At 68.0% G+C, this 57,671-nt stretch carries 40 protein-coding genes (1 of these 40 running past the window's edge); 19 read left to right on the forward strand and 21 right to left on the reverse strand.

Translation table 11 applies throughout. The annotated features are described in order from the left end of the window. A partial coding sequence (locus tag SX243_04845; protein ID MDY7092284.1) for an amino acid adenylation domain-containing protein occupies positions 1-10,397 on the reverse strand: 10,397 nt, incomplete at its 3' end. A 664-nt stretch (positions 10,398-11,061) separates the two neighbouring features. Here SX243_04845 and SX243_04850 point away from each other — a divergent pair. From SX243_04850 to SX243_04870, 5 genes are all read left to right on the forward strand, one after another. Next, positions 11,062-11,313, forward strand: a complete 252-nt coding sequence (locus tag SX243_04850) for a DUF6116 family protein (GenBank protein MDY7092285.1) — start codon at positions 11,062-11,064, stop codon at positions 11,311-11,313. A 59-nt stretch (positions 11,314-11,372) separates the two neighbouring features. Next, on the forward strand, positions 11,373-11,567 hold the full coding sequence (locus SX243_04855) for a hypothetical protein (protein ID MDY7092286.1): 195 nt from the start codon (positions 11,373-11,375) through the stop codon (positions 11,565-11,567). A 149-nt stretch (positions 11,568-11,716) separates the two neighbouring features. Beyond that, complete coding sequence (leuS, locus tag SX243_04860) at positions 11,717-14,179, forward strand: leucine--tRNA ligase (GenBank protein MDY7092287.1); 2,463 nt, start codon at positions 11,717-11,719, stop codon at positions 14,177-14,179. Between the two features lie 550 nt (positions 14,180-14,729). Further along, positions 14,730-15,884 carry a hypothetical protein gene (locus SX243_04865; protein MDY7092288.1) on the forward strand — a complete coding sequence of 385 codons (1,155 nt, stop codon included), beginning with the start codon at positions 14,730-14,732 and terminating at the stop codon, positions 15,882-15,884. Positions 15,885-16,014: 130 nt separating this feature from the next. Continuing rightward, the gene (locus tag SX243_04870) at positions 16,015-17,607 is read left to right on the forward strand and encodes a peptide ligase PGM1-related protein (GenBank protein MDY7092289.1); all 1,593 of its coding nucleotides are present in this window, start codon (positions 16,015-16,017) and stop codon (positions 17,605-17,607) included. A 22-nt stretch (positions 17,608-17,629) separates the two neighbouring features. On the opposite strand, the gene SX243_04875 is transcribed toward SX243_04870, so the two are convergent. The 4 genes from SX243_04875 to SX243_04890 form a co-directional block, all read right to left on the reverse strand. After that, the gene (locus SX243_04875; protein MDY7092290.1) at positions 17,630-20,902 is read right to left on the reverse strand and encodes an efflux RND transporter permease subunit; all 3,273 of its coding nucleotides are present in this window, start codon (positions 20,900-20,902) and stop codon (positions 17,630-17,632) included. Then, entirely contained in the window at positions 20,902-22,137 is a 1,236-nt protein-coding gene (locus SX243_04880; GenBank protein MDY7092291.1) for an efflux RND transporter periplasmic adaptor subunit, read from the reverse strand. The genes SX243_04875 and SX243_04880 overlap by 1 nt, the downstream gene beginning before the upstream one ends. A 67-nt stretch (positions 22,138-22,204) precedes the next feature. Then, positions 22,205-23,743, reverse strand: coding sequence for an efflux transporter outer membrane subunit (locus SX243_04885; protein ID MDY7092292.1), 1,539 nt, complete (start codon positions 23,741-23,743; stop codon positions 22,205-22,207). Further along, positions 23,740-24,474 (reverse strand): TetR/AcrR family transcriptional regulator, encoded by a 735-nt coding sequence (locus tag SX243_04890; GenBank protein ID MDY7092293.1) that lies wholly within the window; start codon positions 24,472-24,474, stop codon positions 23,740-23,742. The genes SX243_04885 and SX243_04890 overlap by 4 nt, the downstream gene beginning before the upstream one ends. Before the next feature lie 561 nt (positions 24,475-25,035). Here SX243_04890 and SX243_04895 point away from each other — a divergent pair. After that, entirely contained in the window at positions 25,036-25,578 is a 543-nt protein-coding gene (locus SX243_04895; GenBank protein MDY7092294.1) for a DUF4203 domain-containing protein, read from the forward strand. A gap of 157 nt (positions 25,579-25,735) precedes the next feature. On the opposite strand, the gene infC is transcribed toward SX243_04895, so the two are convergent. Further along, positions 25,736-26,311 (reverse strand): translation initiation factor IF-3, encoded by a 576-nt coding sequence (gene infC / locus SX243_04900; GenBank protein ID MDY7092295.1) that lies wholly within the window; start codon positions 26,309-26,311, stop codon positions 25,736-25,738. Between the two features lie 316 nt (positions 26,312-26,627). Between infC and SX243_04905 the strand changes: the two genes are divergently transcribed. Together SX243_04905 and SX243_04910 are read left to right on the forward strand one after the other, a co-directional pair. Next, positions 26,628-29,972: a two-component regulator propeller domain-containing protein gene (locus SX243_04905; protein MDY7092296.1), complete on the forward strand. Its 3,345-nt coding sequence runs from the start codon at positions 26,628-26,630 to the stop codon at positions 29,970-29,972. 163 nt (positions 29,973-30,135) lie between these two features. Then, the gene (locus tag SX243_04910; GenBank protein MDY7092297.1) at positions 30,136-31,254 is read left to right on the forward strand and encodes a tetratricopeptide repeat protein; all 1,119 of its coding nucleotides are present in this window, start codon (positions 30,136-30,138) and stop codon (positions 31,252-31,254) included. A 4-nt stretch (positions 31,255-31,258) separates the two neighbouring features. Here SX243_04910 and epmA read toward each other — a convergent pair whose 3' ends face one another. Continuing rightward, entirely contained in the window at positions 31,259-32,209 is a 951-nt protein-coding gene (gene epmA, locus SX243_04915; GenBank protein MDY7092298.1) for an EF-P lysine aminoacylase EpmA, read from the reverse strand. 4 nt (positions 32,210-32,213) lie between these two features. After that, positions 32,214-32,780, reverse strand: a complete 567-nt coding sequence (efp, locus tag SX243_04920) for an elongation factor P (protein MDY7092299.1) — start codon at positions 32,778-32,780, stop codon at positions 32,214-32,216. A gap of 79 nt (positions 32,781-32,859) precedes the next feature. On the opposite strand from efp, the gene epmB reads away from it, so the two are divergent. Together epmB and SX243_04930 are read left to right on the forward strand one after the other, a co-directional pair. Further along, the gene (gene epmB, locus SX243_04925) at positions 32,860-33,960 is read left to right on the forward strand and encodes an EF-P beta-lysylation protein EpmB (GenBank protein ID MDY7092300.1); all 1,101 of its coding nucleotides are present in this window, start codon (positions 32,860-32,862) and stop codon (positions 33,958-33,960) included. Between the two features lie 39 nt (positions 33,961-33,999). Further along, positions 34,000-34,974, forward strand: coding sequence for a deoxyhypusine synthase family protein (locus SX243_04930; protein ID MDY7092301.1), 975 nt, complete (start codon positions 34,000-34,002; stop codon positions 34,972-34,974). 10 nt (positions 34,975-34,984) lie between these two features. Here the strand turns inward: SX243_04930 and SX243_04935 are convergent, their stop codons facing one another. Beyond that, on the reverse strand, positions 34,985-35,902 hold the full coding sequence (locus SX243_04935; GenBank protein MDY7092302.1) for an alpha/beta hydrolase: 918 nt from the start codon (positions 35,900-35,902) through the stop codon (positions 34,985-34,987). A gap of 224 nt (positions 35,903-36,126) precedes the next feature. Between SX243_04935 and SX243_04940 the strand changes: the two genes are divergently transcribed. After that, on the forward strand, positions 36,127-37,197 hold the full coding sequence (locus SX243_04940; GenBank protein ID MDY7092303.1) for an FAD:protein FMN transferase: 1,071 nt from the start codon (positions 36,127-36,129) through the stop codon (positions 37,195-37,197). Here the strand turns inward: SX243_04940 and SX243_04945 are convergent. The 7 genes from SX243_04945 to SX243_04975 form a co-directional block, all read right to left on the reverse strand. Further along, positions 37,184-37,873, reverse strand: a complete 690-nt coding sequence (locus SX243_04945) for a zf-HC2 domain-containing protein (protein MDY7092304.1) — start codon at positions 37,871-37,873, stop codon at positions 37,184-37,186. The genes SX243_04940 and SX243_04945 overlap by 14 nt on opposite strands. Beyond that, positions 37,870-38,400: a sigma-70 family RNA polymerase sigma factor gene (locus SX243_04950; protein MDY7092305.1), complete on the reverse strand. Its 531-nt coding sequence runs from the start codon at positions 38,398-38,400 to the stop codon at positions 37,870-37,872. The genes SX243_04945 and SX243_04950 overlap by 4 nt, the downstream gene beginning before the upstream one ends. 101 nt (positions 38,401-38,501) lie before the next feature. Continuing rightward, positions 38,502-39,101 carry a hypothetical protein gene (locus SX243_04955; protein MDY7092306.1) on the reverse strand — a complete coding sequence of 200 codons (600 nt, stop codon included), beginning with the start codon at positions 39,099-39,101 and terminating at the stop codon, positions 38,502-38,504. Positions 39,102-39,169: 68 nt separating this feature from the next. Next, the gene (locus tag SX243_04960) at positions 39,170-39,760 is read right to left on the reverse strand and encodes a hypothetical protein (GenBank protein MDY7092307.1); all 591 of its coding nucleotides are present in this window, start codon (positions 39,758-39,760) and stop codon (positions 39,170-39,172) included. 213 nt (positions 39,761-39,973) lie between these two features. Beyond that, entirely contained in the window at positions 39,974-43,621 is a 3,648-nt protein-coding gene (locus SX243_04965; GenBank protein ID MDY7092308.1) for a CHAT domain-containing protein, read from the reverse strand. Beyond that, a complete protein-coding gene (locus SX243_04970; GenBank protein MDY7092309.1) occupies positions 43,618-44,385 on the reverse strand; it encodes a hypothetical protein in 768 nt (255 codons plus the stop codon). Before SX243_04970 ends, SX243_04965 begins: the two co-directional genes overlap by 4 nt. Further along, positions 44,372-45,001 carry a sigma-70 family RNA polymerase sigma factor gene (locus SX243_04975; GenBank protein ID MDY7092310.1) on the reverse strand — a complete coding sequence of 210 codons (630 nt, stop codon included), beginning with the start codon at positions 44,999-45,001 and terminating at the stop codon, positions 44,372-44,374. Before SX243_04975 ends, SX243_04970 begins: the two co-directional genes overlap by 14 nt. A 261-nt stretch (positions 45,002-45,262) precedes the next feature. Here SX243_04975 and SX243_04980 point away from each other — a divergent pair, with 261 nt between their 5' ends. Further along, on the forward strand, positions 45,263-45,727 hold the full coding sequence (locus SX243_04980; GenBank protein MDY7092311.1) for a hypothetical protein: 465 nt from the start codon (positions 45,263-45,265) through the stop codon (positions 45,725-45,727). Between the two features lie 209 nt (positions 45,728-45,936). On the opposite strand, the gene SX243_04985 is transcribed toward SX243_04980, so the two are convergent. From SX243_04985 to SX243_05005, 5 genes are all read right to left on the reverse strand, one after another. After that, positions 45,937-46,158: a hypothetical protein gene (locus tag SX243_04985; GenBank protein ID MDY7092312.1), complete on the reverse strand. Its 222-nt coding sequence runs from the start codon at positions 46,156-46,158 to the stop codon at positions 45,937-45,939. 31 nt (positions 46,159-46,189) lie between these two features. Then, on the reverse strand, positions 46,190-46,537 hold the full coding sequence (locus SX243_04990) for a cytochrome c (GenBank protein ID MDY7092313.1): 348 nt from the start codon (positions 46,535-46,537) through the stop codon (positions 46,190-46,192). A gap of 61 nt (positions 46,538-46,598) precedes the next feature. Next, positions 46,599-47,375: an SDR family NAD(P)-dependent oxidoreductase gene (locus SX243_04995; GenBank protein MDY7092314.1), complete on the reverse strand. Its 777-nt coding sequence runs from the start codon at positions 47,373-47,375 to the stop codon at positions 46,599-46,601. Between the two features lie 81 nt (positions 47,376-47,456). Then, complete coding sequence (locus SX243_05000) at positions 47,457-47,804, reverse strand: phage holin family protein (protein MDY7092315.1); 348 nt, start codon at positions 47,802-47,804, stop codon at positions 47,457-47,459. A gap of 56 nt (positions 47,805-47,860) precedes the next feature. Beyond that, on the reverse strand, positions 47,861-48,451 hold the full coding sequence (locus SX243_05005) for a YqgE/AlgH family protein (protein ID MDY7092316.1): 591 nt from the start codon (positions 48,449-48,451) through the stop codon (positions 47,861-47,863). Positions 48,452-48,762: 311 nt separating this feature from the next. On the opposite strand from SX243_05005, the gene acnA reads away from it, so the two are divergent. The 7 genes from acnA to SX243_05040 all read left to right on the forward strand — a co-directional run. Beyond that, positions 48,763-51,540: an aconitate hydratase AcnA gene (acnA, locus tag SX243_05010; GenBank protein ID MDY7092317.1), complete on the forward strand. Its 2,778-nt coding sequence runs from the start codon at positions 48,763-48,765 to the stop codon at positions 51,538-51,540. 429 nt (positions 51,541-51,969) lie between these two features. After that, positions 51,970-52,344, forward strand: a complete 375-nt coding sequence (gene queD / locus SX243_05015; protein ID MDY7092318.1) for a 6-carboxytetrahydropterin synthase QueD — start codon at positions 51,970-51,972, stop codon at positions 52,342-52,344. 123 nt (positions 52,345-52,467) lie between these two features. Next, positions 52,468-53,709 (forward strand): efflux RND transporter periplasmic adaptor subunit, encoded by a 1,242-nt coding sequence (locus SX243_05020; protein ID MDY7092319.1) that lies wholly within the window; start codon positions 52,468-52,470, stop codon positions 53,707-53,709. Positions 53,710-53,769: 60 nt separating this feature from the next. Next, positions 53,770-54,480, forward strand: a complete 711-nt coding sequence (locus SX243_05025; GenBank protein MDY7092320.1) for an ABC transporter ATP-binding protein — start codon at positions 53,770-53,772, stop codon at positions 54,478-54,480. Continuing rightward, complete coding sequence (locus SX243_05030; protein ID MDY7092321.1) at positions 54,477-55,634, forward strand: FtsX-like permease family protein; 1,158 nt, start codon at positions 54,477-54,479, stop codon at positions 55,632-55,634. The genes SX243_05025 and SX243_05030 overlap by 4 nt, the downstream gene beginning before the upstream one ends. A 3-nt stretch (positions 55,635-55,637) precedes the next feature. Then, positions 55,638-56,846 (forward strand): ABC transporter permease, encoded by a 1,209-nt coding sequence (locus tag SX243_05035; protein MDY7092322.1) that lies wholly within the window; start codon positions 55,638-55,640, stop codon positions 56,844-56,846. Positions 56,847-57,121: 275 nt separating this feature from the next. Further along, positions 57,122-57,671 carry the start of a citrate synthase gene (locus SX243_05040; protein MDY7092323.1) on the forward strand. 725 nt of this gene lie beyond the right edge of the window, so 550 of the gene's 1,275 nt are visible here — the first part of the coding sequence; its start codon is at positions 57,122-57,124; the stop codon falls past the right edge of the window.

The raw sequence follows: 57,671 nt of genomic DNA on the forward strand, positions 1-57,671 counted from the left end.
TTCACCTCCGCCGGCAAATCGAGGAGCGCCAGCCCCTCTCCGTCCCCCAGCTCCAGCCCCTGGAGGCTCTGCCAGCGGGTGCCGGTGACCAGGAAGTCGGCGGCGGCGCGGCGGGCCTCGCCCTCCTCGGTGGTGATCCGCCGGACGGAGCAGCGCTGGCGCAGAGCTTCCAGGTCGTGGGTCGGCGAGGTCACCGCCTCCGCCGGCGCATCTCCCACGGTGCCCCGGGCATGCTCCAGCCAACTCCCGGCCCCTGTGCTCCCACTATTGGTGCTCCCGGCCATCCCCGGCAGCGGCGCCCCGGGCTCGGAGCTGGCCACCCGGAAGCTCCAGCGGCCGTCCTCCGCCGCTTCGAGAACGAGCATCACCTGCCGCACGGCCTCGTCGGCGACAGAGAGGGGTGCCAGGAAAGCAACGTCGGTGATCTCCACCGGCTGCTCACCGGCCGAGTCCTCGCTCTTCCTCACCCGCTGGAAGGCCGCCCGGGCCATCTCCAGATAGGTTGTGCCGGGGAGGGTGGGATGACCGGCGATGCGGTGCTCCGCCAGCTCCCAGCGACTCGCCGGCGCCATCTCCTGCACGAAGACCACCCGCTCCCGGGTCTCCAACACCGCCACTCCCAGCAGCGGGTGCTGAGGATCCGCGGAGCCGCCCCCAAGCTGAGCCCCGGACTGGCTTCCGGATTGGGCTCCGGCCAGGGACAGCGGCGAGGCGGAGCGCGCCGCCATGCCGACCTTCTCCCAGCGGTCCCAGTCGATGGCCGCCCAATAGGTTCCGCGACGGCGGTAACGGCTGCGGGCGAAGGCGTCCAGGAAGGCGTTGGCAGCGGCGTAATCGCTCTGGCCGAAGCCGCCCAGAATCCCGTTGACGGACGCGAAGAGCAGGCAGAAATCCAGCGGCGAGGAACCCAGCACCCGGTCGAGGGCGAGGGTGCCTTCGACCTTCGGCGCCAGCACCCGCCGAGCCTCGTCCACATTCTTCAGCAGGGCGATGCCGCCGCCGGCGACCCCGGCGCAGTGGAAGACGCCGTGGAGGGGGCCGAAGCGCTCCTCCGCCTGAGCCACCGCCGCCGACAGGGCGCCTTCGTCGGTGACGTCGGCGGAGAAAGCGAGGACTTCGGAACCGCCGTCCTCCAGCTCCTGCAAGGCTTCGACGGCGGCCGCCACCGGACCGCCGGCCGCGAGCAACGCCGGCCACTGCTCCCGCGGCGGCACCTCCCGGCGACCCAACAAGACCAGCCGCACCCGGCCGCGGCGCACCAGCTCCCGAGCCACCTCGAGGCCGAGACCGCCGAGGCCACCGGTGATGAGGTAGACGCCGCCCTCCCGCAGGCGCACCGGCAGCTCCTCCGCAGCACCCTCGGGAGAGCCCTTCGAAGAGCCTTCAGCTTGGGGTCGGCCCAGCGGCGGCAGAGGCAGCTCGCGGAAGCTACGGCGCCAGACCTCGCCGGCGCGTAGAGCGCGGATGGCACCGGGCCGCGGCACGGTGAGCAGGGCGAGGAGATCGTAGACCGCGGTGCGGTCCCCGCCGGCCACCGCCGCAACCTCCCGAGGATCGAGATCCACCGCCTCGATGCGCAGGCCGGGGTGCTCCTGGGGCAACACCTCCACCGGCCCCAAGAGCAGCGCCCGCTGGGGCACCAGGGTCTCGCCGCCGGTGATGCGGTGGAGGCCGGAGGAAACCACGGTGAGGGTGACGTCGCCCCCCGCTCCGGAGATCTCCAGACCGCGGGCGATCCACAGCAGGGAGAAGAAGGCGGCGGTGCGGCTCTCCTCCAGGTGAGCTTCCTTCAGCTCCTCGTCGCCGAGGTCCGGTACCGGAGTCGCCGCCCAGGTGTGGAGGATGCGCTCGGGAACGCCTCCTTCGTCGGCAAATTCGGCGGCGAGGTCGGCGAAGAGCCGCTGGTAATGCTCGGGATCGTCGGGATCGATGCGGAAGAGCGAGCCCTGGCGCTCGTAGGCTTCCCCGGGAACCACCCGCACCACCGACTCCGCACAGAGCGCCCGATCCAGCGCCCGGGCCGTCTCGTGGCCGAGGCCGCCGTCGAGCTCCTCCGCCGGCGCGAAGACCAGCCAGCGGCCCTCGGGGCAAGCGTTGCCCGCGGGCAGCGGCGGCTCCTGGTTCCAGGCCGGCACCGACAACCACCGGCTGGGATCGTCGCGGCGCTGAAGATCCTCTTCCGCCACCGCCTGCACCTTGCGCGCGTCGAGCCAGAAGCGGCGGCGCTGGAAGGGATAGGTGGGCAGGGGAACCCGGCGACGGCGCTGACCGTCCCAGAAGCCCCTCCAGTCGACCTCCACCCCCGCCAGCCACAGCCGACCCAGGGTCTCCAAGAGCACCGCCGGCGCCGGCCGCGAGACCTTGGGATGGGGCAGGCTCGACAGCACCTTCGAAGGCTCGGCGCTCTTGCGCGCCAGGGTGGCCAGGGCCTGCCCCGGACCGACCTCCAGAAGCCAGGGGGCCTCGCCGTCCAGCCCGGCGACCCGCCCGGAAACCAGCGTCTCGACGCCGTCGGCGAAGCGCACCGCGTGGCGCAGGTGGTCGGCCCAATAGCTCGGATCCACGGCCTGGTCAGCGGTGAGGGGAGCTCCGGTGCGATTGGAGATCACCGGCAGCGCCGGCGGCGACAGGGAGCAGGCTTCGAGCTCGCCGCGGAAGGCGTCGAGGATCGGCTCCATCATCGCCGAATGGAAGGCGTGGGAGGTGTGGAGGCGGCGGGCGCGGAGGGGCCCATCCTCCTCGGAGCCGGCATCTAGGTGCTCGAGGAGCGCCGCCACCGCTTCGTCGGGGCCGCTCACCGCCACGTCCTTGGGACCGTTGACGGCGGCGATCTCCAGATCCTCCCGGCCCAGCTCGGCGAGCACCGCGGCAACCTCCTCCGGTGTCCCATCCACCGCCGCCATGGAACCCGCGGGCAGGGAGGCCATCAGCCGGCCCCGGGCCGCCACCACCGCCAGCGCTTCCTCGAGGCAGAAGACTCCCGCCAGGGTCGCAGCGACGTATTCGCCGATGCTGTGGCCCAGCAGCGCCACCGGTTCGACGCCCCAGCTCTTCCACAGCTGCGCCAGCGACCATTCGACGGCGAAGAGCGCCGGCTGAGCTACGGCGGTATCCGTGAGCCGTGCGGCGGCGGCCTCCCGAACCTCCCCTTCGAGGGGCTCTTCGGGCAGCAGGAGATCGAGGAGGTCGAAGCCCAGCAGGGGCTGGAGAAGACCGCAACAGGTCTCCAGCTCGGCGCGGAAGCGCGGTTCCTCCTGCGCCAGGTCCCGGGCCATGTCGAGATGCTGAGAGCCCTGGCCGGGGAAGAGGAAGGCCACCGGCGGCGCCTCTTCCGGAGCCACCGCCCGCCGCAACGGCTCGGCCTCCTCACCGCGTAGCGCGGCAGCGGCGTCGGCGGCGTCCCGGGCCACCACCAGGGTGCGGTGGAGGAAGGGCCGACGGCCCATGGAGAGGGTGTAGGCGGCGTCCGCCAGGGCCGGGGCGGCGTCCTGTTCTGAAGTCGAGGCCTCCGGATTCAGGGCCTCCGCCAGATTCCCCGCCGCGGCGGTCAGGGCCTGGTCGCCCCGGGCGCTCACCACCAGCAACTGCCAGGGCGCCGGCTCGGAGGTCGCCGGCAGCGGCGGAGCCTCCTCCAGCACCGCGTGGGCGTTGGTGCCGCCGATGCCGAAGCTCGACACGCCGGCCCGGCGCCGCGCGCCTTCGGAGATCTCCCACGGCGTGCGCTCGGTGGGTACGAAGAATGGGGTGGCGTCGAGGCTGAGCTTGGGGTTGGGCTGCTGGAAGTGCAGGCTCGGCGCCAGCTCCCGATGCTCGAGGCTGGCCACCGCCTTGATCAAGCCGGTGACGCCGGCGGCGGTGTCGAGGTGACCGAGGTTGGTCTTCACCGAGCCGATGGCGCAGCGTTCCGGCGGCGTACCGCCGGCGCGGAAGGCCTCCGCCAGCGCCGCCACCTCGATGGGGTCGCCGAGGGCGGTGCCGGTGCCGTGGGCCTCCACATAGCCGATACTGGAGGCCTCGACCCCCGCCGTCGCCAGCGCCTGCGCCACCACCTGGGCCTGGCCTTCGATGCTGGGGGCGGTGTAACCGATCTTGGCGGCGCCGTCGTTGTTGATGGCGGTGCCGCGGACCACCGCGTGGATGGTGTCGCCGTCCGCCAGCGCGCGGTCCAGGGGCTTGAGCGCCACCACTCCGGCGCCGCTGCCGAAGACCGTCCCCTGGGCTTCGGCGTCGAAGGCCCGGCAATGGCCGTCCGGCGAGGGAATGCCGCCCTCTTCCCAAAGGTAGCCCTCGGTGAGGGGCGTGCGGATGGTGACGCCCCCGGCCAGGGCCATCTCGCACTCCCCCGCCGCCAGGCTGCGGCAAGCCAGGTGCACCGCCACCAGCGAGCTGGAACAGGCGGTCTGGACGTTGAGGGCCGGCCCTTCGAGACCCAGCTTGTAGGCCACCCGAGTGGGGACGAAATCTTTGTCGTTGCCGATGAAGATCTGGTAGCGGGCGGCGCTGGAGGCGTTGTCCACCGCCCCCGCTTGATGAATGTAGGTGTGGACACCGGCGCTGGCGAAGACCCCCACCCGGCCGCCGGTGCGCCGCGGGTCGTAGCCGGCGTCCTCCAGAGCCTGCCAGCAGACCTCCAGGAAGACCCGATGCTGGGGGTCCATGAGCTCCGCTTCCCGGGGGTGGAAGCCGAAGAATTCGGCGTCGAAGAGGTCGGCCCCCTCCATGCGCCCGGCGACCTTGACGTAATCCGGCCGTTCCAGCAGCTCGGCATCGACGCCGGCGGCGAGGAGCTCCTCGTCGGTGAAATGGGTCAGCAGCTCTTCGCCGGCGGCCACTCGCCGCCACAGCTCGCCGGGATCCGCGGCGCCGGGGAAACGTCCGGCGACGCCGATGACTGCGACGGGCACCGCGCCTGGCACCACCACCGAACCGCCAGCGGTCCGAGACTCCGGCGATGAGGAGGCCGCCGCGCGACCGGCGGAGGCCGGCGCCTCCCCCAGCAGCCGTGCCAGGGAGCGCACCGTGGTGTGGCGGAAGAGCTCCACCATGGGCAGATCTCGGCCAGTGAGCTCCACCAGCCGGTCGTGGACCCGCGCCAGGGAGAGGGAATGGCCGCCGAGATCGAAGAAATTCTCGTCCAGACCGACGGCCTCGACCTCCAAGACGTCCTGCCAAATCTCCGCCACCTTGCGCTCGAGACCGCTGAGGGGCACTGCCCCGGCACCTTTGTCGCCGCTCTCCACCACCGGCTCCGGCAGGGCCTTGCGGTCCACCTTGCCGTTGGGAGTCAGGGGGAAGCGGTCCAGCAGCACCACCGCCGACGGCAGAAAGGCCTCCGGCAGAGAGCCCCCCAGGAAGCGGCGGACCTGCGGCAAGGCCAGCTCCGGATCCTGCCGGTGCTCCTCCTCTACCACCAGATAGGCCACCAGCCGATCATCGCCGCCGCGGCTCGACCAGGTGGAAACCACCGCCTGCTCGACGGCGGGATGGGCGGTGAGAGCGGTCTCGATCTCGCCCAGCTCGATGCGGTGGCCGCGCACCTTGACCTGGTGGTCGAGGCGGCCCAGGAACTCCAGCAACCCGCCGCGGCCAATGCGCCCCAGGTCTCCCGTGGCGTAAAGCCGGGAGCCGGGCTGGACCCCTTCGTCCTCGCCGCCGGTGCCGTCGGGCAGGAAACGCTCCGCGGTGAGGCCCGGGCGCCCCCAATAGCCACGGGCGACGCCCACGCCGCCGATGAAGATCTGTCCCGGCACCCCCAGGGGCACCGGTTCCAGATGGCGATCTAAGAGCACGATGCGGGTGTTGGCGATGGGCCGCCCGAGAGGTACGTGGGAGGCGTCGAGGCCGAGGCGGTGCACCGCCGACCACACCGTCGTCTCCGTCGGGCCGTAGAGATTCCACGCGGAGGTGGCGAAGCGCGCCAGCTGCTGGGCCAGGTCGAGGGGCAAGGGCTCGCCGCCGCACAAGACCTTGAGCGCCGGAGACCCTCGCCAGCCGGCCTCCAGCAGCAGACGCCAGGTGGTGGGCGTGGCCTGCATGGCGGTGGCGCCGGTGTCCTCCAGCACCGCCAGCAGGCTCTTCCCCGAGCCCGCCGCCTCCCGGGACACCAGCACCACCTGGGCCCCCAGGGCCAGGGGCAGGAAGAGCTCCAGGGCGAAGATGTCGAAGGAGAGGGTGGTGACGCTGGCCAGCACGTCGTGGCGGCCGAGGCCCGGTCGCCGCGCCATGGAGACCAGGAAGCTCACCAGACCCCGGTGGGGCACCTGGACGCCCTTGGGGCGGCCGGTGGAGCCCGAGGTGTAGATGGTGTAGGCGAGGTGATGGCCGCAGAGGGCGGGGCCGGTGTGGTTGGTGTGGGGGCGCGCCTGGGAGCGGCCGTCGATGACGTCCTCGTCGCGGTCCAGCGCCACCACCCGTCCGGCAAACCCGGCGAGGCTGGGCAGCAGCTCCTCCTCGGTGATCACCAACGAGGCTCCCGAGTCCTCCAACATGTAGGCGATGCGCTCCGCCGGATAGCTCGGATCCAGGGGCACATAGCAGCCCCGGGCCTTGAGCACCGCCAGCAGAGCCGTCGGGATCTGCGGTCCCCGGCGCAGCAGCACCGCCACCGGCGTCTCGATGGCCACCCCGAGAGCCAGCAGATGGTGGGCCAGGCGGTTGGCCCGAGCTTCCACCTCGGCATAGCTCAAGGCCTCCTCCGCCGAGCCGCTCTGACCGAAGCCCTGCCCGAAGACCAGCGCCGGACTGGCGCCAAAGCGGTCGACGCTGTCCTCGAAGAGGCGGTGGATCAGCGCCGGCTCCGGGAATTCCGTGTCGGTGCGATTCCACTCCACCAGCAGCTGTTGCCGCTGAGGCTCCGCCAGCAGCGGCAGGCGGCCGACGGAGGTCCACGGCGCCTCCGCCACGGCGTCGGCGAGGGTCACCAGGCGGCGCACCAGATGGTCCGCGGTGGCCTCGTCGAAGAGATCGCGGCTGTAGACCAACGACAGTCCGATGCCCTCCGAGGTCCGTGCCGCCACCAGCGAAAGATCCATCTGCGCCGGCTGCTCCGGGAGCTCCAGATGATGCAGCTGCAGCGGCCCCAGCGGCAGGCGGGCGTTCTCCACCCCGAGGACGAAGGGAGCCAAGGGCGCCAGCTCGGGGCGGTGACTTTGCTGCAGGGTGAAGAGCGCCTGGAAGACCGGCGAGCGGCTCGGATCCCGGGTCGGCTGCAGGCGCTCCGCCAGGCGGGCGAAGGGCAGCTCGCCGTGGGCGAAGGCGTCAAGGGTAGTGCGTCGCAGGCGCAGCAGCAGCTGGCGGAAGGTGGGCCGGCCACCGAAGTCCGCCGCCAGCACCACGGGGTTGACGAAATAACCCAGCACGTCGGACAGGTCCGGGGTGTCGCGACCTGCCGTGGGGGTGCCCACCAGAATCTTGGGATGGCCGGAGAGACGATGGAGGAGAATCGACCACAGCGCCAGCAGGACCACGAAGAGGGTGGTGCCGGTCTCCCGGGCGAGGGCCTCCAGGCGCTCCGCCAGCTCGGCGTCGAGAGCACCGCCGACGCGGCCGCCGGCATCCGAGAGCACCGCCGGCCGAGAGCGGTCCGGGTGGATGTCGAGAACCGGGAGGGGCCGGGGCAGAGCCTCGCTCCAATGGTCCATCAGCTGCTCTAGGCGCCCCCCTTCCAGGTGCTCCCGCTGCCAGGCCACGTAGTCGCGGTAGCGGACCACCGGCCCCGCCGGCAGCGGTACGTCCTCTCCCAGGGCCCGGCGATAGCGATAGCCCAACTCCTCGATCATCAACGCCGCGGACCAGAAGTCCGCCACCAGATGATGGAAGACCATCAGCAGCCGATGCTCCGCCGGGCCGCAACGGTAGAGGACGATGCGCACCAGCGGTCCGGCCTCCGCATCCATCGGACGGCGGGCCTCCCGGTCCATCTCCTCCAGCAGCTCGTCCTCGCCGCGGCCCCGGGCCTCCTCGACCCGGAAGTCGAGGGCGCCGGCCACCGGCACCGCGGTGGCGTAGGGCTCACCGCTACGGGACGGGAACACCGTCCGCAGCACTTCGTGACGGCCCACAAGACCGGCGAAAGCCTCCCGTAGCGCCCCGCTATCCACCTCTTCGTCGATCCGGGCCGCGGCCCGCAGCAGGTAGGCGGCGCTTTGGGGATGGGTTCGCTGAATCGCCCACAGGGCCCGCTGGCCTTCGGACAGGGGCCAGGTGGCAGGCTCCTCCGCGGTCTCCGCAGCCGCCTCCAGCCGCCGGCGCCGCAGGCCACCGGGGGTGTCCGCCAGAGCCTCTTCTTCACCGGCCTCCCCGGTACCCGCCGCCGAATCCAGGTTCTCCGCCAAGAGCTCGACCAATGAAGCCAGATTCAGGTCTTCCAACAGCCGCGCCATGGGCACCAGAACGCCGATCTCCTGCTCGATCTCGTGCTGCAGCTCCACCGCCGCCAGCGAGTCGAGGCCCAGGGCCACCAGCGGCCGGTCCGGCGACAGCTCCGAGGGGGCCACCCGCAACTGCTGGGCCAGGCGCCGGCGGAGCATGTCACCCAAGGCCTGCCGTCGGGCCTCCGCCTCGAGCTCCCGCAGAGCTTCGCCGTCGAGCCCTTCCTGCTCCCGGGTCACCGGCGCCACCGTCAGGGTGCCGCGGGCAACCTCCTTCAGACCGCCCTCGAGGTACGCCCGGCGGCACGGCTGGCGCTGGATCTTGCCGCTGGAGGTCTTGGGCACCGTGCCCCACTTGAGCAAGACCAGGTCCCAGGGAGTGACCTCGTGCTCCCGGGCCAGCGCACCGCGCACGGCGTCGAAGATCTGCTGATAATCCTTCCCCGCCCGCCGTTCGAGCTCCTGCACCAGCACCAGCTGCTCCTCGCCGTCGACCTCGACGGCGAAGGCGGCGGCGCAGCCGGGACGCAGGTCCGGATGAGCGCGCTCGGCGGTGAGCTCCAGATCCTGGGGATAGTGGTTTCTGCCGCGGAGGATGATCAGGTCCTTGAGCCGACCGGTGACCAGCAGCTCGCCGTCCACCAGAGTGCCCAGATCCCCGGTGCGCAGGAACGTTCCGGCCTCCGGATCGTCTGCCAAGCGGGCCTGGAAGACCTCCTCGGTGAGCTCCTGCCGCTGCCAATAGCCGGCGGCGACGCTGGGGCCGGAGACCCAAATCTCCCCCACCTCTCCATCCGGCAACCGCCGGCGGGTCTCCGGGTCGGCGATGACCACCTGCTGATCGAGCCAGGCGTGGCCACAGCCCACCAGCCGGCGCCCGGCTTCCGCGGAAGCGTCTTCGGACACCTCCTCCAGAGGGCTCACCCGCCCCTGCTCCAGGCCGTCCACCTCCGCGGTCACCACCACCGGCTCGCGCTCCCGATCCCCGCCGGTGACCAACAGCGTGGCTTCCGCCAGGCCGTAGCAGGGGTACAGAGCCTCGGGCCGGAAGCCACAGGGGGCGAAGGCCCGGGCGAAGCGCTCCAGGCTGTCCGCCCGCACCGGCTCAGCGCCGTTGTAGGCGAGGGTCCAGGTCGACAGGTCGAGAGAGCGGCGATCCTCCTCGGAGATGCGCCGCACGCACAGCTCGTAGGCGAAGTTGGGAGCGCCGCTGGTGGTGCCCCGGTAGCGGCTGACGGCCTGCAGCCAGCGCACCGGAGAGCGCAGGAAGGCCACCGGCGACATCAACACACAGGAGCCCCCGACGTAGAGGGGCTGGAGCACGTTTCCGATCAACCCCATGTCGTGGTAGAGGGGCAGCCAACCGACGATCACCGACTCCTCCGACAACCCGAAGGAGCAGCGGATCGCCTCCTCGTTGTGCACCAGGTTGCCGTGGGTGACCATCACCCCCTTGGGGGCTGCGGTGGAGCCCGAGGTGTATTGGAGGAAGGCCACGTCGGAGGCGGCGAGGCGGGGCAGCGCCTCCTCGTCTCCATCCCCATCTCCGTCCCCATTCTCGACACCGTCCGGCGCCATCCAGCGCACCCCTTCGAGCTCCGGCGCGCGGCCGGCGAGGATTTCCAGCTTCTCCAGGTGAGCGCCGTCGGTGAGCACCAGTCGCGGGCGAGCGTCAGCGGCGATGGAGCGCACGCGGGGCAGGGTGCGGCGAGATCCCGGCGGGTACGCCGGCACCGCCACCACGCCGGCGTAGAGGCAGGCGACGAAGGAAACGATGAAATCGAGGCCCGGCGGGAAGAGCAAGAGCGCCCGGTCACCGGGCTCCGCCACCGTCAGAAGGCGCGCCGCCAGAGCCCGGGCTTGGTTCCGGAGGGACGCGTAGGTGAGGACCTGAGCTTCTTCGCCAGCGGAATCGAGAAAGCGGTAGAGCGCTTTCTCCCCCTGACGCTCCACCCAGGAATCGAGGCGTGTGGTGAGTGCAGCTTCTAGAGGATCTGTCGAGGAGCCCACAGGGGGGCGATGGCTCATCGCCTCGCCTCAGGCTGGGAGCAATCCGGTTGAGACATCTCCCGCGGAAGCGAGCGCTGGAAGGCCGCTAGCAGCCGGACTGAGGAACCCTCGGTTCCGGCTCGGGCAGATTGGTCTCGGGCAGATTCGGCGCCGTCTCGTCTGGCACGCTCTCGCCCGGCCGGCTTCGATGGGAAGCCGAAGCCACAGCCGCTGGCTGCTCGCCTAGAAGGAGCCTTGTTTGAGTTCACGGAAATCCAAACCTCGAAATAAATCACCAGCGGCCCCTTCTCCCGGTGGAGCAGCGGAACCGCTGGTAGAAAAAACTAGCCTTGTCGCTGATCGGAGCACTGCCTTCGATCGACCCCGGATCGCAGCGCCGCCAACAACCCATCGCCCAACCTGATCCAGCCGCTTGTAGTTAGGGTCTTGCTCGCTGAAGTGACTTCGAGTGGATCAGGAAAGAGCTCGCCACATCGAGCAGCTGGGATTGCCGCTCCCCCAAGGTGTGCCCTCGGCCCAGCAAAATGAGACAGTTCTGTGTCGAATCTGTAACGATTCAGAATGCCTTCAAGTGCTGCGCCGATGAGGGCCATCGATGAGCCATCCCCCCACAAACTCTCCCCGCCACCCTCGGCCCTGCTTCGGCAGATCAGCAAGTCCCTGATCGGGATATACTTCGCCCATGGCCAAGATCGGTACCACCGGCGTCATCACCTACTTCCTCTCCCGGCTGCGCTACCCCCAGCTCTTCAGCCTGGTGCTCGCGCTGCTGGTCCTCGACCTTTTTCTCTTCGACCCCATCCCGTTCCTGGACGAGATCCTCCTCGCCGCCGGCACCATCCTGCTGGGTATGCTGAAGAATCGAGGAGACGACAAGGACGACGAGCTGCCTCGGGAGGAAAAGAACGTCACCCCCGAGGAAGAACGCCCCTAGCCGAGCTGGCCGGTCAGTCCGGCCTTTCCCCGCATCACCTCTCCGATTTCGAGACTGCCATGACCCTCGCTCTGCTGATTTATTTCGGATTCAGCTTCACCGCCATCGTCGGCGTCACCTGGATCACCCTCGCCTACCGTGGCAAAGGAGCCGCGGTGGCGGCCGGGCTGGCGACCCTGATCTTCTTTGTCCTCATCGCCTGGGCCCTCTACCGCTGGGTACTGCCGGAGCTGCAGGCGATCTCGGTTCAATAGGATTCAATCGATCTAAAGAGCAGCGCGAGATGGCCGGGAGCCCAAGAGCAGCCCGACCCTGAGGAAATGGTATGCTCCTCCGCTCACCCTGGCGGCGAGCGGAGAAACGCCGCAAATCACCTGAGCAGCGAAAGCATGGAGTCAGCGCCATGAGCGATGAAACGCACCCCGACGCCTACGAGCCGTCCACCTTGGAGCCCGCCTGGCGGGAGCGCTGGGAGCAAGACGGCCTGTACAACGCCGACATCGACACCGAGGGCAAGCCCCTCTACGCGCTCTCCATGCTGCCCTATCCCTCCGGCGATCTGCACATGGGCCATTGGTACGCCCTCGTGCCCTCCGACGCCCGCGCCCGCTATCTGCGCATGCAGGGATACAACGTGCTCTTCCCCATCGGCTTCGACGCCTTCGGCCTGCCGGCGGAGAACGCCGCCATCCAGCGCAACATCCACCCCAAAGAGTGGACCTACGCCAACATCGAGCGCATGCGCGGCCAGCTGCGCACCATGGGCACCATGTTCGACTGGCGGCGGGAGATCATCAGCTGCGATCCGAAGTACTACCGCTGGACCCAATGGTTCTTCAACCGTCTGCTGAAGGGTGACCTGGCCTACCGCAAGGCGGCGGCGGTGGATTGGTGCCCGAGCTGCAACACCACTCTCGCCCGGGAGCAGGTGGTGGGCGAGGACCGTCACTGCGAGCGCTGCGACACCCCGGTGACCAAGCGCCAGCTGGACCAATGGTTCTTCCGCACCACCAACTACGCCGAAGAGCTGCTGGACTTCTCGAATCTGGACTGGCCGGAGCGGGTGCAGACCCTGCAGGAGCATTGGATCGGCCGCTCCGAGGGCGCCCACGTGGTCTTCAAGACCGAAGCCGGCGATCCGCTGGAGGTTTTCACCACCCGCCCCGACACCCTGTGGGGCGCCACCTTCATGGTGCTGGCTCCGGAGCATCCGCTGGTAGAGAAGCTGACCACCGACGCCCAGCGCGCCGAGGTCGACGCCTACATCGAGGCCACCACCCGCCAGACCGACGTGCAGCGGGAGGCGGCGGATCGCGAGAAGACCGGCGTCTTCACCGGCGGCTACGCCGTCAACCCGGTCAACGGCGAGCGCATCCCGGTGTGGATCGCCGACTATGTGCTGATGAGCTACGGCTCCGGCGCCATCATGGCGGTGCCCGCCCACGACCAGCGGGACTTCGAGTTCGCCCGCCGCTTCGGTCTGGAGATCCGGGTGGTGATCCAGCCCGAGGGCGAGGAGGCGGTGCCCGCCGAAGCCATGGACGCGGCGGTGGAAGCCAAGGGCGTGATGGTGCACTCCGGCCCCTTGACCGGTACCCCCCAGGAAGAGGCCATGGAGAAGGTCCTGACCTACCTGGAGGAGCAGGAGATCGGCCGCCGCGCCGTCAACTACCGGCTGCGGGATTGGCTGATCTCCCGCCAGCGCTATTGGGGCGCCCCCATCCCGGTGGTCTATTGCCCCGAATGCGGTGCCGTGCCGGTGCCCGACGACCAGCTGCCGGTGGAGCTGCCGGACGACGTCGACTGGCGTCCCACCGGCGAGAGCCCCCTGAAGCTCCACCCCACCTGGCGCCACACCACCTGCCCGGGCTGCGGCGGCGAAGCGGAGCGCGAGACGGACACCATGGACACCTTCATGTGCTCCTCCTGGTACCACCTGCGCTATCTCTCGCCGGACTACGATCAGGGCCCCTTCGACCCCGCCGAATACGAGCATTGGATGCCCGTGGACTGCTACACCGGCGGTATCGAGCACGCCACCATGCACCTGATCTACACCCGCTTCTTCCACAAGGCGTGCCGCGACCTGGGCATCACCCAGGGCCCGGAGCCCATGAGCCAGCTGCGCAACCAGGGCATCATCCTGGGCGAGGACTCGGAGAAGATGTCCAAGAGCCGCGGCAACGTGGTGGCTCCGGACGAGTTGGTGAGCAATTACGGCACCGACACCATCCGCGCCTACCTGATGTTCTTCGCCCGCTGGGAGCAGGGCGGCCCGTGGAGCAGCCAGGGCATCGAAGGCACCTCCCGCTGGCTGCGCCGGGTGTGGAATTTGTTCACCGAAGCCCCCCAGAACCCCGGCACCGCCGACGACGCCACCCTGCGCCAGCTGCGCCGCAAGGTGCACCAGACCCTCGGCTCGGTGAGCCACGACTACCACCACTACGAGTTCAACACCATCGTCTCGTCGCTGATGGAGCTGCTCAACGAGATGTACAGCGCCCGTGAAGCCGGGGCCGGCGGCACCGAAGCGTGGGACGAGGCCCTGCGCCTCTACACCCTGATGCTCGCCCCCACCGCCCCGCACCTGGCGGAGGAGCTGTGGCAACGCCTGGGCAACGACTACTCCGTCCACCAGCAGGCCTGGCCGAAGATGGACGAAGACGCCGCCGCCGAGGAGGAGATCACCCTCGTCGTGCAGGTCAACGGCAAAGTCCGCGACCGCATCCAGGCCCCCGCCGACATCACCCGCGAGGCCGCCGAGAAACTAGCCCTGGCCAGCGAAGCCGCCCAACGCCACATGGACGGCAAGGAGCCGCGGAAGGTGATCTACGTCCCCGGGAAGCTGGTGAACGTGGTGGTGTGAGTCCGAACCATCCCTCGGGATGGAGAGGTTGTCCTCATCTCCCATAGGGTTCGCATAAGGACTGGGGAATCCCGGTCGGCTACTGGCCTCGGTGAAAACCGGGGCCTTTCGCTGTTCCAGGGGAGGATTCTGAGCCTGCGCCCGGCCCCCGAAGCCCTCTCCAAGCCCAACTGCCCCCCGCAGCAAGATAAACTCAAGGCATTGTCGAACCATGAAATGCTTGGAGTCAAAGATGATGCATGTCGTAGTTGAGTACAGTCACTCCATCCGCCGAGCTCTTTTCATCGTCGCCTTTGCACTCGTCCTCAGCCTGGGGGCCAGTCAGATCAATGCAGACGACTGCTACGAGTACTATGACTCGAAGCTCATTGGTACCTATGGCTACACCTATTGCGGAGGGTACGGCCTCGGATGCACGGAGTGTGTCGACGACAGCGGTAACTCGTGCGTCACCAACGGCGAAACCTGCAGACCCAGGCAAGACCATGCCTACTGATCGCACCGCTGGACGCAGCCTTTCCCGCCGTTCGCTGCAGGTCGACCCCTCGCAATGAGCAGGATCCGGCTTTTCGCCTACCTCCCTCTGATCCCCTTCCTGATCGCCGCCGGAGAAGGCCCGCCGACCACCGCTCCCCCGCTCGATGAGGACGGTTGGGCTGTGGGGTTCGAGCGGGCCCTCGACACGGATTTGCAGAAATCCGAGGACATTCGCTGGGCGAGCGCGGAGGAGGTCTTCCTCGCCGTGCCGGGCCAGGGAGTCGTGCGCGTCTCGTTCTTGGGTGACGAGCTGTCCTGGGAGCAAGAAACCACCGATGGCCACGGCGTCGACGAGATCGTGGCCACCGAGCATCTCGCCGCGAGCGAAGAGTACCTGGTCTCGGCGGCGAAGCTCTTTTCCTTTGGATGGAAGCGACGCGGTGAGCCGAGCCTCGAACAGGTCTATTCTCTCTTTGAAAGCCTCGAGGACATCGATGTTCAGGTTGATCGTTACGCCATCCTGGGCCTTCGGCGAGGGCTGGAGCGTGTGCTAGCCCCCGACGGGATGATCGCCTGGGTCGGCCGGATGGGAACGCAATCCTTCTCAGAGCCCGTACCTGTCCACGGGTCGATGGCCGGGCCGGGGGCTCTGCCAATGAGCCGCTGCATGGCCTTTGGGGTAGGTGCGGTTCGGTTCCTCGGAGACGGGAGCCTCATCGTCGTTCCCGGGGCGGAATCCGGCGCCTACCACTATTCAGCGTCGGGGAGGCTCTTGGCTACCTGGGATACGGAAGCCCTAGGAGTCGGTGTCGATTGTTCCTTCGACATGGAAAAAGACCTCCAGCTGGCTCGGAACCTGGCCGCGCGCCGCAGCTACCTCAATCGCTTCCGGACGGCGGAGGAAATCCTCGTCCTCGACGGAGTCCCCAACCTGGTCGTTCGACGAGTCGAGAAAGCGGGCACGCGCTGGGAGCTGATCGCGCTGGAGCCATGGGGGAAGACCTCCCGGCGGCCGTTGCCGGTCGAGTCGACTTCGAAACTGGCGCATCTTCGCGGCGACGTGCGCGATGGGCAGGTGGTGCTCCTGATCTTCGACGAAGCGGCCTTTTTGCCGCCGAGCGACCCTCTCCATGCGGCGGCGCAGCCCTCGCGATTGATCGTGCTCGAACCGGCGGAGAGCGCCCGGGAGGCCGAAGGCCGAGCGCCGGTGGGCGGGGCGCACCGGTAACCAACGGGGCCTTTTCACTGGAAAGAGACAACGGTAGCTTGAGCACGCTCGGGCCCCGAAGAATGAGGCGGGTCGCCCTCCGCGCAGCCCCTACCCCACGGGGCAGGCGGGATGAGCTTATACTTCATCCATGAAACCCCTCGACCCCGGTTCGCCGGAGGAGGCTCAGCGGTTCCGGCAGTTGCAGGATCGGCTGGGGCCCCTATTCCAGCGTATTTTTCCCGATCCCCGGTCGCAGCGCTCGGTGGTGGTGGTGCCGAGCTTGAGTCTGGATGCCTCGGAGCTGGCGAAGATCGAGGGGGCGCATCACTATGAGGAACGGCTGCTGTGCCTGTTGATGTTGTTGCGGCTGCCCCGCACCCACGTCATCTACCTGAGCAGCCAGCCCATCTCGCCACAGATCGTCGACTACTTCCTGCATTTGCTGCCGGGCATTCCGGGGCAGCACGCCCGGCGGCGGTTGCAGCTGATGAGCTGCCACGACGCCTCGGCGGTGCCGCTGACCCGCAAGATCCTCGAACGGCCGCGGCTCATGGCGCGGATCCGGCAGGCGATTCCGGATCTGGCCACCGCCCACATGGTGTGCTTCAACGCCACCTCCTTGGAGCGCACCCTGGCGGTGCGGCTGGAGCTCCCCCTCTACGGCGCCGATCCGGATCTCGCCCACCTGGGAACGAAGAGCGGTAGCCGGCGCATTTTCCGCGACGCCGGGGTGCTGATGCCCGACGGCTTCGAGGATCTGGAGGACGCCGAGGCGGTGTTCCAGGCTACCGTGGAGCTGAAGCGGCGCAACCCGGACCTGAACAAGGCGGTGGTGAAGCTCAACGAAGGCTTCTCCGGCGAGGGCAACGCGGTGCTCTCCTTCGAGGGATGTCCTGAGGGAGCGGCGGTCGACCAGTGGGTGCGCCGGGAGCTACCCAAGCGTCTGCGCTTCGAGGCCAAGAAGGAGACCTGGGAACGCTTCTCGGGAAAGTTCAGCGAGATGGGGGGCATCGTCGAGGCCTGGGTGCGCGGCGAGACCAAGCGCTCCCCGTCGGTGCAATGCCGCATCGACCCCGCCACCGGACCGGTGGTCATCTCCACCCACGACCAGGTGCTGGGTGGCCCTTCGGGGCAGATCTTCCTCGGCTGTAGCTTCCCCGCCGACGACGACTACCGCATGGAGATCCAGCAGGCGGGCCAACGCATCGCCGACGTGCTGGGTGGCTACCGGGCCTTGGGGCGCTTCGGGGTCGATTTCGTGTCGGTGCGCGAGCCGGAAGGCTGGAAGCATTACGCCATCGAGATCAACCTGCGCAAGGGCGGCACCACCCATCCGTTCATCATGCTCCAATTCCTCATCGACGGCGTCTACGACCAGAACACCGGCCTTTACCTCACCCCCAACGGCCAGCCGCGCTATTACTACGCCTCAGACAATGTGAAGAGCAGGAGCTACCGCGGGCTGGCGCCGGAGGATCTGACGGACATCTCCGTCTATCACCGGCTGCACTTCCACGGCGCGACGCAGCAGGGGGTGGTCTTCCACCTCATCGGCGCGCTGTCGGAGTTCGGCAAGCTGGGCATGGTGTGCATCGGCAACAGCCGCCAGCGGGCGCGGGACCTCTACGACGAGACCGTCGAGGTGCTGGACCGCGAGGCGGAGCTCCAGGACCGGGAGCGCGGCGTGGTCTCCACCGACGACCGGATGGACATCGCCTGCCACGAACCGGTGGGCGGATAGCAGCCTCCTCGGACAGCCCGGCTCAGGCGCCCTCCGGCGCGGCCCCGTGGGGAATCTCCCTGGGGGAATCGCGAGGCTGATCCTCCCCCTCCTCCACTTCGCCTGGATGCGCTTCGGCTTCCTCCTCAGCATGGCGGCGGCGCCAGCGGCTGCGGCCGAAGAGGTGCTTGAAGTCCTCCAGGATCGTGTAGCTCACCGGCACCAGCATCAGCGTGATGAAGGTGGCGAAGAGCACGCCGAAAGCCAGGGAAACGGCCATGGGGATGAGGAATTGGGCCTGCAGGCTCTGCTCCAACAACAGCGGTAGGAGCCCGGCGAAGGTGGTCAGGGAGGTCAGCAGGATGGGCCGGAAGCGCTGCTCCCCGGCCTTGCGCAGGGCGTCCATCAGCGGCAAGCCGCGCTGGTAGTGGCGGTTGATGAAGTCCACCATCACCAGGCTGTCGTTGACCACCACGCCGGTGAGGGCCACGATGCCGAACATGGAGAGCAGCGAGAGGTTGATTCCCATCAGCACGTGGCCCCACAGCGCCCCGATGAGGCCGAAGGGGATGGCGGCCATGACGATGATCGGCTGCAGGTAGGAGCGGAAGGGGATGGCCAGCAGGGCGTAGATGATCAGCAGCGCGAAGAGGAAGCCCCGCAGCACGCCGCCGAGGGTGTCACGCTGCTCCCGCTGCTCGCCTTCGAAGGTGTAGCGCAGCCCCTGGAAGTCCGCCAGGATGCGCGGCAGCACCCGGCTCTCCAGATCGCGGATGATCTCGTTGGCGTTGGCCTGCTTGGGATCGACGTCGGCGGTGACGTTGACCACCCGCTGGCGGTCGGTGCGCTGGATGGTCGCGAAGCCCCGTTCCATGTGGTAGGTCGCGGCGGAGGTGAAGGGCACCTCGACCCCGCCGGGGGTGCGCACCCGCATCTCCTCCAGGCTGCCCAAGGACTGACGCTGATCCTCCGGATAGCGCACCATCACCTTGATCTCTTCCCGCCCCCGCTGCACCCGCTGGGCCTCCTCGCCGTAGAAGGCCTGCCGCACCTGGCGCGCCAGATCCGACAGGGTCAGCCCCAGGGCCTGAGCCTCGGGAGTGATGTCCAGCTGCAGCTCCTGCTTGCCCTTCTCGAAGCTGTCGGTGATGTCGAAGACGCCGGGGTAGGCCCGTAGGTCCTCCTGCAGGCGCTCCGACGCCGCCACCAGCGAGTCGAGGCTGGGGCCGGAGAGCTGGACGTTGATGGCCTCGCCGGCGGAGAACAGGGAGGAGGAGAAGGTGAGCTCGGTGGCGTCGGGGATCTGCCCCACCTTCTCCCGCCAGCGGGCGGCGATCTCGGGGCTGGTGATGTCCCGGTCCTCCGCCGGCACCAGCTCCACCGCCACCTCGCCGATGTGGGCGGCGGAAAAGCTCGATCCGACATTGCCGCCGTTCTGGCTCTGCGCCTGGCGGAAGGGCTGTTCCCCCACCGAGGCCAGGGTGTGGCGGAAGACCTCGCTACCCTGCTCCTCCTTCAGCTCTTCCTGCAACTCCAGCGCGGCGCCCTCGATGCGCTGCACCGCCCGTTCCGTAACTTCCGCCGGCGTGCCCTGGGGCATGGAGAGGAAGGCGGCGACATTGTCCGCCTCCACCGGCGGGAAGAAGTTGAAGCGCAGCCAACCCCCGGCGACCAAGGCAAAGGAGATCATCAACACCGCCAGGGCACCGGCGACGAAAGTGTAGCGCCAGCGCAGCGCCCGCTCCAGGCTCGGCCGGTAGGCATTGATGATGAAGCGTTCGAGGCGCCCGGTGAAGCGTTCCTGCACCCCGCGCCACCAGCGCATGGGACCACGCCCGCGGTCCCCCTTGCGGCGCGGCCGGGAGTGGCCGAGGTGGGCCGGCAGAATGCACAGGGACTCCACCAAGGAAAAAATCAGGGTGGGGATGACGATGAGGGGGATCACCTTCATGATCTTGCCCGAATTGCCGGGCACGAAGACCAGCGGGCCGAAGGCGGCGATGGTGGTGAGGATGGAGAAGGTCACCGGCACCGCCACTTCCTGGGCCCCCTCGATGGCCGCCTTGAGGGGCTTCTTCCCCGACTCCATCTGACGATAGATGTTCTCGCCGACGACGATGGCGTCGTCCACCACGATGCCCAGCACCACGATGAAGGCGAAGAGGGAGATGAGGTTGATGGAGATGTCGAGGATGGGCATCAGCGCCAGCGCGCCGAAGAAGGAGATGGGGATGCCCAGGGCCACCCAGCCCGCCAGCCGCAGGCGCAGGAAGAAGGCCAGCACCAGGAAGACCAGAATCAAACCGGCGCGGCCGTTGCGCAGCATCAGGTCGAGACGGCTGCGCAGCACCTGGGTGTCGTCCTGCCAGGTGGTCATGGAGATGCCCTGGGGCAACCAGCTCTCGGCTTCCTCGACGTAGTCGTAGACCTCGCCGGCGACGTCCAGGGCGTCCTGCTCGCCGACCCGGAAGACCTGTACCAAGACCGTCGGATTGCCGTCGAAGCGCGCCGACTGGTCGGTCTCGGCGAAGCCGTCCACCACCCGCGCCACGTCCCCCAGCAGCAGCCGGGTCCCGTCGGGGCGGGTGAGCAAGACCAGGCTCTCGAATTCCGGGCCGCGGTAGGCCTGGCCGGTGGTGCGCAGAAGAATCTCGCCGCCCTCGCTCTTGATCGAGCCGCCGGGCAGGTCGAGGGAGGAACGGCGCACCGCCTGGGCCACCTGGTCGAAGGTCAGCTGATGGCGGCGTAGAGCCTCCTCGGAGACCTCGATGGAGATCTCGTACGGCCGCGCCGCCGCCAGATCCACCTGGGTGATGCCCGGCCGGGTGAGCAGATCGTCCCGCACCCGCTCGCCGAGGCGTTTCAAGGTCGCCTCGTCGGCCTCACCGAAGATGGCCACGTTGATCACCTGGCGGCGCAGGATCACCTCCTGGATCACCGGCTGCTCGGTCTGCTCCGGGAAGGTGTCGATGGCGTCCACCCGCGCCTTGACCTCGTCCAGCACCTCCCGCACGTCCGCCTCCGGCAGCAGCTCCACCACCACCGTGCCCCGGCCCTCGACGGCGGTGGAGTTGATGCGCTTGATGCCCTCCAGATCCTGGATGCGCTCCTCGATGCGCAGCAGCACCCCCTCCTCTACCTCCTCCGGCGCCGCCCCCAGGTAGGGCACGGTGACGGTGATGAGGTCGGCGGAAAACTCGGGGAAGACCTCGAGCTTGACGTTGGCGACGGAAAAGGCCCCCGCCGCCAGGATCACCACCATCAGGAGATTCGCCGCCACGTGGTTGCGGGCGAACCAGCGCACCATGCCGTTCATCAGCGGCCTCCCGGACTCTCGGCGCCGGCTTCGGGCTTCTCGGCAGAGGAGCCCGCGGCGTCAGATTCGGCGCCCCCCTCGGCGACCCGCACTTCCATACCGTCCACTGCCGTCTCCAGGGGCGAGACGCAGACCTTCTCTTCAGCCCGCAGCCCCTCGGAGACGTAGACCTCGTCCCCCACCCGCCGCAGCACCTCCACCGGCCGGAAGCGCAGATTCTTGCCGTCGAGCACCAGCACCCGGTCGCCGCCGCGCAGGGCTTCCCGGGGCAGCACCACCACCCCCGGCTGGTCCCGGCCGTCGATGACCGCCTCGACGAAGAGCCCCACCGCCAGCGGCGGCCGCTCCGGGTCGTCCCCGCGGGCGTAGGGATCGTCCACCCGCGCCACCAGCGACAGCATCCGGCTGCTGGGATCGATCTCCCCGGCGGTGCGCACGATGCGCCCCTGCCAGGTGTGGCGGCGCCCGCCGAAGCTGGCGGTGAGCTCCACCTCCGGCCCGGCGGCAGTCTTCGAATCCCCGCGGAAGACCAGGGGCAGGTCGACGAAAGCGAGCTGGCCGTCGGGCACCGGCAGCCGCACCTCGGCATAGTCCACGGCGTAGATCTGCCCCAGGGGTTGCCCCGGGGAGACGAATTGGCCGACGCCCACCTGCTTCTGGCGCACGCGGCCGGCGAAGGGAGCGCGGACGACGGTGCGCTGGAGGTTGAGCTCCGCCTGCTCCAGACTCGCCTGGGCCGCCGCCAGGGTGGCCCGAGCCTCCGCCACCTGGGGTTCCCGGGCCACCAGCGGCGGCGCCTCGCCGGAGTTGCCCAGATCCTTCCACTCGCGCAGCGCCAGCTCCGCCTCCGCCTCCTCCCGAGCCAGCAGCACTTCCGCCCGGGCGACCTCGGAACGGGCGCGGGTCACCGCCAGCTCGAAATCCCGGCGGTCGAGGCGTACCAGCGCGTCACCGCGTTCGAAGAAGCCGCCGGCGGCGAAGGCCGGCGCCAGGTCCACTACCTTGGCGGTGACCTCGGCGAAGAGGGTGGTCTCGGTGCGCGGCTCCACGGTGCCCTGGGACCGGACGTCCAGGGATAGGGTCCGGGGCTCGACCTCCAGCACCCGCACCAGGGGTACCGTCGGCGCCGGCGCCTCGGTCTCCACCTCCGGCCGGGCCTTGACGATCAGCACCGTGGCGACGACGCCCACCACCAGTAGCAGCAGGGGCAGAAAGATCTTGAGCTTGTTGTTCATGACGCTCTCGCTCGCAAGGGTTGGGGAGTTCAGACAAAAAGGTGGAAAAAGGAAAGCTCGAGGTGGATCAGCGAGCGGCGGCCTCTAACGGATCGGACGGAACCTGCTCCGGCTCGAGAGAAGGCTCCAGATCCCCGCCCAGGGCCAGATAGAGATCGATCTGGGCGGCGAGGCGCTGGCGGCGCACCGACAGCAGCTGACTTTGGGAATCGAGAGCCTGGCGCTGGCTTTCGAGCACCGTGAGGTAGTCCGCCAGGCCCGATCCGTAGCGCTCCTGGGCCAGCCGCTCCGCCGCCACCGCCTGTTCCACCGCCCCTTCCAAGGCTTCTTCCTGGAGCCGCAGAAGCTCCGTCGCCGCCAGGTTGGTCTCCACCTCGGCGAAGGCCCGCAGCACGGTGCCGGCATAGGCCGCCACGCCCTCCGCCTCGGTGGCCCGGGCGAGATCGACGCCGGCGCGCAGTCGCCCGCCCTGGAAGAGCGGCTGGAGGATCGACCCCGCCAGGCTCCACACCGAGAAATCGCCGTCCAGCAGATTCTCCAGTTGCTCGCTGCTGGTGCCGGTGGAACCGGTGAGGGTTATGCGAGGATAGAGGGACGCCCGGGCTTCCGCCACCCGTGCCCCGGCGGCCACCAGTCGCCGTTCCGCCGCCTGCACGTCCGGGCGCCGGGTGACCAATTCCGAGGGCAGCCCCGCCGGCACCGCGGCGGCCCGAGGCAGCTCCCCCGCTAGCTCCAGCCGCGCCGCCGGATAGCGCCCCAGGAGCACTTCCAGCTGGCGCAGGGCGGCGTCGAGCTGGGCTCGGCGGGCCGCCAGGCTCGCCCGGGCACCCTCGTCGCTGGCCTGGGCCAGGCGCAAATCCAAGGGCGAGCGCAGGCCCGCCTCGTAGCGCCGGCGCACCTTGGCGGTGCTGTCTTCTCGATTCTCCAGCGTGACCTGGGCCAGCGAGCGCTGCTGCGCCGCCTCCACCGCCGCCAGCCAGGCCTTGGCGGTCTGCGCCGCCAGCGAGCGCCGAGCTCCAACGAAATCCGCCTGCGCCGCCGCCAGGTCGGCGTTGGCGGCATCCCGGCCGGCCCGCACCCGGCCCCACAAATCCGGCTCCCAACTGACATTGAGGGCGACCCCGAAGGTGGTGGAGGTGGAGCTCAGCACCTCGTCGCCGCCGCTGCCAGGAATAGGAAAACCAATGAAGTTGCGCTTGGAGCGATTGGCGTCGAATCCCGCCGACGCCTGGGGCCAGAGGTCCGCCCCGGCGATGCGCGCCCGCGCCGCCGCCTGGTCCAGCCGCGCCGCCGCCGCCGCCAGATCCCGATTGCCCTCCAAGGCTTCCTCGATGACCGCCGCCAGGGCCGGCTCCCCGAGGTCGAAGCCAACTTCCGGTAGATCCGAGGCCGCCAGGGCCGGCAACGAAAGATCTCCCGGCGCCGCTTCCGATATCGCCGCCTCAGCGGTCCATCGCTCCGGCACCTCGACCCCCACCTCCGGAGACACGGCGGTGCTGTGCCCACAGGCCGTCAGGCCCAGAGCACCCAGCAGGCCCAGCAGGCCCGACGCCCGCGGGCTCAGGAGTCTTCGAAAACCGAGTCTTGATCGAACGGCTTGGCTCATGGTTCCTCTACCTCTTCTCGGCGCTCCATCCACTCCTGCCAGCGGTCCATATCCGCCTCGTCCGCTTCCCACTCCCCACTCACCGGCGCCTGCAACCCGGCGACGATGAAAGATTTCAGCTCCGCCTCCATGCGCCGGGCGTCGAAGGGCGCCTCCAGCAAGCAGAGCTGGCGCTCCACCAGATCCTCGTTGAGCATGGTCTGCACCATGCAACCGACCATGAAGTGCATCCGCGCCATCACCAGCGGCGGCGAGAGCTGCGGCAGGGCCTTGCTCAAAGCTTGGAAGAATCGCAGGAAGACCTCTTGGAATTGCTCGACGATGAGGTCGAGCATGAGCTCCCGGGACTCGCTGTAGACCCGTCCCATGAGCTGCCGGAAGGAGCGGATCTGGGGATTGGGGCCCACCGCCATGTGCAGTACCGGATCGACGAAGGCCCCGACGATCTCCGCCATTGCCAGCGGCCGGTCCCCGGCGCCCTCTTCGAGGCGGTCGAGGCGATCCAGGCGCTCGCGGTTCATCGGCACGATGCGCCGCTCGAAGACCGCCCGCACCAGCCCTTCCTTCGACCCGAAGTGATAATTCACCGCCGCCAGATTCGCCCCCGCCCGCTCGGTGATCGCCCGCAGCGATCCCCCCTCCACCCCCTTCTGGGCGAAGACTTCCTCAGCGGCGTCGAGGAGAGCCGTCTTGGTGTCGGGCTTGTCGGGATTCGCTTCGGGGACGCTCATGGTGCTCTCAGTCCAGTCGGTGCAGTCAATCGCTCGATTGAAACAAACGTTTGACTGAGGGAGTTTACGGAGCACCGCGGGGGGAGTCAAGCTTGTCGGGGTGACAGCTGCAAGTCAGCCTCGCGGATGATTGCAGCCCCCAACCCCGGAGCCGGCAGGATGCCGGCGGTCCCAGGCCCGTTTCCACACCGCATCCTGCACACCACCCCCGTCACTCCCGCGCAGGCGGGGGTGACGAAGTGGTTTGCGGACGGCCGAGGCGGATAGGGAGCAATGTCGAGCCACCACCCCCGCGAGGGGTTCAAACCCCTCGCTACTGCATCTCGGCCCTGGCGGGACGACGCCCCCGCCCCGGCCAAGAATGCCGTGCCAAGACCCTCCTGGGGGCGCCGGCATCTTGCCGGCTCCGGGGTGGGAGGGGGCATCCGCCTCCTGGGGCCACCGGCATCTTGCCGGCTCCGGGGGCGGGCGGGGGTCGCGTCCTCGGAAGGGGGCACGCTATCGAGTCGCGAGGTACTTCAGTGCCTCGCGGGGGACCCCGCGACAGGCTAAAATCCCTCCATGTTCGACATGTCGTGGCTGCCGTCGGGGGGACCGGAAATGGCCGTGGTGAGCGGTGGGGTGGGGTTGTTGTTGCTCTTGGCCGGGCGGCGGTTGTTTTGGTTGGCGTTGGCTACGGCGGGGTTTTTGACCGGGTTTTTGTTGCTGCCGCAGGTGGCGCCGGGGGCGGGGGAGGTGTTGCGGTGGGGGTTGGCGGTGTTGGGGGGCGTGGTGGGAGCGCTGCTGGCGATCTTCGTGCAGCGGGTGGCGGTGGCCATTGGCGGGTTCCTGCTGGGCGGCTATGGAGCCCTGGTGCTGGCGGATGGGCTGGCGCTCCAGGCACCGGGGTTTTGGCCCATCGCCATCTATGTCGGCGGGGGCATTCTCGCCGCGCTGCTGGCGTCGCTGCTCTTCGAAGGAGCCCTCATCGCACTGTCAGCGCTCCTAGGCGCGGCGATTTTGGTGCAACTTCAGCCGCTGCCGGCCGTAGCTCAGCTATGGCTCTTCCTCGTCTTGATGTTGGTGGGCGTAGCGGTGCAAAGCCGCGGCTGGGGCCGCGACTGAGTCACGGCCCCGTCTTCGCTCAAGCAACCTCGACCACGAAGCGGTAGGGGTGGAAGCAAACCGCAGGTAGGACGACCGGCACCGGGCACCGATCTGGTGCCGCCGAAGCCTCGAGGCGAGGGCGGGGCGGCGGTGGGCTTACCTCACGACTGGGTCTTCAAGATAGGGGATTGAGGATCATCACCATCTGACGGCCTTCGAGGCCACTGCGGGTCTCCACCTCGCCGACCTCGGACTCCTGAATCATCTCGGTGACGCGATCCAGAATCTTGGTGCCGAGCTCCGGGCGGCGCAGCTGGCGCAGGCGGAAGAAGACCGTAATTTTGACCTTCTTGCCCTTCTTGAGGAATCGGATGGCGCGCTTGGCCTTGATCTCGAAATCGTTGTCGTCGATGGTGGGTCGGAACTTGACCTCTTTGACCTCGATGACGGTGGCCTTCTTGCGGGACTCGCGGGCAGCCTTTTCCTTCTCGAACTTGGTCTTGCCCCAGTCCATGATCTTGACGACCGGCGGATCGGCGGTGGCTCCGACCTCCACCAAATCCAGGTTCTGCTCCGCGGCCCGCTCCCGCGCTGCCTCCAGGTCGACGACCCCGACTTGGCTGCCGTCGGCGTCGATCAAGCGAACGGGGCTTTTGCGAATTCTTTCGTTGACTCGGGTCGAGTCCTTCTTGGGCGGAGCAAAAAATCTACCTCGGCGTCCTCTCACTAGCACGTTCCTCTCTAAGGTCATTGATCGAATACTTGCTCTGAAGTGTAGCAGCTCCGAAGCAAGCGCTTGCGCCAGCACCCCGTGGGCGGCCGGCTGCATCTCCCGCGGCGGGTCCAAAGCGGGTGGATCCGGATCCGGCCCCGGGTTGGGGAAGCGGATCTTCGGGCCGCCCTCCATGAGGGCTTCGACACCACCGAGACGGGCTCGTCCGTCGAGAGAAGACCTAGTTTACGCTACTGAGCGAGGTTTCGCAGCCCGCACACCCTGGATCGCTGGGATACGATAGCTCGGATCGGTCCTCTGAAAGCTCTTTTCCGACCTCCAAGTGCTCACTCTCTTGCGCCCATCCTCGGCATCCAGCTCCAACGGCTCGGCGGCCCGGGCGGTGACGGCGGCGGTGATCTGGTGCGCGGCCTGGCTCTTCACCAGCCCCGCCAGCGCCGCCGGACCGCCAGTGGTGACCTTCCAGGTACTCGATACCCACCGGGGATTGAGTCACGACTCTGTCACCGCCATCACCCAGGATCGCCAGGGATTCCTCTGGTTGGGGACCCGGGAAGGCCTCAATCGCTACGACGGCCAGCGCATCCGCTCCTTCCTCCACGACCCGGAGGACGAGTCGTCTCTCTCCGGAAGCCACGTCACCGCCCTCCAAGCTGCCGCCGACGGCCGGCTGTGGGTGAGCACCATCGAAGGCGGGTTGGACGTCTTCGACCCCGATACCGAGACTTTCTCGCCCTATCCGCTGGGGGCGCCCCCAGGAGAGCCCCGGGGAGCGGCCCAACCCGGCGGGGAAGACGGCCCCCCGCAGATCTCCAGCCTGCTGGAGGACCGGCAGGGACGGCTGTGGGTGGGCACCGACCAGGGCTTGTGGTGCCAGGAGCCGGCCAGCGGACGATGGACGGTCTTTCGGCACGCCGAGGCAGACCCTGCCAGCTTGAGCCACGACCGGGTGATGAGCCTCCACGAGGACGCCGACGGCACGTTGTGGATCGGCACCTACGGCGGTGGCCTGGGTCGCCGGGCCGCGGAGGACGAAGGCTTTCGCACCTATCGGCACGACCCGGAAGACCCGAAGAGCCTGAGCAGCGACCTGGTGCAGACGGTGTACCGGGATTCCCGCGGAACTTTGTGGGTGGGCACAGCCGGAGCCGGCCTCAACCGCCTGCAGCCGGATGAGAGCACCGACGACGGTGCAACCTTCGAGCACTGGCGCCACGACCCGGAGGACCCGAAAAGCCTGAGCAACGACTACATCCACGGCCTGCAAGAGGACGAGAGCGGACATCTGTGGATCGCCACCTACGGCGGCGGGCTGGAGCGCCGGGGCGTCGGCGGGGAGCTGATCACCTTTCAGCACAACCCGCGCAACCCCGTAGACCCCAGCAGCCTGCCGGAGAATTTCCTGGCGACCCTGTTCCGGGACCGCTCCGGCACCTTCTGGGTCGGCACCGACGAAGGTGGAGCGGTGAGCTTCCATCGCAACCGGGACCGCTTCACGCACCACTTCAACGACCTGGTGGGCCCCGCCGGGCTGAGCCACAACACGGTGTGGTCGTTCTACCAGCAGTCCGACGGCACCCTGTGGATCGGCACCTCCAACGGCCTCAACCGGTTGGACCCGGAGAGCTACGGGTTCACCCGCGTCGAAGGCCCGGACATCGACGATGCCCACATGGTGCGCTCGCTACTCGGCGATGCTCCCGAGGGCAGCGAGGAGGTCACCCGGCTGTGGTTCGGCACCCTGGCCGACGGCGTGCAGCAACTGGATGTGACCAGCAGAAGCCTCGAGGCCGAGCCGGTGCTGCGCTCCCAGCGGGTGCGGGCGCTGTTGGGGGACGGCTCCGGCGGCCTGTGGGTCGGCACCCAGGGGGGTGGCCTGCTGCATTTGCCCAGGAATGGAGATCCCGTCTTGGCCTACGGCCACGCGCCGGAGAACCCCCGCAGCCTGTCCCACAACATCGTCACCTCCCTGGCCCGGGATCCGCGGAGCGGCGCCTTGTGGGTCGGCACCCAAAGCGGCGGCCTGAGCCGTCTCGACCCCAGCACCGGGCAGTTCCAGCAGTTCACCCACGATCCGGAGGATCCGGTGAGCCTGTCTTCCGACGAGGTCCACCACCTGCTCACCGACTCCCTAGACCGGCTGTGGATCAGCACCGGTCGGGGTCTCGATCAATGGTCGGCGGAAGGCCAGGCCATCGAACACTATGGCCAAGCCGAAGGTTTGCCGGAGGGGGCTGTCTTCTGCGCCCAGGAAGACTCCCAAGGCCGGCTGTGGATGAGCACCGAAAGCGGCATCAGCCGCCTCGACCCGAGCACCGGGAAAGTCCGCAGTTTCGACGCCCGGGAGGATCTCCACAACAACCGCTTCCTCGGTGGCTCGTGCTACCGCGGTCCCACCGGCACCCTCTTCTTCGGCGGCGTCTACGGTTTCCACAGCTTCCAGCCGGGCGAGATCCGAGACAATCCCCAGGTACCCTCCGTGGCGATCACCTCCGTGCGGGTGTTCAACGAGCCGGTCCCCCGAGACCAGCTGCCGCCCTCGGCCCGGCGATTGCGCCTCTCCCACCGGGAGAACTTCCTGACCTTCGAGATGGCGGCGCTGCACTACGCCGACCCGCGACGCAACCAATACTCCTATCGGCTGAAGGGTTTCGACCGGGAGTGGATCGACGGCGGCAACGAGCCCCAGGCGGCCTATTCCAACCTGCCGCCGGGTCGCTACCTTTTCCAGGTCCGGGGCTCCAACAACGACGGTCTGTGGAATCTGGAGGGGGCGGAGCTGCCCCTCACCATCGCCCCGCCGGTGTGGGGCAGCTGGTGGGCCTACGGCCTCTACGCCGCCCTCGGGGTCGGGGCGCTCTTGCTGCTGCTGCGAGCCCAGGGCCAGCGGGTGCGCCGGCGTAGCGAGGATCTGCGCAAAACCGAGGAGCTCGAGCGCGCCCGCGCCCTGCAGCTCTCCATGCTGCCCAAACAGCCGCCCCGGCGGCCGGACCTGGACATCGCCGTGCACATGCAAACCGCCACCGAGGTCGGCGGGGATTACTACGACTTCTTCCCCCAGGAGGACGGTTCCCTCTTCGTCGCGTACGGCGACGCCACCGGCCACGGCATCTCCGCGGGCATGATGGTCTCCATGACCAAGATCGCCCTGCGCTCGCTGGACGTGCGCGAGCCGGCCCGCATCCTCGACCGCCTGAGCCGCATCCTGCGGGAGATTCACCCCAGCGGTCTGCGCATGGCGCTGGGCCTGGCCCGCCTCGGCCCCGGGGAGATCGAGATCGCCTCCGCCGCCATGCCGCCGGCGCTGCTCTACCGGCGGAGCACCGGCAGCGTCGAGGAGATCCTGCTGCCGGCGCTGCCCCTGGGAGGCAACCTGGTGGCTCCCTACCCTTCGCGGGCGGTGAGCTTCGAGCCGGGGGATACGCTGGTGGTGATCTCCGACGGCCTGCCGGAGCGGCGCAACGGGCTGGACGAATGCCTTGGTTACCGCATGGTGGAAGAATGTCTGGCGCGCCACGGCAGCGGCAGCGCCCGGCAGGTGCTGGGCGAGCTGGTCCAGCTGGGGGAAGAATGGTCCGGCGGCCAACCGCCCCAGGACGACATCACCATCCTGGTCATCCGGCGGCCGGACCTGGGGTCGGGCAGTCGTCCACAGAGCTCCGGGGGAGGCAGTGCGTAGATCTGCCCACATGGATACCCTCTCGGACGGAACGTTCGGACGGAATGAACCCCAGCCGAGCAAGGTTTTGATTGAAGGGAATTAAAGGGAATCTGCATCGCCCATGACACGCAACCGCAGCACCTCACTCGGGCCAGAGCCGCCAGCGGCTCGCGGGGGATTCTTGCGGCCGCGCCCCGGGCTTCTCGCCGCTTTCCTCACCCTCCTCCTCTCCCTCACCGCCTGCGGCAGTCTGGGGCCTCAACATCTCGCCAGCGCCGCCGCCCGGGAAGCCATCGCCGCCCGAGGCCTGGATCCCGATGAAGTGCTGGTGCCCTTCCAGCTGACCGAGGAAATGGAGCAGTGGGCGCGGGAGGCGGTGCCCAAGAATCTGCCCAAGGCCGAGCGCTCCCAACGACTGCTGGAGGCGCTGGTCCAGCTCGAAGGATTGAATCTGCAATACCGCAGTGACTTCACCGGCACCGCCGAAGAAGTCTTCGAGACCCGCCAGGCCAACTGTCTCTCCTTCACCCACCTCTTCGTGGCCATGGCCCGATCCCTTCACCTCGACGCCTATTTTCTCTTCGTCCAGGACATCCAATCCTTCTTCCAGGAAGGGGATCTGGTGATCAACGCCAGTCACGTCACCGCCGCCACCGGGCCGCAGCAGGATCCTCAAATCCTCGAGTTCACGGACCGCACCGACGTCGAATACCGCAGGTTCCACCACATCTCGGACCTGCGGGCTGTTGCCCTCTTCTACTCCAACCGTGGTGCCGAGCTGCTTCGGAAAGGGCAGCCCGGAGGCGCGCTGCAGTGGTTGGAGACGGCGGTCCAGCTGGATCCTGCCCTCGCCGACGGCTGGGTCAACCTCGGCGTCGTGCGCCGCCGGCTGGGCGATTTGGAGGGAGCGGAAACCGCCTATCAGCGGGCGCTGCAAGAAGATGCCGGCACCAGCGCCGCCTATCACAACCTGGCGGCGCTCTATCGCCACCTGGGCAAGGAAGAGATGGTGGAAGAGCTCCTCACCCTGGCTGACGAAAGCGGCAACCGCAATCCCTTCACCTACCTGCGCCTGGGGGATATCAATCTGCGCCAGGGAGAGCTGGACGCCGCCCAACGCTTTTACCGCCGCGCCTCCCAGCTGGATCCGGAGCTGGCGGAAGCCTACGCCGCCCTCGGGCAATGGGCGTTGGAGGTCGGCAGGGAGAAAGCGGCCCGCCGCTGGCTGCGACAGGCTCGTCGATTGGATCCGGAAGATCGGCGAGTGGTCAGTCTCGGGCGGCAGTTGGAGACGCCTTAGCGCATCAGGCCCGATCGGCCGGAAACGCAAGCACCTCCTGCAACGAGCTCGCCCCGGCGGCGAGCATCACCAATCGGTCCACTCCCAGGGCGACCCCGGCGCAGGGGGGCAGCCCCGCCTCCAGCGCCGCCAGCAAGCGCTCGTCCACCGGCACCGGGGGTAGACCCGCCTCGGCCCGGCGGTCCAGATCGCGCTCGAAGCGCCGCCGCTGCTCCGCCGGGTCGAGAAGCTCGTGGTAGCCGTTGGCCAGCTCCACGCCCTCGACATAGGCCTCGAACCGTTCCGCCACCGCGTCCTCCCCCTGCCCCCGGACCCGCGCCAGCGCCGCCTGATCCGGCGGATAGTCGTAGAGCAGGGTCGGCCGGCGGCGCCCCAACTGCGGCTCCACCACCAGGCTCAGGAGCAGGTCGAGCCAGCCGCCGCGGTCGTCGGCGTCGAGACCGGAGACCTCGCCGAGACCCAGCTCCTGCGCTCGCCGCCGCAGCTCCTGCGCCGAGGCGGTCCAGGGATCGACCCCGGCATGCTCGCGCACCGCCTCGCGGTAGGTTTGGCGCTCCGCCGGCGGCACGCTGAGGATCCGGCTGAGCAGCGCCGCCACCTCGTCCATCAGCCGGTGGTGATCCCACCCCGGCCGGTACCATTCGAGGAGAGTGAATTCAGGATTGTGACGGCGGCCTTGCTCGCCGTCGCGAAAGGCCTTGGAGATCTGGTAGATGGGACCGCTGCCGGCGGCCAGCAGCCGCTTCATGGCGTATTCCGGGGAGGTTTGCAGATAGCCCCGGCGGCCACCGACGGTGGCGACGATGCTTTGAATGTGCAGATCGGAGGCGGTGGCGGCGCCGAGCAGGGGGGTCTCCACTTCGAGCACCCCCGCCTCGGCGAAGAAGGCCCGAATCTCGGCCAAGACCTCGGCCCGCCGGCGCAGGGCTTCCAGGCCGGCGGTGGGCCGCCACAAGGTGCTACTCCTTGGCGCGGGAGACGTATTCGCCGGAGCGGGTGTCGACTTTGATCACCTCTTCTTCTTGGATGAAGAGCGGTACCCGCACCACGGCACCGGTCTCCAGAGTCGCGGGCTTGCTGCCGCCGGAGGAGGTGTCGCCCTTGAGGCCGGGGTCGGTCTGGGTCACCTTGAGGGTCACGAAGTTGGGGGCGGTGACGGAGAGGGGATGACCGTTGTAGAGGGTCACGGTGCACATATCCTCTTCTTTGATCCAGTTCACCGTGTCGCCCATGGCATTGGCGTTGGCCTGGTGCTGGACGAACGTGTCGGGGACCATGAAGTGCCAGAACTCCCCGTCGGTGTAGAGGTACTGCATATCCGTTTCCATCACGTCCGCTTCGTCGAAGCCCTCACCGGATTTGAGGGTCTTCTCGAGCACTCTGCCGGTGGAGAGGTTGCGCAGCTTGACGCGGACGAAGGCCTGCCCCTTGCCGGGTTTGACGAACTCGGTGTCGATGATGGTGCAGGGGTCGCCGTCGAGCATGACCTTCAGGCCGCTCTTCAATTGGTTGGTGCTATAAGCCATAGTTTCCTCGGAGCTGGGTCGCAATATGGTTGAATGCTTGGAATCTTCGGTCACTGAGCCATTGAGGACCGGGTCACCCATGATAGTACGAAGCACTCCAGCCTGGCAGCAAGCGCTGACTCAGGCCATCTCCGATCCCCTCGAGCTCCTGGAGCTGCTGCAGCTCTCCCCCGCCGCTCTCGGCGTTCCCGAGGACGCGGCGGCGGCGCGGCGCCAGTTTCCCCTGCGAGTGCCTCGCGGATTCGCCGCCCGCATGCGCCCCGGCGACCCCGCCGACCCGCTGCTGCGCCAGGTCTTGCCGGTGGACCGGGAAGCGCAGCCGGCACCGGGATTCTCCACCGATCCGCTGGCGGAGAGCGAGTCCCACCCCACCCCGGGGCTGCTGCACAAATACCGCGGCCGGGCCTTGCTGGTGGTCACCGGCGCCTGCGCCGTCCACTGCCGCTACTGCTTCCGCCGCCACTTCCCCTACGCCGAGAGCAGCGGCCGCGGCACTTGGGACCAAGCGCTGGAGCATCTGGCGGCGGATTCGAGCCTGGTGGAGGTGATCCTCAGCGGCGGCGACCCCCTGTCGGTGAGCGACGGCCAGCTGGCGGAGCTGGTCCAGCGCCTCACCGCCATCCCCCATCTGCGCCGTCTGCGGATCCACAGCCGGCTGCCGGTGGTGCTGCCGGAGCGCATCGACCACCAGCTGCTGGAGTGGCTGGCGGGCTCGCGGCTACGGCCGGTGCTGGTGATCCACGCCAACCACCCGCGGGAGATCGACGATGCGGTGGTGGAAGCCTTGGAGAGGCTGCGCCGGGCGGGGGTCACGCTGCTCAACCAGGCGGTGCTGCTGCGCGGCGTCAACGACGATGTGGCGGTGCTGGAGGAGCTCAGCGAAGTGCTCTTCGCCGCCGGGGTGCTGCCCTACTATCTGCACCTGCTGGACCGGGTGGACGGCGCCGCTCACTTCGAAGTTCCGGAGCCCGAAGCCCGGCGCCTCGCCGCCGGCCTCACCCGCCGCTTGCCGGGCTACTTGGTGCCGCGATTGGTGCGAGAGGTCGCCGGTGCCGAAGCGAAGGTACCGGTGGACCTCCAGCGGGAATTGAGGGGGCGTGAAACAATGATCTCAGCGCCCGGCGCCACCCGCGCAAGGCCCGCGGATGAGAAGCATCGCAGACCGAGATTCGACGTTTGAAGTCTGGCGAAGGTTGAAGTCAGAGGAAGGGTTCGCAGCATGGAACGAGGTCCTGTCTCCCGGTTCATCGACCACCACTACCGTCACTTCAACGCCGCGGCGTTGATGGATGCCGCCCGCGCCTACGAAAAGCATTTGGAGGACGGCGGCTCGATGATGATCACCCTCGCCGGCGCCATGAGCACCGCCGAGCTGGGACTTTCGCTGGCCGAGATGATCCGCCAGGACAAGGTCCAGATCATCACCTGCACCGGCGCCAACCTGGAGGAGGACGTGTTCAATCTGGTGGCCCACGATCACTACGTGCGGGTCCCCAACTACCGCGACCTCACCAAGGCCGACGAGCAAAAGCTGTTGGAGCGCCAGCTCAATCGGGTCACCGACACCTGCATTCCCGAAGAGGAAGCGATGCGGCGCATCGAGCACACCGTGATCAAGCTGTGGGAGGACGCGGACAAGGCCGGCGAGCGCTATTTTCCCCACGAGTTCCTCTACCGGCTGCTGCTCTCCGGCGAGCTCGAGAAGCACTACCAGATCGATCCCGACAACAGCTGGCTGATGGCGGCGGCGAAGAAAAATCTGCCGATCATCGTGCCGGGCTGGGAGGATTCGACCCTGGGCAATATCTTCGCCGCTCACTGCATCCAGGGCGACATCGAGAATCCCCACACCGTGCGCACCGGCATCGAGTACATGACGTATTTGGTGGATTGGTACCGCGAGACCGCCGGCGAGCGGCCGGCGGGCTTCTTCCAGATCGGCGGCGGCATCGCCGGCGACTTCCCCATCTGCGTGGTTCCCCTCATCGAGCAGGATCTGCGCCAGCCGGCGCCCCACTGGGCCTACTTCTGCCAGATCAGCGACTCCACCACCAGCTACGGCTCCTACTCCGGCGCCGTGCCCAACGAGAAAATCACCTGGGGCAAGCTGACCCCGGAAACCCCCAGCTTCATCATCGAATCCGACGCCACCATCGTGGCGCCGCTGATCTTCGCCTGGCTCCTCGGCTGGTAGCTCTCGCCGCTCAAACGCCAGCAGGCTCCTCGACAGGTCCCGCTTCGCCCGCCGACAGGATCGGCGCCAAGAACTCGACCCCCCGGGCGATGATCTCCGGATCCCGGGCGATGCGGTGATGGCCGAGACCGGGAACGGTCTCCAGCTGCACCCGCGAGCTCTTCCGCACGACCCGCTGCGCCCCTTCGAAGGGCACTTCCGGATCCTCCGGATCGTGGAGCCACAGAACGGGGCTGGTGACCTCCGCCGCCCGGCGGTGGGCGTCGAATTCGGCCATGGAGAATCCGAAGACTTCCACCACGGCGTCGAGCATGCGGCGGTGCAAGGACCGGGGCAGGCCCAGCGCGCGACAGAAATAGGCGGTGGCGTCGACACCGCTCTCGGCGCCGGCGAGAATCACCATGCGCTGGGGCTGCAGGTTGTAAAAACCCAGGAGCTCACCGGCGGTCACCGCCAGGAAACTGGCCAGTCCGCCCACCGAATGGGCCACCAAGGCCGCCGGAGCCCCCACTTCCTCGGCCAGCGCCATCAACGCCAGAGCGAATCCCCGGGGCGAGGTGATCTTGCCCTCGGACTCGCCGTGGGCCGGGGCATCCGCCGCCGCGACCCGAAACCCCGCCGCCCGCAGAGGCTCCACCCACACGGCGAGCCGGGCGGCGCGGGACTCCCAGCCGTGAACCAGAATCACCAATGGCGCCTCCTCACCGCGCTCCGGATGGGGCCAGTGGTAGGCCTGGATGCGCTGGCCCTCGACCTCCAAGGCCAGCCTCTCGGCGGCCTCCATCACCGACTCCACCACGCCCGGAACCTTGCCCCGGAAGCGCGGTGTGCAGAACATGCGGAAGGCGAAGCGCCCGGCGCGCCGGGGGGCAATGCGACCGAGAATGCGCAGAAATCGCCCGACGGCGAACACGATGAGCTGGTTCATGGTGGGAGCACTCCGAGTCTTCAGGACGGGGCGAGTCTTCAGGACGGGGCGAATCTTCAGGACAGGATGTTCATAAGGACAGGACGGGATCGCACCGCAGAGGACGAACGCTCCCAGTGTAAACGCCGGCGAAGGCTCCTTCCAGCATCCACCATCAACCTCCTCGGAGCGCCGGCGGGCGTCCTCAGAGCACCCGCAAGCCGCTAGCGCGCTATCATCGATGCATGCCCTATCGCTCTTCCCCCCGATCGAACCCGCATCCGGCCTTTCTTCTCTTGCTGATGGTGATCACCACCGCCATCGTGTCACCGGCCCTCGCCGGTCCCGCAGCTGGCCCACCGGTGGAGCCGGTGCGCATGGCGGCGGAGGCTTTTGGTCAGGCGATGGAAATCGAAGTCCGAGGATTGCCCCAAGACCAAGCCCGCACCGCCATCGAAGCAGCGATGGAGGAGATTCTGGAGATCGAGGCCCTGTCGCGGGTGAACGGCGACGCGGAGCAGGGCATCGCCCGGCTCAACGGTGCGGCCCGCGGCCAGGCGGTGTCCCTGGACCGCCGCATCTTGGCCCTGCTCTCCCGCGCCCGGGACTTCTGCATCTGGTCCCGCGGCGCCCACGGTCCGTTGGGCGGCCGGCTGTACAGATTGTGGGGCCTCCACGACGACTCCGGGGTCGCCGCCCGGGGACTGCCCCGCGGCTCGGCGTTGTCGGAGGCGGTGGCCAGCGCCCAATGCAATCGCCTGGCCCTCGACCCCACCGCCGGCACGGCGACCCTGGCGGCGGGGAGCAGTGTCGATCTATGGGGCTTCGCCCAAGGGTATGCGGTGGATCGGGCGCTGGCGGTGCTCAGCGACCACGGCTGCGACAATGCCTGGGTGGAGGTGGGATGGGTGCGCCGCGGAATCGGCGACGGCCCCGGCGGCTATGGCTGGCGGCTGACCCTGCCGGTGGTGGAAGGCTACACCCAGCCGCTGGACGAGGTGTGGATCCGCGACCGCGCCATCGCCCTCACCCGCGCCGACGAGGAGCCGCTGATCATCGGCGGCGATCTCTACCCGCCGTTCATCGACCAGAACTCCGGCCAACCCGCCGAGGGTGTGCAGGCGGTGATCGCCTCCAGCGAGCTGGCGGTGGACGCCCAAGGCCTCGCCACCGCCATGATGATCCTCGGCAACCGCCGCGGCCAAGCGCTCTTAGGCGGTCTGCGCCCCCTCCCCTCGGTCCTCTGGATGCTCGGCGACGGCACCGGCTCCCCCCTGCTGGCGGCCTACCAATGGTCGAAGCTCAAGACCCGCTGAGCTCCAGCTCTCCGGCTCTCCAACTACCTAGCAGCTCCGGCTCGGCGAGGCCCACCTCGAAACCGGCCATCCGGCCGGGAGTGTCGGCCGGTAGCTGGAGGCTCTCGAAGGAAGACACTCCCGGCTCTTGGGAGCTGACCATCGGCTGAGGCGAGGGGCATTCCAGGGCGCTGGAACAAGGACTCTGCGACCAGCAATCGGCGCCGGCCATTGGCGAGGAGCAGCGGCCGGCGAGCCCGACGGTACCGGGCTTGTCGACACCTGTCAGCGAAGGCGACGTCGGCGGCGCAACGGCCTGATCGGCGAGCCGTGATTGCGCTTCTCGGAGTGACGACGGCGTGAGAAAGCTCAGCACCAGCACCACCAGCAGAACTCCCGCCAAGAGCAAGAGCGCAGCGATCCGCCACCGTGAAGCTCCGAGCCCGCGGAGACGTCGCTCCGGGCCCCGGAGCCCCTCTCTCTGCAACCGAGCCGCGAGCCGAGCTTCGAATCCCGGGGGAGCCGCCTGAGGAACCATCTCCCGCAACGCCCGGCCAGGTACCGCCAGCTCTTCGAGCCTTCTTCGGCACTCGGCACAGCCGTCGAGGTGAGCGGCTACATCCTGCGTCCGGGAACTTTCGAGCTCCCCGTCGAGCCACTCGCTGAGCAAAGCCTGAATCTCGTGACAACGCATCATCCATGCCTCCTACCGATCCAACGCGCCAGATGGCTCCGCGCCGCATTCAAGCGAGAACGGACCGTACCCACCGGAATGCTCAGAGTATCGGCGATCTCCTGATACGAAAGCCCTTCCCACTCCCGGAGAATCATGGTGTCCCGATGCTCGTCGGAGAGCCGGGCCATGGCCTGCTTCAGGCGCCGCCGTAGCTCGCCGCGAGAGAGCCCTGAGGCGGGATCCTGGCCTTTCGCCGGTAGCTCCTCCAAAACTTCCATGGTCACCGGAGCCATGCGGGCTCGTTCCCTGCCCAGCCTTCTGCGGTAGCCCCTTCCGACGTTGCGCACCACCGACACCAGCCAAGTGCTGAACCGCGACTCCCCTCGGAATCTCGCGATGGAACGAAAGATCTCGACGAAGACCTCCTGAGCCAGATCCTCGGCATGCTCGACCCCCACCTGCCAGACCGATAGCTGATAGACGCGGTCTTTGTAGCGTGAGACCAACTCGTCCATCGCCTCGGCCTCGCCGTCGACAATCCGCGCCACCAGGCGCTGATCTCCTTCGTCCGAGAATGGACCTACGGCCCGCCCCGCCGAAGACGAGATCGGAGGGCGAGCCGCAGAGACTGAGAGCTTCAAGCCTCAGCTCACTTTCCATCGAAGCTCAGATTCATCGGTTCAGCGGGCTGGCCAGTGCCATTCCCTCGGCCGGTGACCGGAAAATTCTGGCCCACAACTTCCAGTTGCAGATTGCGTACCGACAAACGGCCTGCTCCGTTGAGCAAGAAACCCATCGCCAGGCTCTCCGCATCCTCCGCCACGTCCACGATGACCTCATGATGACTCCATCCGGTGGTACCGCGAATCGGCCGATCATGCATATTGTCGAAGCCATGCGGCCGACGTCCGTCTCGACGATCAACCCTGAGCCATAGCCCAGCCCAGTTGTCGACCTGCTCTGCCTTGACCTCTCCCGAGAGCCTGACCCTCTCGCCACGAAGATGATCGGCCGCGAGATTCCGCATCACGGTACCGAACCCGGGGGCGCTGTCAGGGTCGATGGATCGCAGATGCACCATCGGCTCCCCCTCGTCTTCCTCCTCATTCCAGACGACTTCGTACTGCTCCGGCGCGCTTCCGGCCTTGAACCAAACCTTGGTGCCCGTAGACAGAACCTTCTCGGCGTCCGCCGCAGCAGTGACCAAAAGAAACATGGTGACCAGCAACCATCCGTATCGCATCAACATTCTCTTTCTCCCCTCTCACTTCTGATGATTTCGCTCTTCCCGATGACTTTCGCGGTTTCGGGCCGCGACTACCTGTCGCCTTCGAAGCCCAGATTGCCCGGCTCGTCTGAAGCTCCCGCTCCTTGTTGGATTCCGGTCAAGGGCACGCTTTCGTCGACGATTTCGAAGTCCAACTCGTCAGCCCAGAGCTGGCCGGAGCCTGCCAGCAGGAAGCCGAACGCGATATTCCGGCTTTCCTCCGCCACGTCGAGAACGATGGAGTAGCGCTGCCATTCCGTGGTACCGCGGACACCCCGGTCGACCATGTTGTCGAAGGCCAGAGGCTGCCGAGCGTCTTTCCCGTCGATGCGAAGCCAGAAGCCGGCCCAGCCCTTGACGTCGTTGGATTTGAGAAGGCCGGACAGACGCACCCGCTGCCCGCGATAGCGCTCCGGAGAGACGTTCTGCATCACGGTTCCAAAGCCGCCGGCGCTCGCTCCCTGTTTCGAGTGGAGGTAGGCCGCCTTCCCCTTGCCGTCCCCCAGATCCTCGACACCCATCTCATAGTCCTGCGGCTGGCTTCCGGCCAGGAACCAGCCCTTGATGGAGTCCGCCTGCAAAGCGCCGACGAACATCACCGCCGCCATCACCCACAGCAAACCCGCTACCGACCTGTGCAAACTTTGTCTCCAATGCCTCATCGTTCGACTCCCTTCATTCCGTCCAAAAATTTTTGCGATCACCGCGAACCCGTCACTTCAGGATCGCGCTCATGTCATGAGTGCACTGAGCACACAAAAAGTTCATTCTTATCGAGAATGCGGCAAGAAAGAGCGGCAGGAGGCCGCCGCTCCGAAGTCAAGGCATCTGCTGAGCGATTCAGAAGGGAGGAACTATTTCCAGCGACCCGTGAGCTGAAAGCCCGCCCAGTAGTAGGGATGGGAAGCGTCGACGGTCTCCGCCGGGGGGCGGGACCAGAAGAGGGAGCGGATCGGTTCCCACAGCCAGCCGGGGCCCGGGGTCGGGCCTCGCGGTAGGTCCACCGGGCCGGCAGCGAGCTCCATTTGAGCGCCGCGGAGGGCTTCGTCTTTGCTCTCCCCCGCTTCCAAGCGCGCGTAGAAGCGGGCCATGAGGGCAGCGGTGGAGCGGTCGGGGACGCTCCAGGAGGCGGAGACCACCGCCGGTGCACCGGCGAATTGGAAGGCGCGGGTCAGCCCCACCATGCCCTCGCCGGCGATCTCCCGGCCGAGGCCGCTGCGGCAGGCGGAGAGGGTCACCAGCTCGGCGTCCACCCGCACTCCCTCGAAGATCTCCCAGGCCTGGAGCAGGCCGTTGTCCTCGCCGGGGCGGACCTCGTCGGGGCGGCTGAGCACCAGCGCCGAGTCGAGGGGGAAGCGCTCGTCCATCACCGCGTGGGTGGCGAAGTGCAGATAGCGCACGTTGTCGCCGGCGTTGCGGGCGGCAACCTCGGTGGCTTCCTCGCCGACGAAGACCCGGGCCTCCTGGCCGAGGAGCTCGGCGATGGTCTCGACCTCGAGGCGACTGGTGGGCAGCGGCGCGAGGGCGGCCCCCCGCCGGACTTCCGAGAGCGGCCCTTCGGCGGGCGCCTGGTCCTCGTTCCCGGCCTCTGCAGAACCCCCGAAGAGAGGATCGCCGAAGAGCGCCGCGGCGATCCGGACCTCGCCGTCCGGCCCCTCTTCCTGCTCCTCCGCCAGCTGATGAGAAAGGGCCAGCTGGTGGTAGAGGGTCAGCGACAGGGCCGAGTGCAGGGGGCGCCAGGCAGCCAGGTAGGGGGGCACCGTGGGAGACGAGTCTGGGGACCGTGCTGCCGGGGCATTGGTCGCCGCATCGGAGGAGCTCACTGGCTCTTCAGAGCTCACCAGGGCACCGAAGGGGAAGCCGTGGAGGGGGCCGTCGGGGATCACCAGGATGCGCTCGCCGGCGGCGATTTCCGGTTCCGCCGGCGCCACCAGCAGATCGTAGAGCTCGGTCCCCAGGGCACGCACCGCGGTGAGGCCGGTTCCCGGTGCTTCCAGAACCAGCAGCCAGCGCTGCACCTTGGCCCGCAGCTCGGCCTCGGAGACGGCCAGAGGGATGGCCCGGGGCTCGGCGTCGCGGGTCACCACCAGCAGCCAGCCGGATTCCTCGCCCAGAGAGTAGTAGAGCGCCACGGTCCCCGGATCCAGCGCCCGGCGAGCCGCGGCAGCGTCCAACGGTTGGGGGTCCTGGAGCGACGCCAGGCGAGGTGACGCCCGGCGAATCTCGGCGCGCACCTCGTCCTGCTGCTGGCGCAATCCGCGCAGGCGCTCCAAAACCGTCGCCACCCGCTCCGGGTCCGCCTTGGCGCTGAGCCCGGCGAGCTCTTCTTGAGCCCGGTCGTACTCCACCGCCAGCTGCCGGCGGCGGCGGTCCAGCTCCGACGACAGATCGGCGGAGAAGACCAGCTCCCGCTGCGCCAGCAGCGAGAGCAGCACCCGCGCCCGGGAGCGCTCCAATGCGTCCAAGGCCGCCGAAGTGTCGCCGTTGCGCAGCGCCAGATCCACCCGGCGGCGATAGACCTCCAGGGCCTTGGCTCCATACAGCGCCTGCTGTTGATCCGAACCGCCGATCTTGCCCCGCTGGGCGTCGAGAGCTTCGGTAGCGCGCTCCAGGACCTCCGCCGCCTCCTCCTCCCGACCGGCGGCGATGAGGATCTCCGCCAGGGTTTGCAGCGATCGAGCCTGGTCATCGGTGCCCGGCGCCAGCTGGTCGAGGATCTCCAGGCCGTCCCGGAGCGTTTGTTCAGCCCGTCGCAGCTCGCCCTGGAGCAGTGCGACCCGACCCCGATGGTGCAGGCATTTGGCGTGGTCGAGACTCCCCGGAGTCCGTTCCCGAAAGATCTCCAGGGCTCGCTGGCAATGCTCCCGGGCCTCCGTCAACTGCCCCCGCCGCCAGGCCGCGTGGCAGAGATGGGTCAGAGCCCGGGCCTCCTGAGCGGTGTCCGGCACCTCCCGGCGATGGATGGCGTGGGCGTCCTGGAGGAGCTCCCAGGCCGCATCCAGCTGCTCCCGGTCCATGGCCAGGGACGCCAAGTTCAGTAGGCTGGTGGCCTCGTCCAGACCGCCGGGGGCAATCTTTCGCCGGATCGCCAGGGCTCGGCGATGGTAGTCCTCCGCCGCCGCCAGATCCCCGCGGCGACGAGCGAGGGTTCCCAGGTTGTTGAGGGTGACGGTGGTCGACATGCCTCCCGGATCGTGGCGCTCGCTGGACTCCAAAGCCTGGCGGTAATACTCCTCGCCGGTGACCAGGTCGCCCCGCTCCGTCGCCAGCAGGCCGAGGTTGTGCAGCACGGTGTTGTGGGCCGAGCTCCCCGGCAGCTGCTCCGAGAACAGCTCCAGTGCCTGCTCCAAGGCTTCCTGGGACCCGGTCAAGTCTCCCTGCAAACTGAGGACGGTGCCCAAGCTGTTGAGGCTGTGCCCCTCCTGGAGAGTGCCCGGAGCCAGCTCCTGGCGCACGGCGAGGGAGGTGCGGAAATATTCTTCCGCCGCCACCAGATCGCCCCGGATGGCGTAGATCTTGCCCAGCTGATTGGTCGCCCGCGCCTCCCGCAGGCTCCCCGGAGCCCAGCGCTGGACCAGCTCCAGAGCTCCCCGGTAGGCCTCCTCGGCGGCGTCGAGACGGCGGCGGCGGTACTCCAGCTCGCCGGCCTTCTCCAGCGCCCGGGCCACCCCCAGGGCGGCGTCCGGGACCTGGCGCCGCAGCTCGGTGGCGCGGTGGATGGCTTCGATGGCGCCCTGGTGATTCTGCTGCCGGGTGCGCCAGCTGGCCACCGTCTCCTCCACCCACGACAGCGCCCACAGATCGCCGGGACCGTCGAGGTCGTCCCGCGCCCGCTGGGCGGCGGCCTCCGCCTCCTCCCAGCGGTGGTCGCTGGCCCAGGCGGTGGAGGCCATGAGGTCGAGCCAGGCGGAGCCTTGAAGCATCCCGGCCTGTCGCCGCTGGTCCGCCATCTCGACGAGAATCTTCGCCGCGCCGGTGGAGTCGTCTTGGCGGGAGAGCTCCAGGGCTTGGTCGTAGTGCTCCTGCTCCGCCGGATCGAGGGCGGGGTGCTTCTGCAGCTCCCACTCCCGCTCCGGCGGCTCGATGGCAAAGGGCTCCCCGTCGCGCCAGCCGCGCACCACCACACCGCCCCGGGGGGCCTGGGCGACTTGGGCGAAGAGCAGGTCGAAGGGGGTGCGGATGGGGCCGCCGGCGGGCTCGCCACCTGTGAGCTGACCGCCAGCAGCCCCATCCTCCGGTCCCCGGGGCCGGCTCCAGGCGATGAGCCGATCCCCAACCTGCAACACTGCCTGGTCGGCGTCGATGCCCGGAGGAAGCTTTTCCACCACCACGCCCACCGTAGGCGGCGGAGGCAGCCCCGGCCCCGGGGGCTCCTCTCCTCCGGGCCCACAGCCCGCCAGCAAGGCCACCACCAGGGCCAGCACCGACACCACCACCGGCCGACCGCCGGCTTTCCCTGGGCTGGCTGTCGGGAATCGCGCCCTGCGCTGCTGCGGGTTCATGGCTCCAGACTCAGCTCATAGGGACCGAGGCGGCCCCGGCGCACTGAACCTTCCACCTCGACGATCCAGAAGTACGCGCCGCCGGCCTCCAGGCGCTCCTGCACCGCCGCCGGCAGCGAGATCTCTGAAACGGCGACCGCCTCGCTGGTCCACAGCGGCTCGGCGTCGCTGGCGAAGAGGGTGACGCGATAGGCCGTGGCGCCGACTTCCGGCGGCCAGGACAGGGTGGAGGGTGCTTGCTCCAGGACGCTGCCCGGCGCCGGCGTCACGGCACCGGTAGCCTCCCGCAGGCGCTCGCCCCCCGGCGGCCCCGGATCGACGTCACCGGTGTTGACGCGCCACAGCTGCAACCCACCCACCGCCATCAGCACCACCACCGCCGCCGCCGCCAGCTGGGGCCACCAGCGGCGAGGGGCGCGCACGCCGCGGGGAGGCATGGGAGTGGCGGGGCGTAGGGGCTCTCGGGATCCGTAGGGATCGGGGACTTCGGAAGCCTCGGGAGGCTCCGATGCGGACGCCTCCTCCGGGCTCTCCGCTGCGGCAACCTCTGATTCCAGGCCTTCGGTGAGACGCCGCAGGGACAGGGCTACCCGCATCTCCGCGGAGCAGTCGGCGCAGCTCTCGAGGTGCAGCAGAAGCTCCTCCCGCTCCTTGCCGGTGATCTCCTCGGCGGCCAGCCGTACCCAGGCCTCCGGCTGCGGGCACTCTCCCGGAGACGGCGCGTCGCCGGCGAGGTCGCGTAGGTCCTGGTCACGTATCTTCATAATCGAATCCTCGGGCGCGGAGCTCGGCGCGCACCACGGCGAGCCCCCGGTACAGCAGGTTGCGGGCCCGCGGCTCGGTCCAACCGGTGAGCTCCGCGATGTCGTTGGAGCTGAAGCCCCGCAGGTAGAGGTTCACCGCCCGACGCCGATCCGGCGGCAGCTGGCGCACCACCTCGTCGGCCTGGGCCAGTACCTCGTTGCGCCGCGCCAGCAGCTCCGGGGACGGTCCCGGATGGGCCAGCGGCGCCGCGGTGGCCTCCTCCGCCTCCCCCTCCTCGGCCAGGGCCTGTTGATCCTTGGCCCGGCGAGTCCGCGCCCGGCGCATGGCGTCGAGGGTGGTGGTCGCCGCCACTCTGTAGAGAAAAGACGCAGGGTGGCGCACATTCCTCTCACGTTGGAGGGCTTTCCATACCCGCACCCGGACCTCCTGCTCCAGATCATCGACCTGGATTCCGAGATCTGACGGGCACAGGCGCACCAACGTCTGCCGCAGCCATCCGCCATAGCGCTCCAGAAGATCTTCGAAGAGCGCGTTGACGGAGGCGGGTTCTTCGCTTGGGATGACCGGGAAGCTCCTACGTCGAGGAATGAACGAAGCGGCGACATCATCGGGCACCGAGCCGCCGGAAAAGCAAGAGAACCGTCTAAGAATCAGCGTAATCAAGGCGCTCAAAGCGGTCAAGCAACGCCACCTATCCTCCCGCAGCGGTCTCGGCCTGAGGATTCCGCCGGATGGCTCTCCCGCGGGGCGCCCCGATATACTGAGCTCCTCACAAAACGCTAGCTGCCCGTGGTGAAAGTCAGACGCCGGCGAGATCGAGAGCTTTCAGCCGGCCCCGAGAGTTCCCAACGAAAAGTGATTTCGAGGAGAAGATTCATGCGCAAGCTCAACATCGCCCTGGCCGTATTCGCCCTCTTGTCGGCCCTGATTCCGGCCGCCATCGCCGACGCTGGCGAGATCGAAAAGACCTTCCCCTTCGAGCTCGACCGCTGGTACGACCTGGAGGTCGAGGACGGGCCGGTGACCCTGCACCGCATCCGCGTCAAGCACGACGACCGCAAGATCCGCAAGTCCAACATCTTCCGCGGTGGCGACACCCCCTACGCCGACACGGTGGTCATCGAGCTCGACTACACCAACGAGTCCGACAACGATTGGGAAGCGAAGGTCCTGGTGCACTGGCGGGACAGCAAAAAGCGTCCCATCGACGGCTATGACGACGAGGAGGGGCTGAGCGAGGACGAGCGCCACGAGACCGCCACCATGACCATCGCGACGCTCAAATACGGCCTGGAGGTGGCCCGCGACCTCTACGTCAACATCGAGTTCTATCGGGACTGACCGCCCCCGCCCTCGACGCTGGGACGTCTCCCGGAAGCTCACTGGTCCGTCGAATCGGCGGCCGTTGGCAAGTACCTCCCCCGTCGTTGCCGGTGCTCAGCGTGCGTCAGATCGTCGCAGCGCAGGAGCGAGGCGCGGAGGCGTACCGTGTGTACGCCGCACAAGCCGAGGGACGAGCACGCGGCGAGATGGCGTGCGATGGGCGCCGGCTAGCTCTTGGGTTTCGGCCGGGTCGCAATCGCCACAATCAAACCGTGGACGATGTCCTTGAGCTCGACGGTGAACTCCGCCAGGTGGCGGTGCCGCTCCTCCAGCTGCTCGACGCTGGGGCGGCTCAGGCCGCCGCCGGAACGCGGCCGCACCTTGTAGGTCAGCCGCTCGTCGAGGGCTTCGAGGCGATGGTAGACCTCTTTCAGTTTCTGGGGATCCATGGGTCCTCTCCCAACTCCGTGAGCCGTGGAATCAAGTTCCGCCGCGCAGCTCGCGGATGTGCTCGATGATGGCCTCGATCTCGCTGTCGCTGAGATCGTCGAAGGCCGGCATGGTGGGGAAGATCCCCTCCCGAATGACTGATTCGATGACCCAGGGCTCGCCGCCCTCGACCCAGTGATTGTCCAGCAGATTGTTGCCGGCATAGCGACTATATTTGGGATTCTTGCCCGCGCCGTCCACCCCGTGGCACTCGGCGCAGAGCTTGCGCCACAGCTTCTCGCCTTCGCTGCGCTCCAGCATCAGCTCGCCGCAGCCGGCGGTCACGACCCCGGCGACCAGCGCCAGCGTCACGATCAGCACAACTCCTCTCGACCTCATCGCTCTCCTCCTCACCCCCGCCAGCCTACATCCCGCAGCCTGCATCCCGTCAGCTTTGCTGCTAGTCGCCGTCGGAACGGCGGTAGACCAGGGTCGCTCGAGCCTGGTCCCGAGGCCGCACGAGGATTTCATCGATATTGACATGGGGCGGCCGGGTCGCCGCCCAAACAATACATTCGGCCACGTCGTCCCCGGTGAGGGGCTCCATGCCCTGATACACGCTATCCGCCCGTTGTTGATCGCCCCCGAACCGCACCTTCGAGAATTCTGTGTCCACCAATCCGGGGTTGACTTCCGTCACCCGGATGGGCCGCCCCAAGAGCTCCAGCCGCAGGGTGTGGCTGAGAGCGCGCTGAGCGTGTTTGGAAGCGGTATAGCCGGCACCACCGGGATAGGTCTCAAAGCCGGCGATGGAACCGACCTGGATCAGATGTCCGTCCCCGGAAGCCTCCAGCGCCGGCAACAGAGCCTTGGTCATGCGCAGCACCCCCAGGACGTTGGTCTGGTACATCTCCTCCCATTTGTCCAAGTCCGCCTTTTCCACCGGCTCCACCCCCAAGGCCTTGCCGGCGTTGTTGACCAGCACGTGGAGATGGGGCACTTGCTCGGCGAAGGCGGCGACGCTGGCCTCGGAGGTGACGTCCAAGGGCAGCCCCACGGCGCCGTCCGGAAGCTCCCGGCGCAGGCGGTCCACCCGCCGAGCGCCGGCCACCACCTGGAAGCCCGCCGCCGCCAGCTGCCGGGCGGCGGCGGCACCGATACCCGAGCTGGCGCCGGTGACCACCGCCAGCTTGCCGTTTCCGGGTCGCTGCATCGAGGACGAAGAATCTGACGTCATCCGAGCCTCCCACTCGCTATTCCAACTACTGCCTTCTCCACTGCCAACGGCCTGTTGCCCAGGCGCGGCTCCAGCGAGGGATCAATCCCGGTCGAAGACCAGGCCCCGCACCACCCAGTTGAACACGCCGATGACGATGCCGCCAAGGATCGCCGGCATGCAGCCCTGCACCGTCAACCCCGGCAGCAGCGTCGCCACCAAGGCCAGCATCAGGCCGTTGACCACCAAGTAGAAGAGGCCCAGGGTGAGGATGATCAGGGGCAGCGAGAGCAGCGTCACCACCGGTTTGATCAGGATGTTGACCAGGCCCATGACCAACCCGGCGAAGAGCAGGTAGACGATATTGCCGCTGTAGACGATGCCGGGCACCAGATAGGCCGCCAGCCACAGGGCAAGACCGTTAATGATGATCTGCAGGACGATCCACATGAGGCTCTCCTTTTCGAAATGATCGCTTCAGCCGCGCTTGCTCGCCACGGGAAGACTCAATTGGCATCGCCGCCGCCGGTGGGCCACGACTGCAACGCCGCCGGATCGACGCCGACGCTGTGCAGGGCCTGAGCCCACACGGCGTCGGGCTCGCCGAAGACCAACTCCTGGTCCACCGGAGCGATCAGCCAGTCGTTGCGCTCGATCTCCTCCATCAGCTGTCCTTCCCCCCAGCCGGCATACCCCAGGACCAGGCGGAAGCGCTCCGGCGGCTCCTCCGCCAGCTGCTGCAAGTCCCCCAGGTGCTGGGTCACCCACAGGCCGTCCTGGATCTCGCTGGCCGCCAGCTCCTCCTCCAGCTCGGCGTGCTGCGGTGCATCCAGCACGCACAGCACCGACCCCAGCTGCGGCTGCACCGGCCCGCCGAAATAGGCCTTGAGAGCTGACTCTCCGCCCCAGGTGACCTCCATCCCCTGGAGGATCTCCGCCACCCGGATCTCGGTGGTGCGGTTGATGATGAAGCCGACGCTGCCCTCTTCCTCATGGTGCAACAGCAGCACGACGCTGCGGTGAAAGTAGGGATCCAGGACCTGAGGCATGGCGATCAGCAGAACCGGAGCCTCGAGGTCTGAGGGCAAGCTGGACATCTCGAAGATCTTACCGCGGATCCAGCAACCCATGGTGGCACCCGTTCCCAGGCACAAACCCGCCGGGAGTCGCATCCAGAGCCGGATTGAGATATCTTCTAAGTCCCACAGATGGCCCGTTTTGGGGAGAAATCCACCGAAGAGCGCGGGCCTCGTCCGAAGCATTAGGAATTGACCAGGCCTCGAGCACCCGGAACCAGTGTCCACGGATCGCGGCCGTAGCATTAGAAGTCCATAGCCATAGGCCCCCAACCGGTAGACCTCGACCGGAAGACCATGGCATCAGCAGCATCGAAGAGCAGGAGCCTTCCATGACCGATTCGTTCCAGTCCCACCGCACCGTCGAGCTGGCCGGGCGCAAATTGCGCATCGCCAGCCTACCGGCTCTCGAAGATCAGGGCTTCGACCTGAGCCGCCTGCCCTACGCCCTGAGCATCCTGTTGGAGAACCTCCTGCGGCGCCAAGACGACGCCTCCGTCACCGCCGACGACATCGAGGCCGTGGCCCGCTGGGACGCCCAGGCCGAGCCCTCCCAGGAAATCGCCTTCATGCCCGCCCGGGTGTTGCTCCAGGACTTCACCGGCGTGCCAGCGGTGGTGGATCTGGCGGCCATGCGCAACGCCATGCTCGACCTCGACAACGACCCGCACAAGATCAACCCCCTGCAGCCGGTGGAGCTGGTCATCGACCACTCGGTGCAGGTGGACGAATACGGCACCGCAGCGGCGATCCTGATCAACACCGAGCGGGAGTTCGAACGCAATCAGGAGCGCTACGCCTTCCTGCGCTGGGGCCAGAGCGCCTTCGACAACTTCAAGGTGGTGCCGCCGGCCACCGGCATCGTGCACCAGGTCAATCTCGAATACCTGGCCCGCGGCGTGATGACCGGCGCCGGCGGTGACGCGCCCTTCGCCTACCCCGACACCCTGGTGGGCACGGACTCCCACACCACCATGATCAACGGCCTCGGCGTCCTCGGCTGGGGCGTCGGCGGCATCGAGGCGGAGGCCGCCATGCTCGGCCAGCCGATCTCCATGCTGGTGCCCCAGGTGGTGGGCTTCCGCCTCTCCGGCGAGCTGCCGGAGGGAGCCACCGCCACCGACCTGGTGCTCACCGTCACCGAGATGCTGCGGCGCAAGGGCGTGGTGGGCAAGTTCGTCGAATTCTTCGGCCCCGGCCTCGCCCACCTGCGGCTGGCGGACCGCGCCACCATCGCCAACATGGCGCCGGAGTACGGTGCCACCTGCGGCATCTTCCCCATGGACGAGCTGACCCTCGACTATCTGCGCTTCACCGGCCGCTCCGAGGAGCAGGTGCAGCTGGTGGAGGCCTACATGAAGGAACAGGGCCTCTTCCACACCGCCGACAGCCCGGAAGCGGTGTACACCGACACTTTGGAGCTCGACCTGGCCACCGTCGAGCCCAGCCTGGCGGGCCCCAAGCGGCCTCAGGACCGGGTGCGGCTGAGTGAGGTGGCGGAGAGCTTCGCCGGCGTGCTGGAGCAGATGTCCAAGACCGCCCGCCCCGATGCCAAAGCCGACGCCAAATCCGGCGCCGCCAAGAGCTCCTCCGGCGGCGGCCTGCAGGTGGTCCAGGACACCGCCACCGCCACCCTCGAGGAAGCGCATCCGCACATCCAAGAGGGCGCCCGGCTGATGCAGGACGGCGCGGTGGTCATCGCCGCCATCACCAGCTGCACCAACACTTCCAACCCCTCGGTGATGCTCGCCGCCGGCCTGCTGGCCAAGAAGGCGGTGGAGAAAGGCCTGGAGGTCCAGCCCTGGGTCAAGACCTCCCTGGCACCGGGATCCAAGGTGGTCACCGACTACCTGAAGGAAGCGGACCTCACCCGCTACCTGGAGGACCTGGGCTTCCACACCGTGGGCTACGGCTGCACCACCTGCATCGGCAACAGCGGCCCGCTGGCGCCGCCCATCTCCGAAGCCATCGCCGAGCGCGGCCTGGCCACGGTCTCGGTGCTCAGCGGCAACCGCAACTTCGAAGGCCGCATCAGCTCCGAGGTGCGGGGCAACTACCTGGCCTCGCCGCCGCTGGTGGTGGCCTACGCTCTCGCCGGCCGCATTGACATCGATCTGCAGCACGATCCCCTGGGGGAGGGCTCCGACGGCCAGCCGGTCTTCCTCAAGGATGTCTGGCCGAGCCAGGCGGAAATCGAGACGGCGCTCCGCGAATCGGTGCTCTCGGAGATGTTCGTGCGCCAGTACAGCGACGTCTACACCGGCGACGAGCGCTGGCGGGCGCTGCCGATTCCGGAGGGCGCCACCTACGAGTGGGACGACGACTCCACCTACGTCAAGCTGCCGCCCTACTTCGTGGGCATGGGGCTGACTCCGGATCCGGTGCAGGACATCTCCGGCGCCCGGCCCCTGGCGGTGCTCGGCGACAGCATCACCACCGACCACATCTCCCCGGCGGGAGCGATCAAATCCGATCAGCCGGCGGGCAAATACCTGGTGGAGCGCGGGGTGGCGCCGCGGGACTTCAACTCCTACGGCTCCCGGCGCGGCAACCACGAGGTGATGATGCGCGGCACCTTCGCCAACGTGCGGCTGCGCAACCGCTTGGTGCCGGAAATCGAAGGCGGCTACACCCTGCACCTGCCCCACGGCGAGCCCATGAGCATCTTCGACGCGGCGATGAAGTACCGCGACGAGGAGGTACCGCTGATCATCCTGGCGGGCAAGGAGTACGGCACCGGCTCGTCCCGCGACTGGGCCGCCAAGGGTCCGAGGCTGTTGGGAGTGCAGGCGGTCATCGCCGGCAGCTATGAGCGCATTCACCGCAGCAACCTGGTGGGCATGGGCGTGGCGCCGCTGGAGTTCCTCCCCGGCGATACGGTGGAGAGCCTGGGCCTCACCGGCCACGAGACCTTCGACATCGAGGGCCTGGCGGAGGCCGGCAACGGCGACTTCCAGAGTGGCTGCACGGTCAACGTCACGGCCCATCGCCAGGGCGGCGATGACGTCAAGTTCGAGGTGCGGTTGCGCATCGACACGCCTCAGGAGCAGCTCTACTACCGCAACGGCGGCATCCTGCACTACGTGCTGCGCCAGCTGGCCCAGAACTGAGGCAGCTCCGCCGAATCTTCTCTCCACCCCCGGGTCGATGGCGATCCGGGGGTGGTACGTTGATGCCGACCCGAAGGGCTACCGAAAGGGGCCGATCCCCCGAGGAGCCGATGGGGCGAGGTCTGGGAGCTGAAGCTAGAAAAAGCCCCGGGCCGAGGAGGGAGTTTCGGCCCGGGGTGAGGAGGAGAGTGTGTGACGAGAATCTCGCTGATAGGAGGGCTCTCGCCGATGGGAGGGGAGCCTCTTTGGAGGTACTACTGGTTGTTGGCTCCCCACCCTCCATTGACTACAACCGGACGAAGAGCGCGGAGATTCCCCGCCGCACCGCCGGACCAGCCCCAGCTTTGAGAGCCAGCGCTGAGAGGCAACCCTGAAAAGCCAGCCCCGAGAACCCTCATGACGAGAACCGAGAAACGCTAGGAACCGACCATGTTTACCGTATTCAAAGACTTCACCTTCGCTGCCGGACACTTCATCCGCGGCCATACCGGCGGCTGCCAGAATCTCCACGGCCACAATTACCGGATCCGGGTCTTCCTCAACGCCGAAGAGCTCGATGAGCTGGGCATGGTCCTCGACTTTTCCCATCTCAAGGCGATGGTCCAGGAGGTCGTGGGCCACTACGACCACCAGGTGATCAACGATCATCCGCCCTTCGACCAGCTCAACCCCACCGCCGAGCTGCTGAGCCAGCACGTCTACCGCGAGGTGAGCCGGCGCCTGGACGACCCGCGGGTCTCCGTGGGCCGCGTCGAGGTGTGGGAAAATGACAGCTCCTGCGCCAGCTACGAAGAAGCGAAGTAGGACCGAGGGCAGCCGCCGGCTTCCCCTCCGCCGCCCGGCGAAACATCAAACGTCCAAGAGTCGTAACTTCCCCTGAAACCGCTTCCGCTAGAATGAGACGAAGTCAAGTCTCAGAAGAATTTTATGAACGATTCCCCTTCCCTGGACGATCTGCGCATCGAGCGCGACTCCCCCGACGACGGAGGCAGCCCGTGGGTGGTGCCGGTCGTCATCTTGTTGTTGGTACTGGTGGTGGCAGCGGTGATCTGGTGGCGCGTGCGCCCCACGCCGCCGCTGGTGACCCCGGCGACGGTAGAAGAGGCCCGCGGCGATGCCGCCACCACCGCCGCCACGGTGCTCGACGCCTCCGGCTACGTCACCGCCCGCCTGCAAGCCACCGTCTCCTCCAAGATCACCGGCAAAGTCGTGGAGGTACGGGTCGAAGAAGGCATGGAGGTGGAGGAAGGCCAGGCCCTGGCGTTCCTCGACGACACCCTGCAGCGCCGCCAGCTCGCCCTCGCCGAGGCATTGCTGGAGACCGCCAAGACCTCCGTCGACGAGATCGAAGCGGACCTCAAGGAGGCGCAGCTGAGCCGAGACCGCTTCGAACGGCTGGTGGCGGCGGACGCCAGCGCCCAAGCCGAGCTGGACACCGCCCAGGCGCGGCTGGACACGCTCCGGGCGCGCAAGAGCACCGCCGAGAACCAGATCACCGTACGCCAGCGGGAAGTGGCGCTGCGCCGCCAAGAGCTGGAGGACACGGTGATCCGCGCGCCCTTCGCCGGCGTCGCGGTGACCAAGGACGCCCAGCCCGGGGAGATGATCTCGCCGGTCTCCGCCGGCGGCGGCTTCACCCGCACCGGCATCTGCACCCTGGTGGATATGAGCTCGCTGGAGATCGAGGTCGACGTCAACGAGGCCTACATCAACCGCGTGCGTCCCGATCAAGACGTCCAGGCCACCCTCGACGCCTACCCCGACTGGCAGATCCCGGCGCGGGTGATCACCACCATCCCCGCCGCCGACCGTCAGAAAGCGACGGTGCGGGTGCGCATTGCCTTCGAGCAGCTGGATCCTCGAATCCTGCCGGATATGGGCGTCAAGGTCTCCTTCCTCGACACCGAGGTGGAAGCCCGGGATGAATCCCAGCCTCTCTGGCTGGTGCCGGCGTCGGCGGTGCGCACCGAGAACGACCGCCCCTACGTCTTCGTCATCACCGCCAAACGCCTGGAGCGGCGGGCAGTGCAAACCGGCAACGAGCGCGGCGAGAAGGTAGAGATCGTCGCCGGGGTGCGCGCCGGCGACGTGGTGGTGAAAGACGCCTCCGGCGAGCTCGAGGACGGAAAGCTGGAAGACGGACAGAAGGTCCACTTGCGCGAACCCTGAGCCTCCCATTTCCCGAGCCGACCCCATTCCCTGAGCAGACGAGCAAGGAGAGAAGATCCCATGAGCACCCCCAGCCCCACCGACTCGGCACCGCTGGTACAAGTCTCCGGCGTGCACAAGCTCTTTCGCCGCGGCGAGGAACGCATCGACGTGCTCCAAGGGCTCGACCTGGAGATCCGCCAGGGCGAGTTTCTCGCTCTCATGGGCCCTTCCGGTTCCGGCAAAAGCACCCTGCTCAACATCCTCGGCGGGTTGGACAAACCCAGCAGCGGCGAGGTGACCGTGGCCGGACAGCGCATCGACCGGCTCAGCAGCGGCAAGCTGGCGGATTGGCGAGCCCGCCACGTGGGGCTGGTCTTCCAGTTCTACAACCTGATGCCCACCCTCACCGCCGAGCGCAACGTCGAGTTGCCGCTGCTGCTCACCAAGCTCTCCCGTTCCCAGCGCAAGAAGCACGTCGCCACCGCCCTCGCCCTGGTGGGTCTGGCGGATCGCGCCAAGCATTATCCGCGGCAGCTCTCCGGCGGTCAGGAACAGCGGGTGGGCATCGCCCGGGCCATCGTCATCGACCCGGATCTGCTGCTCTGCGACGAGCCCACCGGCGACCTCGATCGCCAGAGCGGTGACGAGATCCTCGATCTGCTCCAGCAGCTCAGCAAGGACCACGGCAAGACCGTGCTGATGGTGACCCACGATCCGCGGGCGGCGGAGCGGGCGGATCGGGTGCTGCATCTGGACAAGGGACGGCTGCGGGGAGAGGAGGCGGCGTGAAGCTGCTGCACCTGATCCTGGCCAATCTGCGCCACCACAAAGTGCGCACCGTGCTCACCGTGCTGGGCATCCTGGTGGCCTTCCTGCTCTACGGCCTGCTCTCCGCCATCGACAAAGGCTTCAACGCCGGCGTCGACCTGGCGGGCAACGACCGCTTGGTGCTCCAGCACCGGGTGTCGCTGATCCAGCCCCTGCCCTACTCCTACGGCCCGCGCATGGAGCAGGTGGACGGCGTGGTCTTCGCCACCCATGCCAGCTGGTTCGGCGGGGTCTATCAAGAGCCCAAGAACTTCTTCCCCAAGATCGCCGTCGACCCCGAGCCCTTCCTGCGCATGTATCCGGAGTACGTCCTGCCGGAGGAGCAGAAGAAAGCCTGGTTCGCCACTCGCACCGGTGCCATCGCCGGCAAGGACCTGGCGGAGCGCTTCGGCTGGGAGGTCGGCGACACCATTCCCGTTCAGGGCGACATTTGGATGCGCGCTGACGGCTCCCGGCTCTGGGAGTTCGACCTGGTGGGCATCTACGAGGGCGCCAGCCAGGACGCCGATCAAAGCCAGTTCTTCTTCCAATACGACTATCTGGTGGAGGGCACCGGCGGCCAGCTGGGGCAGGTAGGCTGGTACTGGATCCGCATCGACGAGCCGGATCTGGCACCGCAGATCGCCGAGAATATCGACGCCCTCTTCGCCAACTCGCCGGCGGAGACCAAGACCACCACCGAGAAAGCCTTCGGTCAGGCCTTCGCCCAGCAGGTGGGCAATACCACCGCCATCGTGCGCGGGGTGGTGGCGGCGGTCTTCTTCACCCTGCTGCTGGTAGTGGGCAACACCATGGCCCAGAGCGTCCGCGAGCGCACCAACGAGCTGGCGGTGCTCAAGGCTCTGGGCTTCCGGGACGGCACGGTGATGCGGCTGGTGATCGCCGAGGCCTGCGCTCTGGCGATGCTCGGCGGGCTCCTCGGCCTGGGCTTCGCCGCCGTGCTGACGGTGCCCTTGGGCAAGGCCCTGTCGGGCTTCTTGCCGGTCTTCTACATTCCCATGGAAGCGCAGCTGGTGGGCCTAGGACTGATGCTGCTGCTGGGCCTGATCACCGGCGTGCCACCGGCGATCCAGGCCATGCGGCTACAAGTCTCCCAAGCGCTACGGAGGGTTTGAGCCATGCTTTCCTGGATTCCACAGATCTTCGCCGTCACCGCCCTCAACCTGCGCACTCTGGGACAGCGGCTGGGTAGCTCGCTGGTGGCCATGGTGGGCATCGCCGGGGTGGTGGTGGTGCTGGTGGCGGTGCTGTCCATCGCCGAGGGCTTCCAGCAAACGCTGGCGGGCACCGGCTCCGACGACACCGCCATCGTGCTGCGCGGCGGCAGCACCTCCGAGATGACCAGCGGCTTGACCCTCGAGAACACCCGCGTCATCGCCGACGCCCCGGGGGTCGAGCGCATCTCCTCCGAAGCCGGCGGCACCACCGTGCCGGCAGCCTCTGCGGAGCTCTTCGTGATCATCAATCTGCCCAAGATCTCCACCGGCACCGACGCCAACGTGCCGCTGCGAGGCGTCGGCCCGGAGGCCTTCGCCGTTCGCCCGGACGTGAAGATCGTGGCGGGCCGCAACTTCGAGCCCGGCCGCAACGAGATAATCGCCGGCGAGGGGGCCAGCCGGCAGTTCGAAGGTCTGGAGCCAGGCAACACTCTGCGCCTGGGCCAGGCCGAGTGGAAGGTGGTGGGAGTGTTCAGCTCCGGCGGCACCGTCGCCGACTCCGAGCTGTGGACCGACGCCCGGGTACTCCAGCCCGCCTACCGCCGCGGCAACACCTTCCAGTCGGTGTACGCCAAGCTGAGCTCCGCGGACGACTTCCAGGAGTTCAAGGACTCCCTCACCACCGACCCGCGGCTCAACGTCGAGGTGCAGCGGGAGAGCGACTATTACGCCGGCCAGAGCCAGACTCTGTCTCAGCTGATCCGCGTCCTCGGCTGGCTCATCGCCGCTTTCATGGGCCTGGGGGCGGTGATCGCAGCGCTGATCACCATGTACTCGGCGGTGGCCGCCCGGCGGCGGGAGATCGCCACCCTGCGGGCCCTCGGCTTCAAGAGCGTGCCGGTGGTGATCTCGGTGCTCACCGAGGCCCTGCTGCTGGCCCTGGTGGGCGGCTGTCTCGGCGCCGCCGCGGCCTACCTGGTGTTCAACGGCTACCAGGCGGCGACCCTCAACTGGCAGACCTTCAGCCAGGTCACCTTCGCCTTCGCCGTGACGCCGCCGCTGGTGATCCAGGGAATCGTCTACTCGCTGATCCTGGGTTTCTTCGGCGGCCTGCTGCCGGCCATCAAGGCCGCCCGCATGCCCATCGCCATCGCCCTGCGAGAAGCCTGAGGACCGCGGGCAGCCTGCTGGAGACACTTCTTGCGCGGCGTTGGGACGGTCGATACAATCAAGTCGACCGTTGCCACGCTGCGGCATTCTCCATCCAAGGCTTTTCGCAGCCGGCGGGTCGAGCCGTTTGTCGCTGGAACGGCTCCCAGAACCGACCAAACTGACAAGACGGTCCGCCTACGGCCGGGCCGCACGCGCGAACACGCGGCAAAACCGCACACACCCTGCGGAGAACCAGGCAAGACCCTTCAAACGGGAGCCTCGCGGAGACCAAGATGAGCACGGCAAAGCTGACGATCGACGGAGCGGAATACGAATACCCGGTGGTGGAAGGATCCGAGGGCGAACAGGGCATCGATATCGGAGCCCTGCGCAAGGAGTCCGGCGCCATTTGCCTGGATCCCGGCTACGGCAACACGGGCTCCTGCCTCAGCGGCGTCACCTTCATCAACGGTGAGGAGGGGATCCTCCGCTACCGCGGCTACGACATCGAGGACCTGGCCACCAACTGCAGCTTTCCGGAAGTCTGCTTCCTGCTCATTTATGGGCATCTCCCCAACGAGGAAGAGCTGCACCAATTCTCCGACCGGCTGACCCGCCACACCCTCATCCACGAGGACATGAAGAAATTCTTCGAGGGTTTCCCGGCCACCGCCCATCCCATGGCCATCCTCTCGTCCATGGTCTCGTCTCTCTCCGCCTACTATCCCCACGCCGGCATCGACGAGGACCTCGACCTCAACATCATCCGGCTGCTGGCCAAGACCAAGACCATTGCCGCCTTCTCCTACAAGAAGTCCATCGGCCAGCCGTTCATGTACCCGC

Source organism: Acidobacteriota bacterium (assembly GCA_034211275.1).
Classification (GTDB): Bacteria; Acidobacteriota; Thermoanaerobaculia; order Multivoradales; family JAHZIX01; genus JAGQSE01.

What these genes read in the sequence shown, in the direction of transcription:
- SX243_04850 (MDY7092285.1), top strand. Translation starts at nt 11,062, where the DNA reads ATGGCCAAGATCGGTACCACCGGCGTCATCACCTACTTCCTCTCCCGG.
- SX243_04855 (MDY7092286.1), top strand. Translation starts at nt 11,373, where the DNA reads ATGACCCTCGCTCTGCTGATTTATTTCGGATTCAGCTTCACCGCCATC.
- leuS (MDY7092287.1), top strand. Translation starts at nt 11,717, where the DNA reads ATGAGCGATGAAACGCACCCCGACGCCTACGAGCCGTCCACCTTGGAG.
- SX243_04865 (MDY7092288.1), top strand. Translation starts at nt 14,730, where the DNA reads ATGAGCAGGATCCGGCTTTTCGCCTACCTCCCTCTGATCCCCTTCCTG.
- SX243_04870 (MDY7092289.1), top strand. Translation starts at nt 16,015, where the DNA reads ATGAAACCCCTCGACCCCGGTTCGCCGGAGGAGGCTCAGCGGTTCCGG.
- SX243_04875 (MDY7092290.1), bottom strand. Translation starts at nt 20,902, where the DNA reads ATGAACGGCATGGTGCGCTGGTTCGCCCGCAACCACGTGGCGGCGAAT.
- SX243_04880 (MDY7092291.1), bottom strand. Translation starts at nt 22,137, where the DNA reads ATGAACAACAAGCTCAAGATCTTTCTGCCCCTGCTGCTACTGGTGGTG.
- SX243_04885 (MDY7092292.1), bottom strand. Translation starts at nt 23,743, where the DNA reads ATGAGCCAAGCCGTTCGATCAAGACTCGGTTTTCGAAGACTCCTGAGC.
- SX243_04890 (MDY7092293.1), bottom strand. Translation starts at nt 24,474, where the DNA reads ATGAGCGTCCCCGAAGCGAATCCCGACAAGCCCGACACCAAGACGGCT.
- SX243_04895 (MDY7092294.1), top strand. Translation starts at nt 25,036, where the DNA reads ATGTTCGACATGTCGTGGCTGCCGTCGGGGGGACCGGAAATGGCCGTG.
- infC (MDY7092295.1), bottom strand. Translation starts at nt 26,311, where the DNA reads ATGACCTTAGAGAGGAACGTGCTAGTGAGAGGACGCCGAGGTAGATTT.
- efp (MDY7092299.1), bottom strand. Translation starts at nt 32,780, where the DNA reads ATGGCTTATAGCACCAACCAATTGAAGAGCGGCCTGAAGGTCATGCTC.
- epmB (MDY7092300.1), top strand. Translation starts at nt 32,860, where the DNA reads ATGATAGTACGAAGCACTCCAGCCTGGCAGCAAGCGCTGACTCAGGCC.
- SX243_04930 (MDY7092301.1), top strand. Translation starts at nt 34,000, where the DNA reads ATGGAACGAGGTCCTGTCTCCCGGTTCATCGACCACCACTACCGTCAC.
- SX243_04935 (MDY7092302.1), bottom strand. Translation starts at nt 35,902, where the DNA reads ATGAACCAGCTCATCGTGTTCGCCGTCGGGCGATTTCTGCGCATTCTC.
- SX243_04940 (MDY7092303.1), top strand. Translation starts at nt 36,127, where the DNA reads ATGCCCTATCGCTCTTCCCCCCGATCGAACCCGCATCCGGCCTTTCTT.
- SX243_04945 (MDY7092304.1), bottom strand. Translation starts at nt 37,873, where the DNA reads ATGATGCGTTGTCACGAGATTCAGGCTTTGCTCAGCGAGTGGCTCGAC.
- SX243_04955 (MDY7092306.1), bottom strand. Translation starts at nt 39,101, where the DNA reads ATGTTGATGCGATACGGATGGTTGCTGGTCACCATGTTTCTTTTGGTC.
- SX243_04965 (MDY7092308.1), bottom strand. Translation starts at nt 43,621, where the DNA reads ATGAACCCGCAGCAGCGCAGGGCGCGATTCCCGACAGCCAGCCCAGGG.
- SX243_04970 (MDY7092309.1), bottom strand. Translation starts at nt 44,385, where the DNA reads ATGAAGATACGTGACCAGGACCTACGCGACCTCGCCGGCGACGCGCCG.
- SX243_04980 (MDY7092311.1), top strand. Translation starts at nt 45,263, where the DNA reads ATGCGCAAGCTCAACATCGCCCTGGCCGTATTCGCCCTCTTGTCGGCC.
- SX243_04985 (MDY7092312.1), bottom strand. Translation starts at nt 46,158, where the DNA reads ATGGATCCCCAGAAACTGAAAGAGGTCTACCATCGCCTCGAAGCCCTC.
- SX243_04990 (MDY7092313.1), bottom strand. Translation starts at nt 46,537, where the DNA reads ATGAGGTCGAGAGGAGTTGTGCTGATCGTGACGCTGGCGCTGGTCGCC.
- SX243_04995 (MDY7092314.1), bottom strand. Translation starts at nt 47,375, where the DNA reads ATGACGTCAGATTCTTCGTCCTCGATGCAGCGACCCGGAAACGGCAAG.
- SX243_05000 (MDY7092315.1), bottom strand. Translation starts at nt 47,804, where the DNA reads ATGTGGATCGTCCTGCAGATCATCATTAACGGTCTTGCCCTGTGGCTG.
- SX243_05005 (MDY7092316.1), bottom strand. Translation starts at nt 48,451, where the DNA reads ATGTCCAGCTTGCCCTCAGACCTCGAGGCTCCGGTTCTGCTGATCGCC.
- acnA (MDY7092317.1), top strand. Translation starts at nt 48,763, where the DNA reads ATGACCGATTCGTTCCAGTCCCACCGCACCGTCGAGCTGGCCGGGCGC.
- queD (MDY7092318.1), top strand. Translation starts at nt 51,970, where the DNA reads ATGTTTACCGTATTCAAAGACTTCACCTTCGCTGCCGGACACTTCATC.
- SX243_05020 (MDY7092319.1), top strand. Translation starts at nt 52,468, where the DNA reads ATGAACGATTCCCCTTCCCTGGACGATCTGCGCATCGAGCGCGACTCC.
- SX243_05025 (MDY7092320.1), top strand. Translation starts at nt 53,770, where the DNA reads ATGAGCACCCCCAGCCCCACCGACTCGGCACCGCTGGTACAAGTCTCC.
- SX243_05035 (MDY7092322.1), top strand. Translation starts at nt 55,638, where the DNA reads ATGCTTTCCTGGATTCCACAGATCTTCGCCGTCACCGCCCTCAACCTG.